The organism is Cupriavidus gilardii, assembly GCF_013314895.1.
GTDB lineage: Bacteria > Pseudomonadota > Gammaproteobacteria > Burkholderiales > Burkholderiaceae > Cupriavidus > Cupriavidus gilardii_C.
Genome location: NZ_JABTYE010000003.1, coordinates 114,711 through 172,381, shown reverse-complemented (window position 1 = coordinate 172,381; position 57,671 = coordinate 114,711). Strand labels below are relative to the sequence as shown.

The following is a 57,671-nucleotide window of genomic DNA, read 5'->3' as shown; positions in this document are numbered from 1 at the left end:
TCGGCAAGGAGACGCCGATGGGCCGCCCCGGCCAGCCGTTCGAGGTGGCAGCCGGTTTCGTCTTCCTCGCCTCGCGCGCCGCCAGCTATATCACCGGGCAGGTGCTGCACATCAACGGCGGCGAGGTAATCAACGGCTAGCGCAAAGGCAAGTTTCGTTGTGGCAGGGGATCGATGGGCCGGGCCCGCACCGGCGCATCGAGGCGGCGTTCGCGCTTGACGTTCGGGGCTCGCCGTCTAACCTGAATGCTTGCTGGGGTAAGCTGCGCATTCGTGCAGTGGCCGCCATCGCGGTTGCCCGGTCCAGCCCCTTGCCACCATGCCCCAGAGCTACCTCGGCACGCGCCATTACTTCGCCACGCAGCGTCGCACGCTGGTCGCGCTGCTGTTCGGCGCCATCCTGTTTCCCGCAGCGGTGCTGGCCACGTGGGCGTGGCTGTCGCTGCGCGCCGACGTCGCCGAGGCCGAACAGCGTTCAGCGCGGCTGGCGCGCGTGATTCAGGAGCACGCCAGCAAGGTCTTCGAGGGCAATCACCAGATCAACAGCCGCATCCGCGATGCCACCGCGGGCTGGAGCAATGTGCAACTGCGGCAGCACGAGGACGACGTCCATACCCGCCTGGCCGATATCGTCGGCGGCCTGCCGCAGGCGTCGTCGCTGGCGGTCTACGACGAGCATGGCGTGCTGCTGGCCAGCAGCCGTTTCTATCCGGTGCCGCGCGTCTCGATCAGCGAGCGCGAGGATTTCCGCGCGATCGTCGGCGGGCTGCGTCCGTTCGACGTGACCGGCGTGGTCAGCGACAAGGTGGTGCCCGAACGGGTGATCAACGTCAGCATGCCGCGGCTCGGCCCCGACGCGAATGTCGCCGGACTGGTGTCGGTGGCATTGCGCCCGTCGTATTTCGCCGACTTCTATCGCGACGTGCTCAGCCAGGAGACCGGCGCCGAGGCCGCACTGGTGCGCAGCGATGGCGTGGTGCTGGCTGCGTTTCCGGACAGCGTGCCCGAGCAGGTGCCCGAAGTCGTTCGCGAAGGGCTGCAGCGGGTATCCGAAGGGTCCGGCGACAGCGTGGCCCGGATGACCGGCCTCGGCGGCGGCGACAGTATCGTCGCGCATTGGTCGATTGGCGGCGGGCTGCTGCACGCGGTGGTCGGCATTCCGATGCGCGTGATCCACGCGCAGTGGCGGCACCGGCTGTATATCGGCGCGACCGTCGCGGCGATTCCCGCTTTCGCGCTGTGGGCGCTGGCCTGGACGAGCCTGCGCCGGCTCAAGCGGGAGGAGCAGTCGTATTTGCGCTGGCAGGAGGAGGTCACGCGCCGGCAGGAGGTCGAGGAGCGCTATCGCCAGTCGCGCAAGCTCGAGGCGGTCGGCCATCTGATTACATCGGTGGCGCACGACTTCCGCAATGTGCTGTCGGTGATCTCGTTCAATACCGATCTGATGATCACCCGCCCCGATGTCGCGCGCGAGAAGGCGCTGGCCGGTATCAAGCGCAGCGTGGCGAGTGGCGTCGCGCTCAGCAACCAGCTGATCGGCATGGCGCGCAAGCGCCAGCACCGCAAGGAGGTCCTGCTGCTGCCGCAGGAGGCCGAGGGCTGGACGCCGCTGATCCGCTCGACGCTGGGACCGCGCGTGCAGCTGCGCTACGAGATCGATCCGGCCTGCTGGCCGGTCTGCGCCGACAGGAACGAGCTCGAACTGGCGATGATGAACCTGGCGTCGAACGCGCGCGATGCGATGCCCGGCGGCGGGCAGTTCGTGGTGACGGCATCGAACGTGACGCTCGACGGCACCCGCCCGGGCGGCATGCGCGGCAACTATGTCTGCCTGGCCGCGCGCGACAACGGCAAGGGCATGCCGCCCGATGTGGTGGAGCGGGTATTCGAGCCGCTGTTCACCACCAAGACCGCCGGCCTGGGCAGCGGCCTGGGATTGGCGCAGGTGCACGATTTCTGCCGCGAAGTCGATGGCGTCGCGGTGATCGAATCCGAGGTCGCCAAGGGCACCACCGTGCGGCTCTATCTGCCGGCATGGGAGCGTGGCGACAGCCATGCGCGAGCGCGCTGGGGGGCCGGCGCCAGCGCGGTACTGATCGTCGCCGACCAGCCGCGCACCGTGCAGAGCGCGGTCGAATCGCTGCAGGCGACCGGCCATCGCGTGACGCTGGTGCGCGACGAGGCCGAGGCGATGGCGGCGATCGACCGCTACGGCTTCGACCTGGTGATCGCGGATGCGCGGCTGGGCCCCGCGCTCGGCGGCCTCGCGCTGCGCGATCGGCTGACCCGCAGCTTTCCCTTTCTTCCCGTGATCCTGATGACGGACGACGCCGACATGATCGCGCTGGCGTCGGTGTCGGGGCTGCCGTTCCTGCTCAAACCGTGGAACGCGCAGACGCTCGTCAAGGCCGGCATTCTCGCGCCGACGCGGGCCGTGGACGGCCAGTCGAGTCCGTCGCGGCTGTAGCCGCTGTAGCCGCTGTAGCCGCTGTAGCCGCTGTCGCCTCCGTAGCCGCTGTAGCGCCCCTGCGCCCCGATCCCTCCGTCGCTGGCTTCAGCCGGTACGGCGCAGCAGCGCGACCGGCAGCGGGTTCAGCACGTCGGCAACGCGCAGCCGGCCGTTTGGCGCCGACAGCGTGCGGCCGGTCAGCGCATCGGTCCACCGGCTGGCGCCGGACTCGCCCACACACAGCAGCGTGTCGCCCCATGCCGCCGGCGCGATCGCTGGCCGATCCTGCACCAGTCGTGCCGCGAGCCGCGCGGTGATGGCGATGACGCGCTCGTCGCCGTGGCGCCGCTCGAACGCCAGCAGATGCGAGGACGCCGGGCCTTCGCCATGCAAGTGCCGGTAGCCGCCATCGCGGAACAGCGCCGGCTGCTGCTGACGCGCCGCCAGCAGCGCGCGCACCAGTTGCACCTTGATGCGGCCGTCGCGCCATTGCTCGAGCCAGCTCTCCCACCCCGCGGTGCACGCCAGCGCCGCGCGCAGCCCGTCGTAATCGACCGGGCGACGGTTGTCGGGATCGACCAGGCTGAAGTCCCAGCCTTCGGTGCCCTGATAGCGGTCGGGCACGCCAGGCGCGGTCAGTTGCAGCAGCGTCTGCGCCAGGCTGTTCAGCGCGCCGGCCGGTGCGATGCGCTGCGCGAAGCGCGCCACGCCGCCGAGCAGATCGCTCTGCGCCATCGCCTGCAGCAGGCCCGCATAGGCCTGTTCGTAGGCTTCGTCCGGCCGGGTCCAGTGCCCGTGCCGTTTCGCCTCGCGCACCGCCTTGGTCTGCCAGGCGCCCACGCGCTCGAGCAGCGCCTGCACCGCGTCGTCGCCGGCATCGCGCTCGGCGGGCAACTGGGGCGGCCAGACGCCCACCAGCGTTTGATACAGCATCAGCCGGTCGGCGCCATCGGCAGCGGCGCGCTCGCCCGAGGCCGCCAGCCCGCCTGCAAGCCCGCCTCCAAGCTGCAATGCGCGCGCTTCCCACTCGCCCACGGCGGCCTGCCATTCCGGCGCCAGTTCGCTCAGCACCGCCAGCCGCATCCGCATGTCCTCGCCGCGCTTGTGATCGTGCGTGGCGGTGGCGAGCATCGCATGCGGCCAGACCTGCGCGCGTACCGCCATGCGCGCGTGGAAGCGATCCGGCGGCATCGCCAGCGTGGCCGGGTGGCTGCCGACCTCGTTGCGTGACAGCAGCCTTCCGTAGCGGTAGAACATCGTGTCCTCCGCGGCCTTGGCGGCCAGTGGCGGCATCAGCTGCTGTACTCGGGCGCGCGCCTCGCGCAGGCCGCGGCTGGCGTGCGGACCGCCGCACAGCCAGGCCAGCAGCCGATCGACGGTCGCGGTGTCGTCGGGTCGTACCGCGCGGCGGGCGAACTCGGCGGCGGTCTCCAGCCGCAGGCGGTCCTCGCGTGACCACGCATGTTCGCCCAGATAGGTGCGATAGACCTCCAGCGGTTCGAGCAGCGCGGCCAGCGCGCGGCGCCAGCTCGCGAGCGTCAGGTCGCGCGTGGCGGGCTCGGCGCGGGCACACGCATGCAGGCGGCGGCAAGCGCCTTCGAACTCGGTGACGAGGAAGCGCGACAGCAGATGGCGGCGCGCCTGGCGCACCTGTTCGCCATACTCCTGGCTGTCGCCGCTGACCTGCTGCCACAGCTTCGTCAGCGTTGCCTCGCCGGCGCCGTCGTGCAGCACCGCGCCGACCTCGTCCATGAAGTCGTAGCCGGTGGTGCCGTCGATCTGCCATTCGGTGCGCAGCGTTTCGTGCTCGGCCAGGATCTTCTCGATCACGATCCATGGCCGCGCGCCGCGCGCCGCCATCGCGGCATTCAGTTGCCCGCGCAGTTGCTGGCAATAGCCGCCGGGGTCTGCCAGACCATCGACATGATCGACGCGCACGCCGTCTATCAGGCCCTCGCGGGCCAGCCGCAGCACCAGCGCATGGACGTCGTCGAACACCTGCGGCTGCTCGACGCGCACGGCGACCAGTTCGCTGACCTCGAAGAAACGCCGCCAGTTCAGCTCGTCGGCGGCGGTGCGCCACCACGCGAGGCGGTAGTTCTGCTGCTCCAGCAGCGCATGCAGCCGTTCGAGGCCGCCGGGCGTTGCGGTATCGAAGCTGGCGCCGTCGCGGCCGGCATCGAACGATGCCGTCGACTCCTCGGACAGCGGCACCTCGTGTTCGCCGTACTGCAGCCAATGGCGCTGTCCGTCGCTGCGGATCGCTATCTCGCCCGCCTGCAGCGTTTCCCAATACGGGCGGCCCAGGATCGGCAGCAGCACCTTGCCATGCAGCTCGGGGTCGGGCGAATGCCAGTCGATATCGAAGTGCCCGGCATACGGGCTCTCCGCGCCGCGCGCCAGCACGTCGGCCCACCAGCGGTTGTGGGTCGAGCTGGCCGCCATATGGTTCGGCACGATGTCGATGATGACGCCGAGCCCTGCCGCCCGGGCGCGCCCGGCCAGCGCCAGAAAGCCCGCCTCGCCGCCCAGCTCGGGGTTGATGCGCTGGAAGTCGGTTACGTCGTAGCCGTGCGTCGAGCCCGGCTTGGCGGTGAAGATCGGCGACAGGTACAGATGGCTGACGCCCAGCGAGGCCAGATAGTCGACCTGACGCTCGGCGTCGGCGAAGGTAAAGCCGGCATGCAGCTGCAGGCGCGCGGTGGCGCGCGGCACGATGGTGTTGCCGCGTTCGGCGGCGTGATCGCCGGCGTGCGTGGCAGCCGGCGCGGCGCCCGGGTGAGACTCGTTGGTTGCGGCTGACGACATGGTGGCAAGCGCCCGGCGTTCAGCCGGTGGTGTCTGCGGACGGCGTCTGTCGTCCAGGTTGGAGATAGGCGATCGTGACGCCGGCAGACAGCGTGCCCGCTTCCAGCTGGCGGGCCGCGCCGGCCTCGCTCTCGGCCAGCAGCTCGCCTTGCGGCGCATCGCCGCAGGCCACCACCGCGTCGCCAAGATTGGTCCAGAGCGTCAGCCGCGCGCCGTCTCCCATGCGCCAGCTGGCGCGCACCGCCGCGTCGCCGAGCACGGCGACGCCTTCGCAGCGCGCGCCGGGCAGCCGGGGAAGCAGTTCCCGCCGGCGCAGCGTGATCAGCGTCTTGTAGTACTGCACGTAGTCGCCATCCGGTTCGAACTGCGGACGCGATGCCTCGAAGGTGGTCGGCGCGTTGGGGTCCGGGATGTTGTCCGCGCGGGCACCGTCGGCAAAGCCGGCCATCGAGCCGAATTCGCGCCGGCGACCTTCGCGGACCGCCTCGGCCAGCTCGGGCGGGTGGCTGGTGAAATAGAGAAAGGGCGTCTGCGTACCGCCTTCCTCGCCCATGAACACCATCGGGATCTGCGGACACAGCATCTGCAACGCGATCGCGGCGCGCAGCGGGCGCGGCCGAGCCAGCACCGTGATGCGCTCGCCGAAGGCGCGGTTGCCGATCTGGTCGTGGTTCTGCAGGAAGCTGATGAACGCGGTCGGCGGCAGATGCGCGCTGCGCTGTCCGCGATGGACCGGCTTGTCGCCGCCCGATTCCCGCGTGCGATGCGGCGATGCCTCGCCTTGATAGGCGAAGCCTTCGGCCAGCACGCGCGCCAGATGGTGGGTGGTGGGGCCGAGCGGCTGATGATCGCCGCGCGGCGCCGCATCCTGGTCGTAGGCGCGGCCGTAGTCGGGGCCGGGATGATTGCCGGAGTCGGCCCGGTGCGCGGCGTCGGCGCCCGCGCCGAATTCCGGTGCGACCACTGCGCCATAGTCCGCGTAATAGCCGTCGTATTCGCCGGTCAGCAGCACATGCAGCACGTGGTGGGCGTCGTCGTTCCACTGCGCGTCGTAGCCGCCGGCGAGCAGCTCCGCGTCGTTATGGTCGTTTTCCAGTACCAGATGGATCTGGCGGCCGGCGCAACGCTGTCGCAGCGTCGGGGCCAGTTCGGCCAGCCAACCCTCGTCCGCGATGGCATGCACGGCGTCGAGCCGCAGCCCGTCGAAGCGGAAGTCCTCCAGCCAGTAGCTGGCGTTCTCGGTGAAGAAGTCGCGCACCTCCTGGCGGCGGAAGTCGATCGCCGGCCCCCATGGCGTGCGCACATCCTCGCGGAAGAAGGCGCTGGCGTAGCGCGGCAGGTAGTTTCCCTCGGGCCCGAAGTGGTTATAGACCACGTCGAGCAGCACCATCATGCCCAGGCCGTGCGCCGCGTCGATCAGTGCCCGCAGCTGATCGGGCGTGCCATAGCTGGACTCGGGCGCAAACGGCAGCACGCCGTCGTAGCCCCAGTTGCGGCTGCCGGGAAACTCGGCCAGCGGCATCAGTTCGACCGCGGTAAAGCCCAGCGCGGCCAGCCGCGGCAGTTCGCGCGCGGCGCCGGCGTAGCCGCCGCACAGGCCGACGTGCATTTCGTAGATGATCGCTTCGTGCCAGGGTCGGCCCTGCCAGAAGGGGTGGCACCACTGGTAGGTGGCCGGGTTGACCACCACGCTGGCGCCGTGCACGTCGCCGGCCTGTGCCCGCGAGGCGGGGTCCGGCACGATGGTGCCGTCGGCGAGGCGGAACCAGTAGCGCGCGCCCTCGCAACACGCCGCCGTCGCCTCGAACCAGCCGTCGCCAGCCGGCGTCATCAGCACCGGGCCGGCATCGTGAATCTCGAGCCGGGGAATCTCTCCCTGCGCCTCCAGATCCGGGGCCCACAGCCGGAAGCAGGTGCGGCCATCGGCCAGTCGCAAGGGTCCGAAGCGCGGGTGGCGCGCCGGCGCGGCCTCGGACTCGCCGCCAAGCGGCGCGGGCGCCGGCGCGGTGCCCAACGTTTCCCAGCCGCGGCGCGGCTGGGCCGCGGCTGCCGCGGCGGCGGGGTTCGGCTCAACGCTCATGATGAATTCCGTATCGATGGAAAGCGGGCGGCGGGACCGGCCACGGGGCGAGGCCCGTGCACCTTGCCGTCCCGCCGGATTGCGGTATCTGGCAGCGCATCAGGCGGCCGCGGTCGGCAGCGCATCGCCGAATCCGCCGCTGCTGGCAGCCGGGCCAGCCTCCACGCTCACCGCGCGGCGGTCCACGCGTGCGCCGCGGCTGCGCCGCCGCGAAGAGGCCGCCTGGATCGCCAGTTCCGGCACGGGCTCCGGCGCCATGACCGACGCCATGACCGGAGCGATGGCCGGCGTGGAGCGCGGCGCGCGCTGCGGCTGTCGTTGCGCCTGTCGTTGCGGCTCGGGCGCGGCGTCCGCCTGCACCAGTTCGGCGGCACGCTCGGCAGCCCGCTGCATTGCCAGCGCCGACGCGAGCGCGGGCGACAGCGCGCTGTACAGCGACAGGTATTGCGCGGCCGGTTGGGTCCAGCAGAACGGCGCCTGCATGCCGGCGCGCTGCAGGACCTTCCAGGCACGCGGCCGCCGCAGCCATTGCAGCGCGCGTTCGATCGCCGCGCTCATGGCCTCGGCGGTTTCGCCGTCGAACAGGAAGCCGGTGGCGCCTGGCTGTGGGGTCGGGCCATGGCCGGCATCGCGCACGGTATCGACCAGGCCGCCGACGCGGGAGGCGACCGGCACCGTGCCGTAGCGCATCGCATAGACCGGCGTCAGACCGAAGGGCTCGAAGCGGCTGCCGTGCAGCAGCACGTCGGCGCCTGCATGCAGCAGGTGCGCGGTTTCCTCGCGATAGCCGATCGACACGCCCACGCGCTCGGGATAGCGCGCAGCCAGGGCCTCGAAGCCCCGTTCGATCGCGGCCTCGCCGCAGCCGAGCACGGCAAACTGCACGCTGTCGTCGGCCTGGAGTGCGCGCTCGATCGCGCTCAGCGCGACATCGGCCATCTTCTGGTGGGTCAGGCGGCTGCCCATCGCGACCAGGGGCGCGGCGGGATCGGCCGGCAGCCCGAAGCGGTTCTGCAGCGCCGCCTTGCAGGCCCGCTTGCCGGCCATTGAATTGGGCGTATAGCAGCGCGGCAGCAGATCGTCGCTGGCGGGATCCCAGTCGTCGGTATCGATGCCGTTCGGGATCGCGCCCAGCACATCGCGCCGCGCCTGCAGCAGCCCTTCCAGCCCGTGGCCGAACTGCGGCGTCAGCATCTCCTGCGCATAGTTGTGGCTGACGGTGGTGACGCGGTCGGCATAGCGGATGCCGGCCTTGAGGAAATTGAGCTTGCCCCAGAACTCGACGCCGTCCGCCGTCAGGCAGTCTTCCGGCAGGCCGAGCTGGCGCCCCAGGCACAGCGGGAAGATGCCCTGGAAGGCGAGGTTGTGGATCGTGACGATGCTGGGCGTATCGAGCCCGGCGGCGCGCATCAGCAGCGGCGTCAGCCCGGCATGCCAGTCGTGCGCGTGCACGGCAGCGGGCACCGGCAGCGGCGTGCGGCCCGCGGCGATCGCGGTGGCGGCATGCGCCAGCGCGGCGAAACGCTGCGGGTTGTCCGCGAAGTCCCGCCCGGTCGGATCGGTGTAGGGCGTACCGGCCCGGTCGTAGAACGAGGGGCAATCGAGCAGGGCGACCTGGACGTCGCTTCCCGGCAGGCGGCCATGCATCAGCCGCATCTGACTGTGTCCCGGCGGCAGCGCCAGCCCGGGCGCGCTGTCGGCAAGTTTCAGGGCGCCGAGGCTGCGTAGCCCCACGGCGCCGGCCAGGGCCTGCGGATAGCCCGGCAACAGGATCGTGACATCGAGGCCCCGCTGCTGCAGGGCGCGGGCCAGCCCGCTGACGACATCTCCCAAGCCGCCTGTCTTGGCCAAGGGCATGGCCTCGGCCGCCACGAATAGCACGTTCGTGTTCAAGTTGATCTCCGCCATTCTGAATGCGCTGGTAGTTGGGGCGGCGGCCGGGCTGCACCGCCGCTGTTGCGCTTCCTTCGCGGAGCGTTGCCGCAGCCCCGGCGCGTGAAGCGCTGGAGCCATGCGAATGGCATGCCAGCGTGGCGGGAGTTTGGCGAAGGCTTTGCGTTCAACGATTTGCGTAACCAGTTCGTAACCGTTGAAACAAGCGCTGCGTAAAGCCTCCGCCGGTTGATGTAAGAACTACATACCAGGCCCGCCCTTGTGGCGGGTCCCCGCCGTGCTCATCGCGGCGCGATGCAGCAGCGGCACCGGCACTGGTTTCACGCGCCAGATCCGCTCGCAGTACTCGCGAATCGCACGGTCGGACGAAAAACGGCCCGAGCGCGCGCACGACAGCACCGACATGCGCTGCCAGCGCGGCTGGTCGGTGAATGCCGTCGAGACGTCCTGCTGGCAATGCAGATAGGAGGCGAAGTCGGCCAGCAACATATAGGGGTCGTGCTCCAGCAGCCCACCGAAGATCGGCTGGAACACCGACGGATCGCCGCGCGAGAAAAAGCCCTGACCGATCAGGTCGATCACCGCGCGCAGTTCGGCATGGCTTTCGTAGCAGGCGGCCGGCCGGTAGCCGGCGGCCTTCAGCGCGTAGACTTCGGAGGCCGACAGGCCGAACGGGAAGAAGTGGTCCGGACCGATCGCGTCGCGCAACTCGATATTGGCGCCGTCCATGGTGCCGATCGTGATCGCGCCGTTCATCGCGAACTTCATGTTGCCGGTGCCCGAGGCCTCCTTGCCGGCCAGCGAGATCTGCTCGGACAGGTCGGCGGCCGGATAGATTTTCTGCCCATAGGTCACATTGAAGTTCGGCAGGAAGACCACCTTGAGCCGGTCGCGCACCTGCGGATCGCGGTTGATGACGTCGCCGACCGACGTGATCAGCCGGATCATCAGCTTGGCGTAGTGGTAGCCCGGCGCCGCCTTGCCGGCGAACAGGAAGGTGCGCGGCACGATGTCGGCGTTCGGATCGGACTTGATCCGGTGATACAGCGCGACGATATGCAGCACCGCCAGGTGCTGGCGCTTGTATTCGTGGATGCGCTTGACCATCACGTCGAACATCGATGACGGATCGACCACCACGCCGGTGGTCTCGCGCACCAGCCGCGCCAGGTCCTCCTTGTTCTCGCGGCGCGCCGTCTGCCATCGGTCGCGAAAGCCCGGGTCGTCGGCGTACGGCTCCAGTTCGCGCAGCTTCTCCAGGTCGCCGATCCAGCCGTCCCCGATCGCTTCGCAGACCAGCCGCGCCAGCCGCGGATTCGACAGTGCCAGCCAGCGGCGCGGCGTGACGCCGTTGGTAATGCTGGTGAACTTCTCGGGCCACATGGCGTAGAAGTCCTTCAGCACGTCCTCGCGCATCAGCCGCGAGTGCAGTTCGGCCACGCCGTTGATGGTATGGCTGCCGACGCAGGCCAGATGCGCCATCCGCACATGGCGCTCGCCGCGTTCGTCGATCAGCGACAGGCGCGACAGCTGCGACTCGTCGCCGAAGAAGCGGATGCGGACCTCGTGCAGAAAGCGCGCGTTGATCTCGTAGATGATTTCCAGATGGCGCGGCAGCGTGCGCTGAAAGAGCGGCAGCGGCCACATCTCGAGCGCCTCGGGAAGCAGCGTGTGGTTGGTATAGGCGAAGGCCTGCCGGGTGATCTCCCAGGCTTCATCCCAGGCGACGTTGTGTTCGTCGACCAGCAGCCGCATCAGTTCGGCGATGCCGATGGCCGGGTGCGTGTCGTTCAGCTGGACGGCGAACTTCTCGTGAAAGCGCGTGACCGGGATGCCGTGCGCGTCGAGCAGCCGCAGCATGTCCTGCAACGAACACGATACGAAGAAATACTGCTGCTCGAGCCGCAGTTCCTTGCCTTGCTCGGTCTCGTCATTCGGGTAGAGCACCTTGGTCAGGTTCTCGGACGTGACCTTCTTGCTCACCGCACCGAGATAGTCGCCCCGGTTGAACACACCGAAGTCGAAGGCCTCCGTGGCCTCCGCTCGCCATAGCCGCAATGTGTTGACCGTGTTGACCCGATAGCCAAGGATAGGCGAGTCGAACGGCACGCCGACCACCGTCTTGGCGGGCACCCAGCGCACCCGGTGGTGGCCCCGGTCGTCGGTGTAGTGCTCGGTCTGGCCGCCGAGCTTGACCTGCACGGCCCATTCGGAGCGCTGGATCTCCCACGGATTGCCGTGACGCAGCCAGGTATCGGTGCTTTCGACCTGCATGCCGTCGATGATCGACTGGTGAAAGATGCCGTACTCGTAGCGGATGCCGTAGCCGAGCGCCGGGATCTGCATGGTCGCCAGCGAATCGAGAAAGCAGGCTGCGAGCCGCCCCAGGCCGCCATTGCCGAGGCCGGGCTCCAGTTCCTGCGCCAGCAGCGTGTCGAGGTCCAGGCCCAGCTCCGCCATGGTTTCCTTGACCTCGTCGAAGATGCCCAGATTGACCAGGTTGTTGCCCAGGTGCGGGCCCAGCAGGAATTCGGCCGACAGATAGGCCACCGTGCGCGAGGGCTGACCCAGATACGTCTCGGCTGTGCTGATCCAGCGCTGCACGAGGCGGTCGCGGACGGTATGGGCGAGCGCCTGATAGAGATCGTTGGGACTTGCCAGGCCGGGCAGCTTGCCCTGTGTATAGAAAACATGATCGAGGAAGGCGCGACGGATGGTCACGCCCGACATCGCGGTGCGGGTGTCCTCGTGGCTGTCGGCGGGCATGGTCTCGGCTAGCTGCGCCCGGGCGGCTTGCGTCATGGCGGTCCTCCGGTTTGAAAACCGGATGGAGCTGCAAGAGACGTACCTTGCCCGGGGCAGGCGCGTTTCGTTTGAACGGTGGGGCAGGGCGCCGGGCGGTTGTTGCGAGCTTGTTGCCCATTATTGGTGAGTTTGTAGAAAACGGTTAGGACGGATCTGCTCCCCTCTGCAGCGAGCGGCAGAGGCAGAACACCGGCGGACCCCGGCCGCGATGTCGTCCCATTCCTACAAACGATTGCGCGCGCGGCCGGATGACGCGGGCGCCGCCCCGGACTACTGTCGGAATGCCATCCTGGACAACGGCGTGACGAACGGCGGGCGCGACAAGCGGCACGGCACGGCGCCGAACGGGAAGGGCGGAGACGGGAGCCACGATGCGCGCTTCGACGCCAGCCGCTGAGAGCGTGACAGCAGGGACGACGGCAGGAACCACGGAAGCGGCCGCGACAGCGGCGGCGAGGGAGGAATTGCCGCCCGGAGTCCGTTATGTCAACGACACCGGGCCAGGCATCACGCGGCGCCTGGTGCGCGGCCGCTTTGCCTACTTTGCGCCGGACGGCACGCGCATCCGCGATCGCGACACCATTGCCCGCATCGACGCGCTGGCGATTCCGCCGGCCTACCAGGACGTCTGGATCTGTCCGGATCCGCGCGGCCATATCCAGGCGACCGGCCGCGACGCCCGCGGCCGCAAGCAGTACCGCTACCACCCCGCCTGGATCGCGCTGCGCGACGAAAACAAGTACGACCGGCTGCTGGCGTTCGGCCGCGCGCTGCCGCGCTTGCGGCGGCGTGCCCGGCGCGACCTGCAGCGCAACGGCATGCCGCGCGAGAAGGTGCTGGCCGCCGTGCTGCTGCTGCTCGACGCCACGCTGGTGCGGGTCGGCAGCCGGCGCTACGCGCGCCAGAACCGTACTTATGGCCTGACCACGCTGCGGCGCCGCCACGTGCAGGTGCGCGGCAGCCGGCTGCGCTTCCTGTTTACCGGCAAGAGCGGCGTCGAGCACGACGTGACGCTGCAGGACCGCCAGCTGGCGCGGCTGGTGCGCAGCTGCGCCGATCTGCCTGGCCAGCATCTGTTCAAGTACCGCGACGAGGACGGCCAGATCCGCGAGGTCGGCTCGGACGACGTCAACGCGTATCTGCGCGAGCTGGCCGGCGAGGATTTCACCGCCAAGGACTTCCGCACCTGGGCCGGCAGCGTGCATGCGCTGGCCGAACTGCGCAAGGCGCCGGCGGCGGAGACCGAGGCTGCCCGCAAGCGCGCAGTGGCGGCCACCATCAAGATCGTGGCCCGGCGTCTGCGCAATACGGTGGCGGTATGCCGCCAGTGCTATGTCCACCCGACGGTGGTCGACGCCTATATGAACGAGCAGATGGCGGCCTGCGCGCAGTGCCGCCGCGCGGTCGCGGCCCTGAGCATGGATGAGACGCGGTTGCTGGCGCTGCTCGAAGCGCAGAGCGCGACGTCCGCCGCCCGCGGCTAGGGCGGCGCCCCAAAGACGTCTCAGGAAGGCTCAGGAAGGCTCGCTGTGCTCGAGCAGTTCGTCGATGGTGCGGATCAGCGCATCCGGGGCGCACGGCTTGCGGCAGTAGCGCACGTTCGGATTCGGCACCTCGGGCAGGGTCTGGATGCTGGTGAAAACGACAATCGGTGTACGACTTAGCGACGCATCGCCGAGCAGCAGGTGACACAGCAAGGCGCCGTCGCCGCGCGGCATCACCCAGTCGGTGACCACCACCGAGGGGTGCAGCCGCTGTGCCGCATCGAAGCCGGCCAGCCCATCCTCGGCCAACTCGACGGTAAAACCGGCGCGGCTCAGGGCACTGGCCATCGCGTGGGCCATGGCAGGATCGTCGTCGACGACGAGTACGGTTCGCACGGTAGGACCTTGTATTGGCAGATCGCAATCGTTTCGACCTTGCCATGCAAGCGGCGCGCCAGGGGCACGTTGGCCGCCGTGGCCCTCTGTGTGCGGTATGCCGGCGCGATGCGCGCGGCATGACGGCATCGCGCGGCGACGTGGTTCCGCGCCTCAGCCCCTGGGCGCGCGACCCGTCCGCAGCGCGTCGATGCGCCGCTGCACGCCCGGCTGGCTGAACAACGCCTGCACGTCGAAGCGCAGCCTGCGCTGCCAGTTCGGATGACCGCTGGTGGTGCCGGGCAGATTGGGCTGTTCGACATCGGCCAGCAGATCTTCGACCGGCACCAGCCGCAGCGGCGTGCGCGCGCGCGACAGCCAGGCCAGGATCGTCGCGACCGGGGCGCGATCGGGGTCCGGCGCCTCGCCCCTGGCCACCCCCGCCTCGCACAGCGCCTGCCACAGCGCCTGCCGGTCGCGGGCGCGCTCCGAGCGGGCGGCGGCCTCGGTCACGTCGGGGCCGAGCTGGCCCAGACGTGCGCGCCAGGTGATGTCCTGCCCGGCCCACCAGCCGGCGATGGTCGGCAGGTCGTGCGTGGTCGAGGTCGCGACCGCATTGGGCGGCCATTGCTCCGGCGGCACGAAGGCGGCGGTGGCGTCCGGCTCTGCCGCGGCGGTGTCTTGCGCCGGCTCGGGTACCGTGTTGCTGGCCGCACGGCCTGCCGCACCGCTGCCCGCGTTGCTGTTCATGGCCCCGGTTTCTTCGTTGGCCGAGCGTGCGCCGGATTTCCCTCCGGATTTGCCGCCCGCCGCTCCCGTGGCCTCGTCCTTGCCTTCGCCCTGGCGCTGCGTCCGCTCGAACCACAGCACATCGATGCCGAGCATGCCGCGTTCGGCCAGCGTGGCGTTGAAGGTGTCCGGCACCGTGCCGAGGTTCTCGCCGATGATGATCGCGCGATGGCGCCACGATTCGAGCGCAATCAAGCGCAGCAGGTCGTCCATCGGGTAGCGCAGATAGGCACCAGCGTCCGGCGGCGCGCCTTCGGGCACCAGCCAGACCCGCGCCAGACCGAGCGCATGGTCGATGCGCAGCCCGCCGACATGCGCGAGGTTTGCGCGCAGCATCTCGATAAACGCCGAGTAGCCATGCCGGCGCAGGCCACGCGGCGAAAACACCGTGATGCCCCAGCTCTGGCCTTGCGCGTTGTACACGTCGGGCGGGGCGCCGGCCGAAAATCCGTGCAGCATCTCGTTCTGCCGGGTCCAGGCATGGCTGCCGGTCGGATCGGTGCCAACCGCGAGGTCGCCGATCAGCCCGATCGCCATGCCGGCATCGCGGGCGCTGCGCTGCGCGGCGCGCAGCCCGTCCTCGGCCAGCCATTGCAGGAACACGTGGTAGCCGATCTCGTCGGGGAAGGCGCTGGCGAAGGCGGACAGCGCCGCGTCCTGCGGCGAGCGATGCGTGACCGGCCAGCGCCGCCAGTCCGCGGCCACCTGGATCTCGGCGCGGGTGCCGGCCTGGGCCAGGTGCTGTGCCTGCAGGGCCTCGAAGGCGGCGTGCGCGAGCAGCGGCGTGCCGCCCTCGGTGCGGAAGGTGGCCAGATCGTCGGCGGCGTCCGCCGGCAGCAGCTGGTCCCGGTGGTCCCACAGCCAGCGCGTCAGCTTCAGACGTGCCTGCGCGACCGCCGGCCAGTCGATCTCGGCCCTGGACTCGAGCGTCTGCAAGGTGCCGCCGAGCTGCAGCGCCGAGATGGCGCGCGCCACCGCGGCGTGGCCGAACACCGGGGCGGGGTCGGCATAGAGCACGTTCAGGAACAGCCGGCTCGACGGCGAGTACGGGCTGTAGCGATCGGGAAAGGCGGCGAAGCCGGCGTGCAGCGGGCTGATCGCCAACGCGTCGGCGCCTTCGCGCGCGGCCGCCTCGGCGAACATCGCCAGCGCGCTCAGATCGCCCATGCCGGCCGGCGCGCCGCGACGCAGACCATAGACCTGCACCGACGCGCCCCAGGGCTTGCGCCTGGCGCGCTCCTGCTCGGAAAGCCCGATCGCGCGCAGAGCGTCCTGCACGCCGAAGCAGCGGGGCGGCGCGACCGCCACCGTCACCTGGACGTCGCCCAGCAGCAGCCGATGGTAGCCATAGCTCTGCACCGCCGGCACGACCAGCGCGCTGTGCGCATCGCGCCGCGCCACGCCGGTCTGCACGCTGCCGTCTTCCAGTTCGAGCCGGAACGGCTGCTCCTGCCGGGTATGCGCGAGCGGCACGCGGATCGGCTTGCCCTGGTCCGCGGTCAGCACCGGCGCCAGCGCGGTGGCGGCGTCGTCGGCGAGCATCCGCGCCCGCGACGCCTCGCACTGGCCGATGGTCTTGCAGGGCAGGTCGAGCCGCTCGAGCACGGCGCGCAGCGAATCTTCGGGGACCACGCGATCGCGCCCCTGGGCATCCTGCCAATGCACCAGCAGGCCGGCGCGCTCGGCGAGCAGGTGCAGCGAGGCCAGCGCGGCATCGGGGTTGGCTTGGCGCGGCATGATGAGACTCCTTTGTGGCTGGCTGGTCGGGATGAAGGACGATGGCGGACGGTGCCTGACGATGGCCGACGAACGAGGCTGCCCGCTACGATGGCCCCGACGGCGCCAGCGTGGCGGCCAGCAGTACCGCGGAGTGGGGCGCCACCGGCTGGGTCGGATGATCGAGCGGCGCCTCCGGCAATTCCGGCCGGGCGCTGTCGAACAGCCGCGACCAGATCAGCGCCGGCGGCGGCAGCCGGTATTCGACCGGCTCGGTGCCGGCGTTCAGCAGCAGCACCGTCACGTGGACCTGCCCGTCGGCGTCGCGCGTGGCGCGCCGGAGGGCGAGCGTCCGCTCTTCCGGATTGGACCACTGTTCGGGCGTCAGCGGTTGGCCGTCGACGCCGAACCAGCCGATATCGTGAAGGCCGGGGGCGAATTCGTGACGACCGTGGAGGAACTGGCGCTCCGCATAGGCCGGCAGCCGCGAGCGCAGGCCCAGCAGCCGGCGCACGCATTCGACCATCCCGCGCCCTGTCGGCGTCTGCGCGTCGTCCCAGTTCAGCCAGGACAACTCGTTGTCCTGGCAGTAGGCGTTGTTGTTGCCTTGTTGCGAACGCAGCCATTCGTCGCCGGCGGTCAGCATCGGCGTGCCCTGCGACAGCAGCAGCGTGGCCATCATCGCGCGCGCGACCCGGTTGCGGGTGGCGAGGATCTCGGGGTCCTCGGTCGGACCTTCCACCGTGCCGTCCGGGCTCCAGTTCGCGCTGGCGTTGTCGTCGGTGCCGTCGCGGTTGTCCTCGCCGTTGGCCTCGTTGTGCTTGGCGGCATAGCTGACCAGGTCGGCCAGCGTGAAGCCGTCGTGCGCGGTGACGAAGTTGATCGAGGCCCAGGGCTTGCGATGGCGCCGGTCGAACAGATCGGCCGAACCGGTCAGCCGCGCTGCCAGATCGCCCCGTTGGCCGGGGTCGCCGCGCCAGTAGCGCCGCACGGTGTCGCGGAACTTGTCGTTCCATTCGGCAAATCCGGGCGGATGGTTGCCGACCTGATAGCCGCCGGGGCCCAGGTCCCACGGCTCCGAAATCAGCTTGACGCGCGACAGCACCGGGTCCTGCAGCACCGCGTCGAAGAAGCCGGCGCCCGGATCGAAGCCGTTGCCTTCGCGGCCCAGCGTGCTGCCAAGGTCGAAGCGGAAGCCGTCGACGTGATAGCACTGGACCCAGTAGCGCAGCGAATCGAGCACCATCTGCAGCACGCGCGGATGCGACAGGTTCAGCGTGTTGCCGCAGCCGGTGTCGTTGATGTAATGGCGCTCGTCGCCCGGCACCAGCCGGTAGTAGCTGGCGTTGTCCAGCCCTCGCCACGACAGTGTCGGGCCAAGCTCGTTGCCCTCGCAGGTGTGGTTGTAGACGACGTCCAGAATCACCTCGATGCCGGCCGCGTGCAGCCGGCGGATCGCGACCTTGACCTCGTTGAGCTCGCCGCCGCTCAGATAGGCCGGCTCGGGCGCGTAGTAGCTCAGCGTGCTGTAGCCCCAGTAGTTGCGCAGCCCGCGCTGGACCAGAAAGCGGTCCTGCAGGAAGGCGTGGATCGGCAGCAACTCGATGGTGGTCACGCCGAGGTGATGCAGATGGTCGACGAAGCGCGGATCGCACAGCGCGGCGAAGGTGCCGCGTTGATGCGGCAGCAGATCGTCGCGCCGCATGGAGAGCCCGCGCAGATGCGCCTCGTAGATGACCGTGCGCTCCCACGGTACCGCCGGCGGGCGGTCGTCGCCCCAATGGAAGCTCTCGTCGACGACGATGGCCTTCGGCATCATCGGCGCGCTGTCGCGCCGGTCGGGCGTCAGGTCGGCGCGCGGACTCTGCAGCCGGTAGCCGAACAGCGCATCGGCCCAGCGCAGCGGGCCGGTCAGCTTGCGCGCATAGGGGTCCAGCAGCAGCTTGGCGGGATTGAAGCGATGGCCGTGATGCGGTTCGTAGGGACCGTGCACGCGATAGCCGTACACGGTGCCGAGCGCGGCGTGCGGCAGATAGCCGTGCCAGACCTCGTCGGTGCATTCCGGCATCGGCAGCCGCGCCAGTTCCTTGCGCCCGTTGCGCGAGAACAGGCATAGCTCGACTCTGGTGGCGTTGGCCGAGAACACCGCGAAGTTGATTCCGAGGCCGTCCCAATGCGCGCCGAGCGGGTAGGGTTTGCCGGGAAGGAGCGTGCTGGCGATCGGGGAACGCGACAAGCAGGACCCTCCTAGTCGGGCAGATGGCGCAGCAGCAGCATCGCCAGCGGCGGCAGCGTCAGCGACAGCGAGGCGGGCAGCCCGTGCGACGGCATGCCTTCCGCGAACAGCTCGCCGCCGTTGCCGACGTTGCTGCCGCCGTAGCAGGCGGCATCGGTATTGATGATCTCCTGCCAGCGCCCGGCATGCGGCACGCCGAGCCGGTAGCCCGGCCGCGGCAACGGCGTCATGTTGACCACCACCAGCACCGCATCGTCGCTGTCCGGCGCGGCGCGGCGCAGGTAAGCGAACACGCTGTTATGGCTGTCGTCGCCGATCACCCAGCTGAAGCCTCCGGGATGATGGTCGCAGGCGTGCAGCGCGGGCAGCTCGCGATAGGCGCGGTTCAGATCCCGCACCAGCATCTGCATGCCGCGGTGGTTGGGGTGGTCGAGCAGCGCCCAGTCCAGCTCGCTCTCGTGATTCCATTCGAGCCACTGCGCCAGCTCGCCGCCCATGAACAGCAGCTTCTTGCCCGGGTGGGTCCACATGAAGCCGAAGTACGCGCGCAGGTTCGCCAGCTTCTGCCAGTGGTCGCCCGGCGCCTTGTTGATCAACGAGCCCTTGCCGTGCACCACCTCGTCGTGCGACAGCGGCAGCACGAACGCTTCGGACCACGCGTAGACCATGCCGAACGTCATGTCCTGGTGATGCCAGGCGCGGTGCACCGGATCGTGCGACAGGTAGCGCAGCGTGTCGTGCATCCACCCCATGTTCCACTTGAAGGTGAAGCCCAGCCCGCCGCTGTCGACCGGGGCGGTCACGCCCGGCCAGGCGGTCGATTCCTCGGCGATCGTCATCGCGCCGTGGCAGCGCTCGCGCACCACCGTGTTCAGCTCGCGGAGGAAGGACACCGCCTCCAGGTTCTCGCGCCCGCCGAAGCGGTTCGGCACCCACTGGCCGGCCTTGCGGCTGTAATCGCGATACAGCATCGAGGCGACCGCGTCGACGCGCAGCCCGTCGATATGGAACTCGCGCAACCAGTGCAGCGCGCTGGCCAGCAGGAAGCCGCGCACCTCGTTGCGGCCGAGGTTGTAGATCAGCGTGTTCCAGTCCTGGTGGAAGCCTTCGCGCGGGTCCTGGTGCTCGTACAGCGCGGTGCCGTCGAATTCGGCGAGGCCGTGCGGATCGGTCGGGAAGTGCGCCGGCACCCAGTCGAGGATCACGCCGATGCCGGCCTCGTGGCAGCGGTCGACGAAGGCGGCGAAGGCCTGCGGCGGCCCGAAGCGCGCGGTGGGCGCGAACAGCGACAGCGGCTGATAGCCCCAGGAGCCGCCGAAGGGATGCTCGGTGATCGGCAGCAGCTCGATATGGGTAAAGCCCAGGTCGCGCACATAGGGAATCAGGCGCTCGGCCAGGATTTCCCAGCCGCGGGAGGGATCGTTGACTTCGCGAAGCCAGGAGCCGGCATGGACTTCGTAGATCGACATCGGCGTCGAGTACGGATCCTGGCTGGCGCGGCGGCTCATCCAGGCCTGGTCGGTCCAGCCGAACGGCGGCGCCGACACGCCGGCCTGCGTGACGACTGAGGCGGTGCCCGGCGGCAGTTCGGTCGCGAGCGCCAGCGGATCGGCCTTGTCGGGCAGCGGATGGCCGTGCGCGTCGCTCAGATCGAATTTGTAGCGGCTGCCCGGCTGCACGCCGAGGTTCGCCGGCACGAACAGCTCCCAGACGCCGACGCCGTAGCGCAGCCGCATCGGATGGCGCGCCGGATGCCAGCCGTTGAAGTCGCCGATCACCGAGACCCGGCTGGCATTGGGCGCCCACACCGCGAAGCGCACGCCCTCGATGCCGTCGACCGTCATCCATTGCGCGCCCAGGCAGCGGCCCAGTTCGAAATGCCGGCCCTCGCCGATCAGGTGCAGGTCAAGCTCGCCGAGCAGCAAGTCGAAGGAGTAGGGGTCGGCGCTCAGCTGGCGGGTGCCGTCGCCCCAGGTGATATCGAGCCGGTAGTCGCGCCGGCCCAGCTTGTCCGGCAGCGTGCCGGCGAAGATGCCGCCGGCGTGGATGCACTGCATCGGTCCGATCGTGTTGCCGAGGTTGTCGGTCAGTGCGACCGACTGCGCGCCGGGCAGGCAGGCGCGCACCACCATGCGGTCGCCCTCGCGGTGCGGGCCGAGCAGCGAAAACGGATCCGCATGCCGCGCGCCCAGCAGGGCGTCGTATTGTGCGGCGGTGTGCTCGGATTGCCCGTGCTGGCCCCGCGTCGACGCGGGGCCGGAGAAAGTCGTAGTGGCCATGATTGCGTCTCAGACGTGAGGGGCGGGGGGCGGCGACGCCGGCGGCGCCGCGGCCGTGCCGGCGGGCGTGCCCGTCAGCGTGCGGATCAGCCGCGCCAGCCCGTGGACCGGCAGATCGATCCAGGCGACCCGGTTGTCGGCTTCGTATTTGACTTCGTAGGCGGCGCGCTCGAGCAGGAACAGGTCGAGCAGCGGCTGCACCTGGCCGGCGCCGACCCACGGGTGCAGGGCGGTGTCGGCGACCTCGCGATAGCCGCCAAGGAAGGCGTCGGCGGCAGTCTGGCGGAAGCGCTCGAGCAAGCCTTCGCGCCGCTCTGCCTGCGCCGGCGGCAGCGCGGAATGGGTGCGCTCGCTGCGGTCGGTGCCGACCGTGGCCGCCGCATAGTCGAACGAGCGCAGGATGCCGGCCACGTCGCGCAGCGGCGAGGTCTTGCGGCGCCGATACGACAGCGGCAGGCCCGGTTCGCCCTCGAAGTCGATGATGTAGGTGTCGTTCTGCGCGATCAGCACCTGGCCCAGATGCAGATCGCCGTGAATGCGCGTCTGCAGGCTGCCGGGCGCCGCGGCGGCGAGCGAGGCGACCAGCTCCGGCAGGCGTTCGCGGCTGTCGAGCACGGTCTGCGCGTCCGCGCGGAAGCGCTCGCCGATCGCCCCTTGCGGCGGCTGTCCGGCACCGGCGGAGAGCAGTTGCAGCGCGGTGTTCAGCGCCGCCATCGCGTCGTCGGTCCATTCGCGCACCTGCGCCTCGCCGGCCGGCACCGGCGTGAAGGCCTCGTCGTCGGACGGGCGGGCCAGCACCGCGTGCAGCTCCGCCAGCCGCCGGCCCAGCGTGGCGGCCATGGCGGCGAAGCCTCGCATCGCCTCGGTGAATTCGTCGTCGCCGTTTTCCAGCGGCAGCGCGTCATCGATGGCGCGGCCGATGTAGTCGAGCGTCCAGTTCCAGCCGTCGCCCTGGTTCAGGATGTAGCCCTGCAGCAGCATCAGCGTATGAGGCGTGCCATCGGCGCCGGTGCGTACCACCTCGCCCAGCAGCGCCGCCGCGTTGGCATAGCCCTGCTCGGTCAGGTAGCGCGTCATCTCGGCCTCCGGATGGATGCCGCCGGAGACGCGCCGCACCAGCTTGAGCACCGCGGAGTTGTTGAACGACAGCGAGCTGTTGGACTGCTCGGCCGACATCCACTGGATCGGGTCGCTTTCGAGCGGCAGGTCCGCCAGACCTGGCGCGCCGCGGAAGTGGACTTCCCCGCGCGGCGTGGCCATGTGCGCGCCGGCGCGCAGCGCGGTGACGACCTCGCGTGCGAAGCGCTCGACCACGAAGCCGTCGGTGGCCAGGCCGACCCGGCTGCCGCGGCGCACGCGCGCCATCGCCAGCCCGTGGGCCAGTTGCGGCACGCTCGCCCCGGGCGCGTCGTGGTCCCACAGCACGCTGACCGGCAGCTGGTAGCACTCCTTGCGTCCCTGCAACGCGACTTCGACCTCGGACAGGTAGAGCGCCTCGCCCGGCACGGCGGCGCCGAACGGAACGGCATAGGAAATCGTGACGCCCTGGATCTTCTCGCTCTTGGCGCCGAACCAGCGCCGCCGGCTGATGTAGTCCGGCAGCACCTCGTTGGACAGAATGCGACGCGACGCTTCGGTCAGGTCGGCTTGCGTGGTGTTTTGCATGATCAGCGTGATCAGCTCGGGCATCTGCTGCGGAGCGTCGACGTGCCAGGACGGCGGCTGCGCCTCGGTGGATAGCACGAACCAGTAAAAGCCATAGGGCGGCAGCGTCAGTAGATAGGTCAACTGGCCGATTGCCGGGAACGGCGTGGCGCCGAGCATCTCGACCGGCACTCGGCCCTCGAACTCGGACAGATCGAGTTCGACTGCCTGCGGCGCGCGCGACAGATTGGCTACGCAAAGAATGTGCTCGCCCTCGTATTCGCGCAGATAGGCGAGGATCTTCCGGTTGCCCGGGAACAGGAAACGGAAGCTGCCGCGGCCGAAAGCGCGGTGCTGCCGCCGCAGCGCCAGCATGCGCCGCATCCAGTTGAGCAGCGAATGGGTGTCGCGCGACTGCGCCTCGACATTGACCGCCTCGTAGCCGTACAGCGGGCCCTGCAGCGGCGGCAGCACCAGCCGTTCCGGATCGGCATGCGAGAAGCCGCCGTTGCGGTCCGGCGACCACTGCATCGGCGTGCGCACGCCGTCGCGGTCGCCCAGATGGATGTTGTCGCCCATGCCGATTTCGTCGCCGTAGTAGATCACCGGCGTGCCCGGCATCGAGAACAGCAGGCTGTTCATCAGCTCGATGCGGCGGCGGTCGCGTTCCATCAGCGGCGCCAGCCGGCGGCGGATGCCCAGATTGATGCGCGCGCGGCGGTCCGAGGCATAGACCTCCCACAGATAGTCGCGCTCGCTGCTGGTCACCATCTCCAGCGTCAGTTCGTCGTGATTGCGCAGGAAGATCGCCCACTGGCAGTTCGGCGGAATCTCCGGCGTCTGCCGGATGATGTCGGTGATCGGGAAGCGATCCTCCCGTGCGATCGCCATGTACATGCGCGGCATCAGCGGGAAGTGGAACGCCATATGGCATTCGTCGCCGTGCGCGGGCCGCTCGCCGGTGGCCGGCGCGCCGCCGAAGTACTGCTGCGCGTCCTCGGGCCACATATTGGCCTCGGCCAGCAGCAGCCGGCCCTGGTAATGGTCGTCCAGATGCTTGCGGATCTGGCGGATCACCGCATGGGTCTCGGGCAGGTTCTCGTTGCTGGTGCCCTCGCGCTCGACCAGATAGGGCACCGCATCGAGCCGCAGGCCGTCGATGCCCATATCGAGCCAGAACCGCATCACCGACAGCACGTCGCGCAGCACCAGCGGATTGTCGAAGTTCAGATCCGGCTGGTGCGAATAGAAGCGGTGCCAGAAATACGCCCCGGCCACCGGGTCCCAGCTCCAGTTCGACTTCTCGGTGTCGCAGAAGATGATGCGCGTGCCGCTGTAGGCCTGATCGGTGTCGGACCAGACGTAGTAGTTGCGCGCGGCCGAGCCCCGCTTGGCATGGCGGGCGCGCTGGAACCAGGGATGCTGATCCGAGGTGTGGTTGATCACCAGCTCGGTGATCACGCGCAGTCCGCGCGCATGGGCGGCCGCGATGAAGCGGCGCGCGTCCGCCAGCGTGCCGTATTCGGGATGGACGTTGCGATAGTCGGCGATGTCGTAGCCGTCGTCGCGGCGCGGCGACGGATAGAACGGCAGCAGCCAGATCGTGTCGACGCCCAGGCTGACCAGGTAGTCGAGCTTGGCCAGCAGGCCGGCGAAATCGCCGACGCCGTCGCCATTGGCGTCGTAGAACGACTTGATGTGCAGCTGATAGATGACCGCGTCCTTGTACCAGAGCGGATCGGCGTTGAGCAGCGCGGTGCTGCCGCGTTCGGACAGGCGCTTCATGCAGACTCCTCGCGCCGTGGCTTGACGTGCCAGAGGGCGAACGGCAGGGCATGCGGATCGAGCCGGATGCGTTGATGTTTGCCTTGCCACACGAAACGATGGCCGTGCATCAGATCCTCGGCAGCCAGTGCGCCGTGGTCGGGCAGGCCCCATTCCCACAGCGGCAGTTCGATATCGGCCTCGCGCACCGCGCGCGGGTCCAGGTTGATCGCGACCAGCAGCACGTCGTCGCCGAAGCCGGCGTCCGCATCGTGCGAGGTCGGCACGTAGCGCGCGAAGTACAGCACGGCATCGTCGCTGGCGTGCAGGAAGCGCAGGCCGAGGTGGTTCTGCAGCGCCGGGTGGCTGGCGCGGATCTGGTTCAGCCGCGTGATCTCGGCAACGATATTGCCCGGCCGGTTCCAGTCCCAGGCACGCAGCTGGTACTTCTCCGAATCCAGATACTCCTCCTTGGTCACGCCGTTGACCACCAGCGGCGTGCCCTCGCACAGTTCGAAGCCGTTGTACATGCCCCAAAGCCCGGACAGCAGCGTGGCGAGCGCGGCGCGGATCAGGAAGCCCGGCCGTCCCGAGTCGTGCAGGAAATAGGGGTTGATGTCCGGCGTGTTGACGAAGAAGTGCGGGCGGAAGAATTCGCGCAGCGGCGTGCGCGTCAGCTCCGTCATGTACTCGATCAGCTCGCGCTTGTGGTTGCGCCAGGTGAAGTAGGTGTACGACTGGCTGAAGCCGAGCTTGGCCAGCCGCGCCATCATCTTGGGCCGGGTGAACGCCTCGGCCAGGAAGATGGTGTCGGGATGACGTTCCCGCACGTTGGCGATCATCCACTCCCAGAACGGGAGCGGCTTGGTGTGCGGATTGTCGACGCGGAAGATGCGCACGCCCTCGCTGACCCAGAACATCACCACGTCGCGCAGCGCGATCCACAGCGCCGGCGCGGCGGCGCCCTTGGCGTAGAAATCGACGTTGACGATGTCCTCGTATTTCTTCGGTGGGTTCTCCGCGTAGCGCAGCGAGCCGTCGGGCCGGTGCGCGAACCACTCCGGATGCTCGCGCAGCCACGGATGGTCGGGTGAGCACTGGATGGCAAAGTCCAGCGCCAGTTCGAGCCCGGCCGCGGCGCTGGCCGCACGCAGCCGGCGGAAGTCCTCGAGCGTGCCAAGCTGCGGATGGATCGCGTCGTGGCCGCCCTCCGGCGAGCCGATCGCGTAGGGGCTGCCGGGATCGTCGGGCGCCGCCCGCAGGCTGTTGTTGCGGCCCTTGCGGTTGGTCTTGCCGATCGGATGGATCGGCGGGAAATACAGCACGTCGAAGCCCATTGCACGGATGGCCGGCAGGCGGGCGATCACGTCGTCGAAGGTGCCGTGACGCTCGGCGTCGTTGCTTTGCGAGCGCGGAAACAGCTCGTACCAGCTGGCAAAGCGCGCCGCCAGCCGATCGGCCTCGACCGGCATCGCGACCGGATGACGCGTGGAGAAATGGCGCGGATCGGCGGCCTGCATCAGCGTGCGGGTCTGCGGCGACAGCAGGATTTCCAGCCGGCGCAGATCGTCCCCGGCGGCCGCCTCCAGTTCGGCGACGACTTCGCGCAGGGCGCGCGATGCCTCGCGCTCGCCGGTGCGGCCGTGCCGCAGCGTATTGGCGACCAGGCGCGCGCCTTCCTCGATTTCCAGCGTCACGTCGACGCCGGCCTGCTTCTTCTTGGTGACCTCGTCGCACCAGGTGGCGAAGGCATCGTGCCAGGCCTCGACGGTGAATTCGTGCCGGCCCAGCGCGGTCAGCGCGAAGCTGCCGACCCAGCGGTCGTTGACGGTCGGCGCCATCGGCGCCTCGTGCCAGCTTTCCTCGCCGGGACCGCGCCACAACACCACGGCGGCGAGCTTGTCGTGGCCGTCCATCCAGATGTCGGCGCTGACCTCGACGCGCTCTCCGGTCACGCGGCGCACCGCGAAGCGGCCGTTGTCGCAGGCCGGCGCGACGTTCTCGATGGCGATGCGCGGCCCCTGCACGGCCGCGGCGGCGCTGCGCTCCAGCGCGGCGCGCACCGATGCCCCGAAGCGCTTGCCCTCGCGCCGGGCCGGCTCGGCCAGCGCCGCCGATGGCGCGGCATGAAACAGCTGCACGCCGGCCGGCGCCAGCGTGATGTTGTCCAGCGCATCGAGCAGCGTGCCGGGCTCGACGCCGCCGCCGGGGCCGCCATCGGCCGCCAGCAGCGTGCCGGCGCCATGGGGCAGGGCGCTGAGGATGCGATCGGCGCCGAGCGTGGCCGGCTGCTGCGCATCGGGATTGATGACGATGGCCAGAGGCAGCGGCGCCCCCGAGGCGGGCATCGGCAGCCGGGCCAGTGCGATCAGCGCGCCATCGGCGCCGCTCAGCTGGCGTACCGCCAGCGCCGGGGCCGGCCCGCGCGCGGCGATCCAGGCGTTGGCGTGAATCAGTTCGTGCGACAGGTCGTAGGTGAGCGAGGGATCGCCATCGTCATCGCTACCGCCCTGCCGATTGCTTCGATTGCCTGGGTTGCCCCGATTGCCTTGATCGCCCGGTGGGTCCTCGTCGCAATCGCCGCCGCCGCATTCGAAGCCCGCCGGCACCAGGATGCCGTCGCCGAGCGCCGCGGCGGTCCACAGGGCGCGCCGCGCCGCCAGCGCGTCCAGGCCGCGGGCCTGCATCGCCGGCGCCGCCAGGACCGCACCGAAGGGGCGCAACCGCGCGATTTCCTCGGTCAGCCACGGGCTGCGGTAATCCCACCACGGCAGCGAACAGAAGGCGCCGTCGAAGCCGGCGCCGGCCAGGTCGGCCAGCTGTCCGGGGCTGGTGCCGGGTGTCCAGGCCAGCATCAGCGGCGGGCGGCGGGCGCCGGTGGCGGCCTGGCCGGCCGCGCCCCCGCCTTTCAGCGCCGCGATCAGCTTGCTCCAGTGCCGCCCCGCCACGCGTGCCGGCGCGCGGCACACATAGCCGGCGATATCGAGTTCTGCCAGGCCCTGCAGCCGTTCGGTCCACCACGACACCAGCGCCGCGGCGACGCCGTCGTCGTGCCAGCGCAGGCGCGCGCCAGACAGATGATTGTCGGTGTCGCGCGGATCGGGCATCGCGCCGTCGTGCCGCCAGCCCGGATCGATCGGCGCGGCGCCGTCGGGATAGCGGTCCAGCGCCAGCTCCAGCAGGCAGGCCAGCCCTTGGGCGCGGCAGTGGGCGGCCATCGCGGCCAGGGTGTCGGGCGGGGTATGCAGCGGCGATGCGCCGGCCAGCAGCACATGATCGAAGCCGAGCGCCTTGGCGCGGGCCAGGACGCCGAGGGTGCCGTCGTTGGCCTGGTGGACAGAATTCGGATCGATCTGGCAGATGCGCACGGATTGGCTCGTCGGAAGCGAAGGACAGTCCGGGCACTGATGCGAAGCGCGTGCCAATATACCGCCGCGTCGGACATCCACCGACGCGCTGGCAGAGGCGCCCTTGCCGGGCAAGGCATGGCGCGCGATAGCGGCGTGGACGCCGCTTGCCGAAATGACACGCACCGAAATGTGGCCTGTAAAAACTACAGTGCCGCGCTGGCAGAAAGTATCCGAAGCGGTGCCGCGCGATCGGGCGCAGGCTGCGGTTCGGGCCGGGTGCGCAAGCGGGGCTCAGGCGGCCGGCCGCCCCGGACCGGGACTGCGCCGTCGCCGGGTGGCGCCGGCGGGGCGCCGGGCCGCCGCAACCGGGCGGCTACCGTCCCCATCCGCCGCCACCACGGCCGCTGCGCTCGGCAAGGCAGGGCGCGCAGGGGCGGGCGCCGTGCATTCTTCGCTTCGGCGGCACACCAGGACGCAGCCATGGCCAGGCTGTCGGCAGTAATCGCGGTGCAGAACCGCGGCGACGATGGCCGGATGGTGGGCCAGCATGCCCGGGTAGGCCTCCAGCGCCCACGGCCACGACAGGCCGTCGTCATGCAACACCAGCAGCGCTTGCGGCGGCCAGCCGGCCTGTGCCTGGGCCAGCGGCCCGCGCATCATCGCGCCGCCATCGACGAGGGCCTCGCGCTGGCGCAGCAACGGCTGTACCGCAATCGGGCTGGCGGCTTCCGGGTCGGCCCGGACCACGCAGGCGCAGAAGCGGCCCGCGCCGGCCACGCGAACGTAGCCGGTCTGCGCTTCGATCTGGGCGGCGGCCAGCGCCATGTCGCCGCCGCCGGGCAGCGTGGCGCGGACGCGGTCGATCTGTTGCATCTGCGCGCCGAAGCCCTGCAGCGCGGCGACCCGACGCGCCGCCTCCGCGCCACGTCCCAGGCCCAGCACCACGGTCGACAGCCCGCGCGCGGAATGGATGTTGAGCCCGCCCGGCGCGACATCGCCATCGGCCGGCGCCCACACCACGCCCACCGCGACGGCCGGCAGCGTCACCGGGCCGGGACGATCGGCAGGGGACAGCGTCATCCTTATCACCGAACCCAGGGGACTGTCGTAGCGATCGAGCGCGGTCACCAGCTCGTACAGCGCGGCCAGTCTGCCGCCGGCGCGCGCACCGGCGTGCCTGCCGTCCGCCCCGCCCGACGCATCGAGCGAACCGGGCGAACCGGGCGAACCGGGTCGGTCGACGGCCAGGATCTCGACCTGCGGCGCGGCCGCCCCGGTCACTTCCTCCTGCAGCGGCCGCAGATGCAGCACGCCGCCATCGGCGTGGTCGAGCATGCCGGTGGCGGCCGCCACTGCGGCGCGGCCCAACCGTTCGGTGGCGATCTCGCCGAAGCCGCAGCGCACCGCCAGCTCGGTGGCCGCGTCATGCGCCGTCGCGAGGTCGTCGGGCGCGTCGATAGCAATACGGGTCTGCATGGCTGTGTGGCTGCGGTGGAAGCACGGGCGACGGCCCGCCGCCCGGATGGAATCAGGCCTGGCCCGCGCCGGCTTCGGTGCCCTGGCTCGCGCGTTTGCCCAGCTCGCCGAACAGCGCGACGATCTGCTGGTTGAACGCCGGGATATCGTCCGGCTTGCGGCTGCTGACCCAATTGCCGTCGCGCACGACCTCGCGGTCGACCCATTCGCCGCCGGCGTTGCGGATATCGTCGGCGAGCGAGGGCCAACTTGTCAGCGTACGCCCCTTGACCAGGCCCGCCGATACCAGCAGCCACGGACCGTGGCAGATCACCGCAATCGGCTTGCCGTCGTCCTGCATCTTCTTGACGAATCGCTGCGCGGCCTGATCCATGCGCAGCGCATCGGCATTCATGGTGCCGCCGGGCAGCACCACGCCGTCGAAGTCGTCGGGGTGGGCCTCGGCCAGGGTCGCCTGCACGCCGAAGCGGTCGGCCTTCTTGTCATGCTGGGCGCCTTGCACCTCGCCATCGTGCGGCGCAACGATGACGGTTTCGGCGCCGGCCTGTTGCAGCGCCTGGCGCGGCCCCGTCAGTTCGACCTGTTCGAACAGGTCGGTGACGAGGAAGGCAATGCGCTTGCCTGCGAGGGGATGATGGGCGTCGGGAGACGTGTTCCGGTTCATGTTGCGGTCCTCGTTGCACAGGGAAAGTCGATACGAACGCGATACGCGACAAGCGATACGGACCCGGATTGGCACGACCTTGTTTGTAGCTTTTGCGGCGAGCGGTAAAAAAGCGCTCGCCGCCGCGTCGCAGGTGTTGCGGTAAGTCGGCGTCCGTGTCTATTTGGGTCTGGAGCGGCAAGAAGCGTGCCCCCGGGTGTGGTGCCGGCAGACGTCGGCCTAAGCCCGATGGGCCCGCAGCGGCCGCTGGCATAACATCGGTTTATCGATGTGCCCGCCGATGGACGATTGGACTGCCAGGACCCCCTGGAGCCTTGGACCCCTGGACCCCTGGACCCCTGGGGCCCTGGGGCCCTTGGGCAATGGAATCCATTGAACCCGTCGGCGCGGCCATCGCAGCTGGAGTCCGCACCCATGGACCTTGTCGTAGCGCGGCCCGAAGGGCTGTACTGCCCACCGGGCGACTTTTATATCGATCCCTGGCGCCCCGTCGCACGGGCCGTCATCACGCATGCCCATTCCGACCATGCCCGCGCCGGCAGCGGCCACTATCTGTGCGCGGCGCCGGGGCGCGGCGTGCTGCTGTCGCGGCTGCCCGAGATCCGGCTCGACAGCCTCGACTATGGCGATCCGGTCGTGCACAACGGCGTTCGCGTCAGCCTGCATCCGGCCGGGCACGTGCTGGGCTCGGCCCAGGTACGGCTGGAGTACCGCGGCGAGGTGTGGGTCGCATCGGGCGACTACAAGCTCGCGCACGACGGCACCTGCGCACCGTTCGAGCCGGTGCGCTGCGATACCTTCATTACCGAGAGCACCTTCGGTCTGCCGATCTATCGCTGGCAATCGCAAGCCGAACTGATGGCGCAGATCCTGTCTTGGTGGCGCGCCAATGCCGGACAGGGGCGGGCCAGCGTGCTCTATTGCTACGCGTTCGGCAAGGCGCAGCGCATCCTGCATGGACTGATGATGCAGGCCGGCGAAGCGGGGCTGCCGGGGCCGATCGTCGAACATGGCGCGATGACTGCGCTGAACCGGGCCTATGCCGCCGCGGGGGTGGCGTTGCCGGCCACGGTGCACGCCTCCGAGCTGCCCGCGCGCAGTCCCTTGCTGCGCCAGGCGCTCGTGATCGCGCCGCCGTCGGCGCAGCGTTCGCCGTGGCTGCGGCGCTTCGGCGATGCGGCCCAGGCCTTCGCCAGCGGCTGGATGCGGATTCGGGGCACGCGCAGGCGCCGCGGTGTCGATCGCGGTTTTGTGGTCTCCGACCATGCCGACTGGCCGGCGCTGCATGCGGCCATCGAGGCGACCGGTGCGCAGCGCGTGTTTGTCACGCATGGCTATGTTCACGCGATGGTGCGCTATCTGTGCGAACGCGGGTTGCAGGCGCAGGCGTTCGAGACGCAGTACGGCGACGAGGAAGACCACGACCGTGACGACCCGGACCGCGAGACGCCCGGCAACGCCGAGGCGCCTGTGGCAGACGGGGCGATGGACGATGCGCGAGGCCCCGCCGCCGCGCCCGATCTGCGGGACGCATCATGAAGGCCTTCGCCGAGTTGTACGCCGCGCTCGACGCGACCACCTCGAACAACGCCAAGCTGGCGGCGCTGCGCACCTATCTGCAGGCCGCGCCGCCGGCCGATGCCGCCTGGGCAGTCTATTTCCTCGCCGGCGGCAAGCCCCGCCAGATGGTGCCGGTGGCGATGCTGCGCACGCTGGCCGAGCAGGCGGCGCGACTGCCGACCTGGCTGTTCGAGGAGAGCTACCAGGCCGTCGGCGACCTGGCCGAGACCATCGCCCTGCTGCTGCCCGAGTCCGAGCATACGGACGATGCGGGCCTCGCAGAATGGGTCGAACAGCGGCTGCTGCCGCTGCGGGGCCTGCCGCCGGACGTGCTGCTGCCCAAGCTCGATGCGCTGTGGCGACCGCTCGATGCGCAGGCGCGCCTGGTGCTGTTCAAGCTGATCACCGGCGCGTTTCGCGTCGGCGTCTCGCGGCTGCTGGTCACCCGGGCGCTGGGCGACGTCGCCGGGATCGATCCGAAGCGCGTGGCAGAACGGATGGTCGGCTATACCGACATCTCGGCGCGGCCCGATGCCGAGCACTATCTGGCGCTGATCGCCCCCGACGGCGGCGGCGAGCACGGCGATGACGTTGCCGACGGCGCCAGCGTGCCACGCAGTCGCGGCGGCCAGCCCTATCCCTTCTTTCTCGCGCATCCGCTGCAGGCGCCGCTCGAACAGTTCGACGCGGTGCTGGGCCCGGTCTCGCAATGGCAGGTCGAGTGGAAATGGGACGGCATCCGCGCGCAGATCGTGCGGCGCGATGGCCAGACCTGGATCTGGTCGCGCGGCGAGGACCTGATCACCGAGCGCTTTCCCGAACTGGCCGAGGCCGCCGCGCCGCTGCCGGACGGCACCGTGATCGACGGCGAGATCGTGGTCTGGCGCGACGAGCGGGTGCAGCCGTTCGCGCTGCTGCAGCAGCGCATCGGCCGCAAAAACCTGAGCGCGAAGCTGCTGCGCGACGCCCCGGCGGTGCTGCTGGCCTACGACCTGCTCGAATGGCAGGACGAGGACCGGCGCCGCCGCGCGCAGGGCGAGCGCCGTGCCGCGCTCGAACGCTTGCTGGCCGCGCATCCGCATCCGTCGTTGCGGCTCAGTCCGCTGGTGCAGGCCGACGACTGGCCCGGCTATGCGGCGCTGCGCGAATCGTCGCGCGAGCTCGGCGTCGAGGGGTTCATGCTGAAGGCGCTGGACGCGGCCTATGGCGCCGGCCGGACCAAGGATGTCGGCGTCTGGTGGAAATGGAAGATCGACCCGTATGCGGTCGACGCGGTGCTGATCTACGCGCAACGCGGTCACGGCCGCCGCGCCAGCCTCTACACCGACTTCACCTTCGCGGTCTGGAGTGCGCCGCCGGGAATCGAGGGCCGGGTGCTGGTGCCGTTTGCCAAGGCCTATTCCGGCCTGACGGACCAGGAGATGCGGCAGGTCGACGCGATCGTGCGGCGGACCACCATCGAGACCTTCGGCCCGGTGCGCAGCGTCGAGCCAACCCAGGTGTTCGAACTCGGCTTCGAGGGCATCGCCCGCAGCAGCCGGCACAAGAGCGGCATCGCGGTGCGCTTTCCGCGCATGCTGCGCTGGCGTACCGACAAGACGATCGAGGAGGCTGACACGCTGCAGACGCTGCAGGGCATGCTGCCGCCCGCCGAACGCGAGGAGGCGGCATGACCGCGCTTACGGACAATGCGCTGGCCTTGCCCCCGGGGCCGCTGGCACAGGCGCTGCCGCAATGGTTTGCCGAGCGCGGCTGGCAGCCGTTTCCGTTCCAGCGCCAGGTGTGGCAGGCGATCGCTGCCGGGCGCAGCGGCCTCGTGCATGCGACCACCGGTACCGGCAAGACCTATGCGGCCTGGCTCGGTGCGTTGCTGCGCCACGGCGATCCAGCGGTGCAGACCGCCGCGGCGCCGCCGCTGACCGTGCTGTGGCTGACGCCGATGCGCGCGCTGGCCGCCGATACCGCGCGTGCGCTGCAGGCGCCGCTGGCCGACCTCGGACTGAACTGGACCGTCGGCCTTCGCACCGGTGACACCAGCAGCCGCGAGCGCGCCGCGCAGGCAAGGCGGCTGCCTACCGCGCTGGTCACCACACCGGAGAGCCTGTCGCTGTTGCTGACGCGGGCCGACGCGAAGGAGGCGCTGGGCCGCGTGCGCATGGTGGTGGTCGACGAATGGCACGAGCTGATCGGCAACAAGCGAGGCGTGCAGGTGCAGCTGGCGCTGGCGCGCCTGCGCCGCTGGTGTCCCGATCTGGTGGTCTGGGGTTTGTCGGCCACGCTCGGCAACCTCGAACATGCCAGCGACGTGCTGCTGTCCGGCACGCCGGTGCACGCGCGCGAGCTGGTGCAGGGCAAGGTGCCGAAGCAATTGATCGTCGATACGCTGCTGCCCGATGCCGCCGGCCGCTTTCCGTGGGCGGGGCATCTGGGCCTGTCGATGCTGCCGCATGTGGTGCGCGAGATCGAAGGCAGCAGCACCACGCTGGTCTTCCTGAACACCCGCTCGCAGGCCGAGCGCTGGTACCTGGCGCTGCTCGAGGCGCGGTCCGACTGGGCGGGACGGCTCGCGCTCCATCACGGCTCGCTCGATCGCGATGTGCGCGAATGGGTCGAGGGCGGCCTGAAGACCGGTGCGCTGAAGGCGGTGATCTGTACCTCCAGCCTCGACCTCGGCGTCGATTTCCTGCCGGTCGAGCGCGTGCTGCAGGTCGGTTCGCCGAAGGGCGTGGCGCGCTTGCTGCAACGTGCGGGCCGTTCCGGCCATGCGCCGGGGCGGCCGTCGCGCGTGACGATCGTGCCGACCCACAGCCTGGAGCTGGTCGAAGCGGTGGCGGCCCGCCACGCGGTGATGGCGGGGCGCATCGAAGCGCGCGAGTCGCCGGAGAAGCCGCTCGACGTGCTGGTCCAGCATCTGGTCACGGTCGCGCTGGGCGGCGGCTTCGTTCCCGATGCGCTGCTCGACGAAGTGCGCGGCGCCTATGCCTATCGCACGCTGACCGACGCCGAATGGCAGTGGTGCCTCGACTTCGTACGGCGGGGCGGCAGCAGCCTGACGGCCTATCCGGACTATCGGCGCGTACAGCCCGACGAGCACGGTGTCTGGCGCGTACCTGACCTTCGCCTCGCGCGCCGCCACCGGATGAGCGTCGGCACCATCGTCAGCGATGCGACCATGCAGGTCCGCTACTGGAGTCGCGTCGGGCGCGGCGGTGCGTCGCTGGGCTCGGTCGAGGAAGGGTTTATCGCGCGGCTGTCGCCGGGCGATTGCTTCCTGTTCGGCGGCAGGCCGCTGGAGCTGGTGCGCGTGCAGGAGATGATCGCCTACGTCCGACGGGCGGAAAAGGGACGGCCCGTGGTGCCGCGCTGGAATGGCGGGCGCATGCCGCTGTCGACGGAACTGGCGGACGCGGTCGTCGCCACGCTGGAGGACGCCGCCGCCGGCAAGCTCGATCCCGCCGACACGCCGGAGCTGCCGCTGATCGGACCCCTGGTCGAACTGCAGCAGCGCTGGTCGGCGCTGCCGACGCGTACCACGCTGCTGGCCGAGACGCTGAACTCGCGCGAGGGCTCCCACCTGTTCCTGTATCCCTTTGCCGGCCGTTCGGTGCATCTGGGCCTGGGCAGCCTGCTGGCGTGGCGGCTCGGTTCGCAGTTGCCGACCACGATTTCGGTCGCGGTCAACGACTACGGGCTCGAGCTGCTGTCGGCCGCGCCGCTCGACTGGGCGCACTGGCTGCCGCTGGTGCTCGCGCAGGAGCGCCAGCGCGATCTGGTCGCCGATGTGCTGGCCAGCCTCAACGCCGGCGAACTGTCGCTGCGGCGCTTTCGCGAGATCGCGCGGGTGTCGGGATTGGTGTTCCAGGGCTTTCCCGGCGCGCACAAGAGCGCGCGCCAGTTGCAGGCCTCGTCGAGCCTGTTCTACGAGGTGTTCCGCAAGCACGATCCCGATAATCTGCTGCTGGGCCAGGCCGAGCGCGAGGTGCTGAACCAGGAGCTCGATGCCGTGCGGCTGTCGCGCACGCTGGATCGGCTGGCGGGCCTGCGGCTGGACCTGCGCGTGCTGAAGCGGCCGACGCCGCTGTCGTTCCCGCTGATCGTCGAATTCCTGCGCGAAAAGCTCAGCACCGAGAAACTGGCGGACCGCATCGCGCGGATGCTGGCCGAGCTCGAACGGGCGGCGGGACCGGAAGGCGAGGGTCAGGAGGACGCCGTGCCGATGGAGGGGACACCGCTCGATCGCGTCGCCGAGATCGCGCGCTTCGGCATGGCCGATCACGCCGGCCCGTCGTCGTCGCCGCCGTCATCGTCGCCGTCATCGCCGTCATCGTCGTCGTCTTCATCCCGCCCGCGGCGGCGCCTGCGCAAGGTCTCGAAGCCGCTGCCGCCGCTATGAGTGCGCCGATGTCGTCGATGTCGTCGACGTCCTCGATGTCATCATCCGCGCGGCAGGCGGAGGTCGCGGGCGAGTTGCTGTGGCTGTTGCCCGAGCGCGCGGTCTGGTGGCCGGCGGCGTCGATGCTGCTGGTGGCCGACGTGCATTTCGGCAAGGCGGCGGCCTATCGCGCGCTGGGGCAGCCGGTGCCGGCCGGCACCACGCGGGACAACCTCGCCCGGCTGTCGCAACTGGCAGCACGTTATCCGGCCCGCGAGCTGGTCTTTCTCGGCGACTTCCTGCATGCCCGCGCGAGCCGCACGCCCGCCGTGCTGGCCGCGCTGGCCGATTGGCGCGCCGGCCTGCCGTCCGGTCTGCGCTGCACGCTGGTGCGCGGCAATCACGATGCGCGCGCCGGCGACCCACCGCGTTCGCTCGACATCGCCGTCGTGTCCGAGCCCTGGCGGCGCGGCCCGTTCGCGCTGTGCCATCTGCCCGGCGCAGCGGACGACGGCTACGAACTGGCCGGGCACCTGCATCCCGCGTATACCTTGCGCGCCGGCTCGGATGCCGTCCGTTTGCCGTGCTTCGTCTTCGACGCAAAGGCCGGCATCCTGCCGGCCTTTGGCGCCTTCACGGGCCATGCCCGCGTGGGGCGCGCATCGGGCCGTCGTGTCTATGTGATCGGCGACGGGCGGGTGTGGGCGGTGCCGAGGCGTTGACTCGATGGTGAGGTCATGGGGGGCCGCGGCGACGCAGTGACGCAGTGACGGGCCGGACCGCTCAATCGGCGCGGATCCAGCCGCCGCCCATCGCCTGGTACAAGGCCACGCTGGCATCAAGCCAGTCCGCATGCGCCTGGATCAGATTCAGCTCCGCGTTGAGCAGACCGCGCTGCGCGTCGAGTTGCTCCAGATACGGCGAATAGCCGGCCCGATAGCGGTTGGTCGCATGGCGCAGCGTGGCGGCCAGCGCGTCGCGTTGCTGGCCCAGATGTGCGACCTGCGCTTCCAGCTGACGCAGCGCCGCGAGGTTGTCGTTGACCTCGCGGAAGGCGGTCAGCGCGGTGCTGCGATAGGCGAACGCGGCCTGATCGCGCTGCGCGGTCGCGATCTGCGCACCGGCCTCGATGCGGCCGCCTTCGAACAGCGGCGCGAGGATGCTGCCGCCAAGCGACCATAGCCGAACGGGACTGGCGACGCCGCTGGCATACAGCAGGCCGGCGGAGCCCGACAGATGCAGCTGCGGCAGAAAGGCCTTGCGCGCGGCGCTCAGATTGGCGTCGCTCGCGGCGAGCTGGAACTCGGCCTGCGCGATATCGGGGCGCCGGCGCAGCAGATCGGCTGGCAAGCCGTCGGGCACGGGCGGCGGACGCAGCGCGGACAGCGCCGCGCCGCGCGCCAGCTCGCCGGTTGGCGATTCGCCGAGCAGCAGCAGCAAGGCGTTTTCCTGCCGTGCGACCGCCAGCTCGGCCTGGGGCACGGCCTGCGCGGTGGACTCGTACTCCGCACGGGCCTGCTCGAACTCCAGCTGCGAGGTATAACCGGCCTCCGCGCGGCGACGTGCGAGCCGCAACGCGTCCTCGCGCGCGGCCAGCGTCTGACGCACCACGGCCAGCCGAGCGTCGAGCGCGCGCAGCGTCAGATAGGCGCGTGCGGTCGTCGCCGCGATCGACAGCACCGCGACATCATGCGCCGCTTCGCTGGCCTGTGCGCTGGCGCGGGCCGCCTGCGACAGGTCGGCGAGTCGGCCAAAGAGATCGACCTCGTAGGCGGCCTGGAACTGCGGCTCGAAGGAATTGGAGATCGATTCGCGCCCGAGCGCATTCAGACTGCGCGAGCGTCCGCCGTTTGCGGTCGCGTCGAGCGTCGGCAGCAATTGCGCTTGCGCCAGGCGCTGCTGCGCGCGCGCTTCGGTGACCCGCGCCGCGGCAATGCCGAGATCGGCATTGTTGGACAGGGCGCGCTCGACGAGTTGCGCCAGCACGGGATCGCCATAGCGGCGCCACCAGTCCCGCTCGAGCGGGGCGCTGGGGCCTGGTTCGACGCGCCATGCCGTCGGGGGCGTCAGCGCAGCGGCGGCCGGCGGATCGGGCCGTGGGCCCATGCAGCCGAACAGCAGAGGCATGCCCGCCCCGCACAGTGCCATCCGGAGTGCCGCGCGAACACGCGAAGGTCGATGGTGCGCCTTCATCTCGCGCGGGACCCCCCGCCGCTCGTATCGACCTCGGCCCGCACCGACATGCCCGGCCGCAGCCGTGCTGCGAGCGGCTGATCCGGATCGATCGCGATGCGCACCGAGATCCGTTGCGCGACCTTGACGAAGTTGCCGGTCGCGTTGTCGGGCTGAATCACCGCGAATTCCGAGCCGGCGGCTGGCGCCAGTTGTTCGACACGACCGGTCAGCCGCGCATCGTCGAGCCCGTCGACGCGAAAGCTCGCCGGCTGGCCCGGCGCCATATGGGAAGTCTGCGCTTCCTTGTAATTGGCGATGACCCACAGCGTCGGCGGCACCAGGAACATCGCCTGCGTGCCGGCCGTCACGTACTGGCCGAGGCGAGCGCCGATCTGGCTCAGCTGGCCGTCCTGCGGGGCACGCACCACGGTATTGGCCAGATCGATCTCGGCCAGCTTCAAGGCTGCGCGCGCCGCTTCGACGGCGGCTTCCAGGCCCTCGCGGCTGACCGCGACCGACCGGACGTCCTGCCGCGCGATTTCCGCTGCCGCGCGGGCCTGGCGCACCGCGGCCTCGGCCTGCCGCAGCGCGGCGCGCGTCTGATCGCGCTCGCGCAGCGATACCGAACCATCGGCCACCAGTTCGTCGACGCGGCGCATGTCGGCCTGCGCCCGCAGCAATTGCGCCTGCGCGTTGGCGAGATTGGCCTGCTGCGCCAGCACCGTGGCTTCGCGCGAGCGGCGGGTCTGATCGGTGTTGTTCAGGTTGGCGATCTGCGTATCGAGATTGGCCCGCGCCTGCTCGACGCGCTGGCGATAGATGCGGTCGTCGATCCTGAGCAGTACCGATCCGGCCTTGACCTGCTGGAAATCGCGGACCGGCACGTCGACCACATAGCCGCTGACCTGCGGGCTGATGACCGTGGTCTGGCCGCGCACATAGGCGTTGTCGGTGCCCTGGATCACGCGCGTGAAGGGCGGCAGTCCCCACGCGTACAGGATGATCAGGATGCTCGCCAGCGCGATCGCCACGACGACGATCGTGGCGCGCCGCGTGCCCTTGGGGGGCGACCAGCCGGTCGGTGGAGAGGACGCCTGCTGCGGTACCTCGACGGGGTCCTGCAGACGTTCGGGAGAGTCGGTCTGCCCGGTCTTCTGCGCGGGAGGGGCGGGGCCGGTTTCGCGGCGCGGCGGTTGGTCGGTCACCGGTGGCTCCAGATGTTGTTCTTGTCGGTTCTATTGCTGCTGCTGCTGCTGCTGTCTGGCCCTCGCCATCGCCGCCAGCGGCTCCGCCATTGGGTTGTGGCCGCGGATGCGATCGCGCAGATAGAACGCCAGCAGGCAGACGAAGGTCGCCGAGGCGATGATTCCGATCAGCAGGAAGACATCGTTGAACGCGAGCACATTGGCTTCGCGCGTGACCTGCTGCGCCAGCAGCGCCGGGCCTTCGGCCTGCCGCAGCGCGGGATCGGCCAGCACGCGCCCATAGGCGCCGCCCAGCGCCTGGATGCGCGCCGCGTCCAGCGGATCGGTCAGGCTGATCGACTGCACCAGCGAGTGCGAATGGAATTTCTCGCGGTAGACCTGAAACGTTCCCAGCAGCGCGGAACCGGCCAGGCCGCCGAGCGACTGCGTGATGCCGAACAGCGCCGAGAAGCTGACGATATGGCTCATGCCCTTCGACAAGGCTTGCAGCATGCCGATCAGCAGGGTCGGCCCCATGAAGTACACCGCGGCGAAGGCGATCAGCGCCTGGCTCCAGACCATATTGGCCGGCCGCGTCAGGTTGTTCGAGTGCGCGTCCATGAAGGCGCCGATCGCGATCAGCAGCAGCGAGATCCGGATCGGGCGCTCCAGGTTCATCGGATTGACTGTCAGCGCGCTGACCGCCAGGCCGGCCACCGTGGCCAGCGTCACGATCCCATACAGCGGCACCAACTGGTCGTTGCCCATGCCGAGCACCGTCAGCAGGCCGACCGCGCCATAGGGCTGCTCGGACAACAGCACGCGCACCGCGATCGCGACCAGCGCAAAGCGCAGCATCGCCCGGCTGCCGAGCCAGCGGGTATTGAGCAGCGGATTGGCGCGGTTGTGCTCGATCCACAGCGCGGCGGTAATCAGCACCACCGCACCGCATAGCGCATAGCCGAGCCACGCAGCCTCGGTCCACCACAGGATTCGTCCCTGCGCGAGCACCGCGCACAGCAGTGCCATGCCGGGCGCGAACAGCGCGAAGGTCAGGAAGTCGAGCCTCTCGAACGCCCGGATGCGCTCGCTCGGCGGCAGCCGCAACAGCGCCACCGCCACCAGCGACAGCAGTGCCAGACTCAGTTCGAACAGATAGAGCGTCTTCCAGTTGCCGGCCTCCAGCATGCCGGAGGTGAAGGTGCGCGCCAGCGGGGTGGCCAGCTGCGGTACGCCGATGCCGAGCACGATCGCCTTCAATCGGTGCGCGGCCGGCAGCGCCTGAATCATGTAGTACAGCGCCAGCGTGCTGAGGCCGCTGGCCGCAATGCCGTTGGCCGCGCGCACCAGCAGCGCGGTTTCGAAGGTATGGACGAAGATATGGGCGAGCGCGACGGCGACATAGCCGAGCAGGAACAGCCGCGCGAAATGCTGCAGGCCGTATTGCTGCCGGAACTTGATCAGCAGCATGCTCATGCAGACGTTGGTCATCACATAGACCGTCGACAACCACGCCGCCTGATCGCTGTAGAGACCGAACACGCCCTGGATGTGATTCAGGTTCGCGAGCACCAGCGCGTTGCCGAAGCCGGCGGTCAGTCCGATCAGCGCACCGACGCAGAAATAGCCGACGCGCCTTGGCGTCGGATGATCCGGTGTCGCCGGGGAGCCCGGAATGGTGGGCCGCTCATGCGGCTTGAACTGATATTCGGCCGTGGCAGCACCCATGGGCTTGACGGGAAGCGGGTTCAGCGAAGGTCCAGCGGGTTCGATGATTGCCGCTGTCAGGCCGAAGTGTCAAGCCGCGCGAGGTTGTCGTGGGCGCAGTGAGGGCAGAGGAAGGAGGGGAAGGAGGGGAAGGGCCAGAAGAAGCAAGCCGGATGACGTGAATGCGGATGGCCGCGCCGGGCGGCGATCCGCATTGGTGGTGCCAGCGGTTCAGGCGTTCAGTGTCAGGCCGCCATCGCACGCCGTTCGTCTTCGGTCAACTGCGGGCCGTCGAGCGTCACCCGGGAATCGTCGTGGCGGAACTTGCGGATGATCGGCTTCAGTTCCTCCTTGATGTGGTCCTCGTTGTAGCCGTTGAATAGGTGCCCCAGCAGGCCGCGGCGCAGATCGCTGGTGCCCATCAGCCAGTCTGCGATCGGGAAGGTCAGGTTCATGTTGTAGTGCATCATGATTCCCTGATTGTGGTGCGCGGTATGGTGCCGGCGGATCGTGTTGATGAACGGCATGTTCCGCACGAACCAGTTGTCATGGACATGGCAGCAGTAGTGGAACACCTCGTACACCAGGTAGTGGCCGACCATCGTCATGAAGACGATGTACGCCGCATTGGCATTGATCAGCAGATAGGCCAGATAGCCGAGCACACCGCCGCCGACGCCCAGCGTGATCAGCACGCGCCAGGGGAAGAACACGATGCGGAATTCGCGCGTGGTGTCGATGGTGGGCTCGATATCGGTGAAGTACTGGTGATGCTGACGGGTGTGCCGCTCGTAGATGGCGCGCAGCGCGAACACGTCGATGCGCCGATGCATCACGTACTTGTGCATGAACCACTCGACCAGATTGCCGGCGAGAAAGACCGGCAGCACCAGCAGCCACTCCCAGGTCGCGTTCTCCAGACGGGCCGCGCAGTAGTAGAGCGCCGCAATGCCGGCGGCGAAGATCACGCCGATATGCAGCAGGCCATTGTATAGGGGGCTGATATCGGCCTTGTACTGCTCGCGGAATTTGCGTTGGCGTTCGCTCATCATGGTGGTTGTCTCCTGTCTGCGTTACTGACATCGTACTAATATATTAGTCGTATATGCGAGCGTGTCAACCGATTTCCTGCTGCTGCGGCACCAAGAAAAAACGGCCCTTGCAAACGAAGGGCCGGAATCGTGTGGTCCCCTTGAATTGGGGACGCGGTGGCTTTCGATGACGTTGCCTTGCCGCTTGCGCGGGAACGACGCGACAGGCGTCAGTGCGACACTTCCTCCAGGGAACGCCCCTTCGTCTCCACGCCCAGCCACAGCACCGTGACCGCGGCAATCGCGAACGACAGCGCACCCAGCGTGAAGATGCCGCCCTGGCCCGTGATGGGCAGCAGCACGCCGACCAGATATGGACCCACCAGCGAGCCGATGCGGCCGATCGACGAAGCGAAGCCCGATCCGGTCGCGCGCGAGCGCGTCGGATACAGCTCGGGCGTGTAGGCATACAGCACGGACCACATGCCGAACAGGAAGAACTGCATGCACAGGCCCGCGGCGATCAGCTGCTCGACCGGCAGCTTGAGCACGGCGGCCTGGCCGTACAGATACGCGGACGCTGCGCTGCCGAGCAGCATCAGCGCGCAGGTCGGCTTGCGCCCCCACTTCTCCAGCAGCCACGCCGAGAAGATGAAGCCGGGAATGCCCGCCAGCGAGATATAGACCGTGTACAGCACCGACTTGGTCACCGCGTAGCCGGCCTGCTGCAGCAGCGCGCCAAGCCAGGTGGTCAGGCCGTAGTAGCCAAGCAGCGCGAAGAACCACACGCCCCACAGCATCACGGTGCGCTTTGCGTACGGGCCTTTCCACAGCTCGCCGAACATCGCCTTGCGTTCGTGCACCGTGGCGGGCGCGAAGCCTGCCTGCACGGCGGGAAGCGGCTTGCCGCTGGCGCGCTCCACTCGTGCTTCGATGCCGGTCATCACGGCCTCGGCCTCCCGTTGCCGCCCCGCGCCTTCGAGCCAGCGCGGGGATTCCGGGACCATCCGGCGCACCACAAAGACGAATGCCGCCGGCAGCGCCATCGCGATAAAGATGCCGCGCCAGCCGATCACCGGCAGCGTCAGATAGGCCAGCAATCCCGCGGCAATGAAGCCGATCGGCCAGAAGCCCTCGAGGATCGCCACATACTTGCCGCGGCTCTTGGCCGGCACGATCTCCGACACCATCGACAGTCCGATCGGAAACTCCATGCCCATGCCGAAGCCGAGCAGCACGCGGTACAGCATCAGTGCGGTGACGCTGTCCGCCAGCCCGCACATCAGGCTGCCTACGCCCCAGAAGATCATGCTGACCTGGAACACCGGCTTGCGGCCGAAGCGGTCGGCCAGCATGCCGGCGACCGCCGCGCCGGCGAACATGCCAAGAAAGCTCGAGCTGGCCAGCAGGCCGGTCTGTGCCGCGTTCAGGCCGAATTCGGCTTTGATCGAGCCGAGCACGAAGGTCATCATGCCGAGGTCCATCGAATCGAAGAACCAGGCGGTGGCGATGATGCCGAACAAGGTGCGCTGATAGCGGGTCATGGGAAGGCGCTCGAGCCGCGCCGCGACTCCGGGGGTCAGCGCCACACTGCCTGCCGACATGTCCATGGTTGTCTCCTGTCTTTGTCGTGGGGCCGCCTGTTGGCGGTCTGTGTAATATATTAGATGGATGTAACAGGTATTCAAGCGGCGCGCTGCCGTTGGCATGGTGCGCTCCCCTTCGTGGGCCCGTGTGCCCGCCCGGAAAGCGTTATCCGGCGCGGCTTGCCGGGCGAAGCTCCGGATTTGCCCTAAGCCGCCTGACGGGCCGCCGCGACGCCGCAGTTGATGGCCAGTTCGCCGCGCCACGCGTTCTCGATGGCACGTGCGTAGGTGCCCGGCACATCCGCGACAGGGAACGCCTGCGCCAGCCGCGTGACCCCCAGGGCGTCGCGCGTCAGGGCGGGCAGCGCATCGCGCGGTACGCCGAAGGCCTGGAGGTTCGAGGGAATATCGAGCGCGTCGATCAGATTGCGCACCGCCGCCGGCACGCCGGCGATCCGTTCTGCCTCGCTGCCCTGGTCGAGGCCGAACAGCGGCGCGAGCGCCAGCAGATCGGCACCGCGCGTTTCGCGCAGCGCGTCCAGGACGTAGGGCAGCATCACGGCATTGGTGCTGCCATGCGAGCGGTGGGTCAGGCCCGCGACCGCATAGGCGATGCCATGCACCGCATTCAGGCCGGCGCTGCCGTAGGACAGCGCGGCGTAGAGGCTCGCATAGGACATGCCGATACGTGCCTCGATATCGCGGCCGCCATCGTCACCGCTGTCACCATCGCCCCCCTTGCCGCTGTCGCGGTAGGCCCGCAGCAGAAAGCGGCTGCATAGTGCGATGGCCTCGCGGGCGAACAGCATGGTCAGCGCCGAGCGGCCGCTATAGCCGGGATCGGCATTGCCCTGCCGAGGATAAGCCGCGCTGTCGACGGTCAGGTACGACTCGATCGCATGTGTCAGCGCATCGATGCCCGCATCCGCGGTCACGCGCGGCGGGCAGGTGTAGGTGAACTCGGGATCGACCAGCGCGATCTGCGGACGCAGCGCGTTGTCCATCACCGCGATCTTGGTCGCGTTGTCGGGATCGACGAGGATTGCGCCCGGGGTCGCTTCCGAGCCCGTGCCGGAGGTGGTGGGCAGCGCCACCAGCGGAATCGGCCGCGTGCCGGCGGGCAACGTACCGGCGAAGTCCCGCACCGGCCGCCCTTCCGGCAGCGTCAGGCTCAGTGCCTTGGCGAGGTCGATATTGCTGCCGCCGCCGAGCGCAAGCACGTGGTCCGGAATACGGCCGCACAGTCGCTTGCGCAGCGCGAGCGTGGCCTCGTCGCACAGCGTCGTGCTCGGGTCCGGCAAGCCGCCATCGTAGACCACCGTCTCGATGCCCGCCGCGCGCGCGGCGTCCACATATTCGGCGACCCACGGCGTGTGTTCGGTGAAGAAGCGATCGGTGACCAGCACGCCGTGACGATGTCCGAGCCGCTGCAGCAGCGCCGGCAATTGCGCCCGCGTACCGGGGCCGACGATCAGACGCGCCGGCGCGCAGAAATAGATCAGGTCTTCGATTCTCATGGCAACTCCAGGGGGATGGAAGAGGGAGGGGCGGTTGCGCCGGCAGGGCTCATCGAACCGGCGAGCTCCTGCAGCCACGGCAGCGCGAGTTCGGCGACGGCATCCGCATGGCCGGTCAACAGACCGTGGCCCGCCCGTTCGATGGTGGCCAGCCGGCCACCCGGCAATCCATCGGCCAGCGCCTGGGCGTGTGGCCACGGGCAATCGCCGTCGTCGCGGCCATGCATGACAAGCGCCGGCATCGGCAGCGTGGGCAAGCGCGAACGTTGATCGCTTCCCCGGATCGCCTGCCACGTCCGCGCGACGGCGGCGTGGTCGGCTGCCTCGCTCAGTCCCAGCCGGCGCTCGCGCGCGGCAATCTCGTCCAACAGCGCCACGCCGTCACCGGCGCGAAACCACCGCGTCTCGCACAACGCAGGGGAGCCCGACAGCAACAGCAGCGCGAGCGGGGCGCGTGCATCGCCGTGTTCGCCGCGGTAACGGTCCGCATATTCGAGCGCGACCGAAACGCCCATGCTCCATCCGGCCAAGACGAAGGGGCGCGCATCGACATGCCGATCCACGACCTCCCTTACCGCAGCCGCATAGCGCTCCAGCGTGTATCCATCGACGGTGTCGGGCCGTGGCGCCGCCCCGCGTCCCTGCAGATTCGGCAGCACGAAGGTACAGAGCGCGCCCAACCGCTGCACCACCGGCAACCACGCCACCCGCGTGCCCTGGATGCCGTGCAGCGCTACGACGCACAAGGGCCCGTTGCCGAGTTCGACCACGTCCACGAAGTCTGCTGCCATGGTGCCTCCTGTACAGCTAATATATTAGATGGATCATAGTAGTGGACGGCGAGGGGAAAAGGCAAGCAGGATGTCGCGGGCAGGAATGGGGGTCCGAGGCACGCGGCACTCCGTACACCCACCGTCGACGGCGAAGGCGGCCAGATTTTCACTGGAATGGCCATGTTCAACGTTTGCTGAAAACGGCCGTTCCAGTGAAAACTGGCTTGGAGACCAGTGCAGCCATCCCACCAAAAAATGACTCATATACAATTTGCATTCCTCAAACATGCAAACGACGTCAATGGTCAAGAAAGCGGCGACAGTCAGGCGGGCGGCAGCGACCCATGTCGAGGAAGAAGGTAGCGAGAACGGGGCGGGGCCGCGGGGGCGGCTGACCGACCAGGCCTATCGGTGGATCGAGGAAGCGATCGTCACCTTGCAGCTCGCGCCCGGTTCGTCGGTCTCCGAATTCCAGTTGAGCGAGATGACCGGCATCGGCCGCACGCCGATCCGCGAGGCGATTCAGCGGCTGGCGCGCGAGCATTTGATCGTGGTGTTGCCGCAGCGCGGCCTGCTGATTCCGCCGATCGACGTGGCCAAGCAGTTGCGGCTGCTGGAGACGCGCCGCGAGGTCGAGCGGCTGATCTGCCGCAGCGCCGCTCGGCGCGCCACCGTCGAAGAGCGCCAGGCTTTTCGGCGGCTTGCCGCCGAGTTCGAGCGGTCATCGAAGAAGGGCGACGAAGTCGCGTTCGTGCGCGCCGATGCGGGCTTCAACGAGCTGTGCCTGCAGGCCGCGCGCAACGAGTTTGCCGAGGGCGCGATGCGGTTGATGCACGGGCTGTCGCGCCGCTTCTGGTATTTTCACTACAAGCAGGCCGCCGATCTTCCCGAGATGGCGCGCCTGCACGCCCGTGTCGCCGCTGCCATCGCCGAGGGCGATGTCGATGGCGCGGGCGCGGCGCTCGACGCGCTGCTGGACAATATCGAGGACTTCACCCGCGCGACCGTGCTGGGCGACCGCCGCTAGGGGCTTCCCGGGCCAGGGCGTTTCGCCGGCACCATGCGCGCCCGCAAAGAGGAACCCACCGACGCATGCCAAGCCGACAGAATCAGATTCGCCCGCTTCGACTGATCCCAGCCCTGCTGTTCAGCCTGCTGGCCGCCACAGCCTCCGCGCAATCCCCTGGGCCATCCCCTGCGCAATCCCCGCCGTCGGTGTCGACCGATCCCGCTCCGGCCGCGGTCGAGGTCCGCAATCTGACCACGCCGACCACCTGCGCCGAAGAGGACAACGTGTCGTTCGCGCTGTCGGCGCCGTCGATCCAGCGCTTCCGCGTCGAGGCGCTGCATCCCGACTACATCGGCAAGATCCGCAAGGACAGCTCGGCGCCGGATTTCTCAGGCTGCAATTTCGGCGATACGCCGCATCCGACCGATCCGCGCCACGCCTTCAAGCCGCGCAAGGTCCGTCTTTATGACGACAAGGACCTGGCCATCGTCGGCATCACGTTCGACAGCTTCTGGCGGCCGCAGCGCGTGCCGGTCACCGTGGACGGACGCAAGGACGGCGGCTTTCATCTGATCCAGTTCTTCGACAAGCGCAAGGGTGCCAAGGGCAAGGTCGTCGAGACCGAGGTGCTGGTGCTCTATCCGTCGGACGGCTACTGGCGCGCCAAGCCGCTGCCGGCGGCCCATCTGCCCGACAACGCCTACGGCTCCTCGTTCCTGATGGGACCGGTGCAGAAGGACCTGCGCCCGATCGTCGATATCGCCCACATCGACATCGACCCGCGCAAGCGCACGATCGGCCTGCGCTTCACCGCGGGGGGCGAGGCGCAGGTGGCGATCCGCGAGATCAGCCGCACGCGCACCGCGCTCGATGTCGCGTTCAGCCCGCCGTATCGCGCGCAGGCGCCGTTCGCGATGCTGCGCTCGATGTATGTGACCGAGGACAACGCCGACATGAGCCGGGTCAGCTGGCAGGATACGGCGGGCCAGCGGCAGGACGCCACGGTGGCCGAGGTATCGACCTGGCAGGCCAGCGATGTCCGCTTTGGACGCACCGTACCTTCGCGGCACAACACCAGCGCACCCGACATCCGCTTCAGCGACTTCCGCTGACATGCCTGCACGGCCTGCCGTCCTTGTAAATCCGGACACCGGACCAACGAAGCGGCCGGCGTGCCAAGGCAGCGCAAACGGCGGAACGAAGTTTGCTTGATGGCTCGGTTGGCATGCCGTCGCGCGCGCCGCGCAGCGCCGGCGGTGTGCGCCGACTCGCCATCAGGAGACCGCCGTGAACTCACCCGCCCGCCCCTTTGCCGTCGTCACCGGCGCCTCGTCCGGCATCGGCTTCGAACTCGCGCGCTGTTGTGCGATGCAAGGTTACGATCTGCTGATCGCGGCCGACGAGCCTGCCATCGATACCGCAGCGGTGGCCCTGCGCGATACCGGCATGGCGGTCGATGCGCTATGCGTGGATCTGGCCGATCCGGCCGGGGTCGAGGCGCTGTATCAGGCCACGCGAAGCCGCCCGGTCGATGTGCTGTGCGCGAACGCCGGCCGCGGCCTGGGCCGCGCCTTTCTCGATCAGGACTTCCGCGACATCCAGCGCGTGGTCGAGACCAATGTCACCGGCACGCTGGACCTGCTGCACCGCATCGGCCGCGACATGCGGGACCGCCGCACCGGTCGGATCCTGATCACCGGGTCGATCGCCGGCTTCATGCCGGGCACCTATCAGGCCGTCTACAACGCGACCAAGGCCTTCCTCGATTCCTTCTCGTTTGCGCTGCGGCACGAATTGCGCGATTGCGGTGTCACGGTGACCTGCCTGATGCCGGGCGCAACCGAGACCGACTTCTTCGAGCGCGCCGACATGCTCGACACGCGCCTGGGCCAGCAGAAGAAGGACGACCCGGCCGAGGTGGCACGTGAGGGCTTCGAGGCGATGCTGCGCGGCGAAGGCGACGTCGTCACCGGCTGGCAGAACAAGCTGCGCGCAGCGATCTCGAACGTGACACCGGCCGATCTGCTGGCCGAGCAGCACCGCCGCATGGCCGAGCCCGGCGGCGGCATGGAGCGCTGAGCCTGCGCTCGAAGCCGAGTCCCCGCGCGAAAAATCCTCATTAAGGACCATTGCATAGCGGCCCTGCGCGTACTAGCGTCGTAGTGTCGTTCCCCACCGCCGCCGTTCCGGCGCCTGATGCGCGCCGGCGGACGCGTTCGCATCCCGGGCGCCGCTCAGCCTCGCCACCTGGTGCCCGACAACAAGGAGACAGCCATGCGACAGCGCACGACCTTCGGTCCCGCCATTCCCTCCTCTTCACCATGCAGACGCCCGGGCGGCTGGCTGGCGATGGCCGCCACCGCGCTGTTGCTCGCTGCTTGCGGCGGCCACGATCACGACGACGACCATGGCCACAAGCCGCCGCCCCCGCAGCCGGTGGCGGGCTGCGAGCTCAACGGCACGACCGGCGGCGAGGTGATCGTGCTGCCCGGCGAACCGGGCGCGCCCGAGGTGGCGACCGGCTACGCGCCGAAGCGGACGGTCTATGCAAAGACCTATATGGCGGTGACCAACAATCCGGTCTCGACCAAGGTCGCCTGCGACATCCTGAAGGACGGCGGTACCGCGGTCGATGCCGCAGTGGCCGCGCAAATGGTGCTGAACCTCGTCGAGCCGCAGTCGTCGGGCATCGGCGGCGGCGCCTTCATCATGCATTACGACGCGCAGACGAAGAAGGTCATCGCCTACGACGGCCGCGAGACCGCGCCCGCCGGCGCCGATGAGAACTACCTGCGCTGGAAGTCGCCGACCGACCAGACTCCGCCGCTGCCCAACGCGGTACGCAGCGGCCGCTCGATCGGCACGCCGGGCACGCTGCGGGTGCTCGAGCTCGCGCATCGCGACTACGGCAAGAAGACGTGGAAGGAGCTGTTCTCGCCGGCGATCAAGCTGGCCACCGACGGCTTCGCCATTCCGCCGCGCATGGCCGCATCGATCTCCGGGGCCACCACCGTGCAGAACATCAAGCGCGATCCGGAGATGGCCGCCTACTTCCTGAATCCCGATGGCACCCCGCGCGCGGTCAATACGATCCTGAAGAATCCGGCGCTGGCGCAGACCTTCACGGCGGTGGCGGAGGGCGGCGCCGATGCCTTCTACAAGGACGGCCCGATCGCGCGGGCAATCGTCGACAAGATCCGCACCACCTACGATGGCAACACCACGCCGGGCGTGACCACGCTCGACGATCTCGCCAACTACCAGGCAAAGAAGCGCGAGCCGGTCTGCACCACCTACCGGCAATACGAGATCTGCGGCATGCCGCCGCCGTCCTCGGGCGGCATCGCGGTCGGTCAGATTCTCGGCATCCTGGAGAACTTCGACATGGCCAGCCATGCGCCGACCAGCATGGACCAGAACGGCGGCAAGCCCAGCGTCACCGGCGTGCATCTGGTCGGCGAGGCGGGCAACCTGGCCTATGCCGATCGGAACCAGTACGTGGCCGACACCGACTTCGTGCCGCTGCCCGGCGGCAGCCCGGACACGATGCTCAACAAGGGCTATCTGGCCCAGCGCGCCGGCATGATCAGCCTGACCGCGGCGATGCCGCGGCCCGTGCCGGCCGGCAATTTCGGTGGGGCACCGATGGGAGCGCCGATCATCGCGGAGCGCGGCACCACCCATCTGTCGCTGGTCGACAAGTACGGCAACGTGGTGGCGATGACGACGACCATCGAATCGGGGCTGGGCTCGTACCACATGACCGGTGGCTTCCTGCTGAACAACGAGCTGACCGACTTCAGCGCGGAGCCGGTCGACGCGAACGGTGCGCAGATTGCCAACCGTGTGCAGCCGCTGAAGCGGCCGCGCAGCTCGATGTCGCCGACGCTGGTATTCGAGCGCAAGGGCGATGGCAGCCGCGGCGACTTCAAGATGACCACCGGTTCGCCTGGCGGTGCCACCATCATCCAGTACGTCGCCAAGACCCTGGTCGGCGTGCTCGACTGGAAGATGGATGCGCAGCAGGCGGTGTCAATGATCGACTTCGGCTCGAACAACGCCACGATGATCGTCGGCGGCGAGCATCCGAACGTCGACACCAGCACGCCGCAGGGCGGACTGCCGGGCGACAACGATCCGCTGGTCAAGGGCCTGCGCAATCTGGGTCACACCGTCAGCGTGGGCAACCAGTCGAGCGGCCTGTCTGCGATCGTGCGAGAGACGATCGGCGGTGCGCCGGCGCTGGTCGGCGGTGCCGATCCGCGGCGCGAGGGCGTGGTGCTGGGCGATACGTTCCGGCCGTGACGTCGGCGCGTTAGCGCAGCACGCAGGGGCGGGCCGGGTCCTGTGCAAGCAGGCCCGGCCCGTTTTTGCTGGCCTCTGTGCGAGGGTGCCCGCATGCTCGCCGGTACAATGGCCGCTTTTCGCTTCCGCACACTCTGACCCCCGCTCCCATGACCACGCTAGGAACGCCCCTTTCCCCCCATGCCACCAAAGTGATGCTGCTCGGCTCCGGGGAGCTCGGCAAGGAAGTGCTGATCGCCCTGCAGCGACTCGGCGTCGAAACCATTGCGGTCGATCGCTACGACCATGCCCCCGGTCAGCAGGTCGCGCACCATGCACGCACCATCGCGATGAGCGACCCGGAGCAATTGAAGGCGCTGATCGAGGCGGAGCGGCCCGATCTGGTGGTGCCCGAGATCGAGGCGATCGCCACGCCGATGCTCGAAGCACTGGAAGCGGCGGGCACGGTGCGCGTGATTCCGACCGCCCGCGCTGCGCGCCTGACGATGGACCGCGAAGGCATTCGCCGGCTGGCAGCCGAGACCCTTGGCCTGCCGACCAGCCCGTACCGCTTCTGCGATTCGTTGGACGAATTGCGCGCGGCCATCGACGGCGGCATCGGCTATCCGTGCGTGGTCAAGCCGGTGATGAGCAGTTCGGGCAAGGGCCAGAGCAAGCTCGACGGCCCGCAGGATGTCGAGCGCGCGTGGGAATACGCGATGGCCGGCGGGCGCGTCAGCCACGGCCGCGTGATCGTGGAAGGCTTCATCGACTTCGATTACGAGATCACGCTGCTGACCGTGCGCGCGCGCGGCGCCGACGGCAGCATCGAGACGCATTTCTGCGAGCCGATCGGCCATCTGCAGCAGGCCGGCGATTACGTCGAGAGCTGGCAGCCCCATCCGATGCACCCGCTCGCGCTGCAGAAGGCGCGCGAGATCGCCCGCGCGGTGACCGGCGATCTCGGCGGGCAGGGCCTGTTCGGTGTCGAGCTGTTCGTCAAGGGCGAGCAGGTCTGGTTCAGCGAGGTCAGCCCGCGCCCGCACGATACCGGCATGGTGACGATGATCACGCAGTGGCAGAGCGAGTTCGAACTGCATGCCCGCGCGATTCTCGGCCTGCCGGTCGATACCACGCTGAAGAGCCCGGGTGCCAGCGCGGTGATCTATGGCGGCGTGGAAGGCGAGGGCGTGGTGTTCGACGGCGTCGACGAGGCGCTGCGCGTGCCGCGCACCGATCTGCGGCTGTTCGGCAAGCCGGAGAGCTTTGCCAGGCGCCGCATGGGCGTGGCGCTGGCCTACGACGCCGACGTCGAGGCCGCGCGGGCCAACGCGCGCGAAGCGGCGGGCAAGGTCGTGCCGCGGCTGCCGGACTGATCCACCGCCCGCGGCAGCCACATGCCGACCCACAGTCCGCGCGGCAAGGCATTGCGCGCCGCGATGCCACCGCCGTGCGCCGCGATGCTGGCCATCGCGATGCTCAGGCCAAGCCCCGAGCCTTCGCCGTCCGGCCGCGCGCCGTCGCGGACCCGATAGAAGGGCTCGAACAGATGCGGCAGCGCGTCGGGCGGCACGCCCGGACCGCCATCGACGATATCGAGTTCGAGCCGATCGCCAGCGCTGCGCAGCGTCACGCGGATCGGCGCGCCCGAATCGGTATGCCGGATCGCGTTGCGCAGCACGTTGTCGATCGCGCTGGACAGGCGCACGCGGTCTCCCATCACCATGGCGGGCGGCGGCGCGGTCCATTCGACGGAGACGCCGCGCGCCGCGGCTTCGAAGCGGGCGTCCTCGACCACGGCGTCCACCACGCCGACCAGTTCCAGCGGCTGTAACGGCAGCCCCTTGGCGCCGAGCCGGGCCAGCGTCAGCGTATGCGCGACCAGCCCGTCGAGGCGCGCGACCTCGCGCTCGATCCGATCGAGCTGCACCGACAGCCGGCCATCGTCGCGCCTGGCCAGTTCGCTGGAGACCCGCAGCCGCGCCAGCGGCGAGCGCAGTTCATGGGCGATATTGCGCAGCATCCGTTCGCGCGATCTGACCAGCGCCTCCAGCCGCGCCGCCATGCTGTCGAAGTCGCGCGCAAGGTGGCCGAGTTCGTCGGCACGCGCCGCCATCGCGGGCGGCATGCGCGCACGCAGATCGCCGCCAGCCAGCGCGCGGACCGCCTCGCGCAGGCTGCGCACCGGTGCCGTGACATGGCGCGTCAGCGCCCAGCACAGCGGCGCGCTCACCGCCAGCGCGAACAGGCCCAGCGCCAGCATCACCGGCGACAGGTGCAGCATCTCCCAACGCGAGGAATCGAACGGCAGGAACACCAGCAGCAGATCCTCGCCATCGGGCAGCGGGATCGCCTGCGGGTCCCACCATGACACGCTGGCGCCGGGGTCGAGCGGCAGCGTGCCGCGATCGTGGTCGAGCGGCGCGCTCTGGGCGGGCGCATGGCTCGGGCGCTCCAGCGTACTGACCCAGTCATGCACCCGTGTCGGCAGCCGACGGCCGAGGATGTCGGCGTTGTGCTGGTCGACCAGGTAGATCTGCAGCGCCGAGAAGCGCGAGTCCATCGCGCGCACCCAACGTTCCAGCCCCGGCCGGCCCTGCGTGCGTGCGATCTGCAGGGCGTCCTGCGTCAGGCTGGCGGGATTGAGGCCGTCCAGCGCCTGGAAGCGATACCAGGCGACCGACGCGGTCAGCGCCATGCCGATCGCCACGATCGCGGCCATGCCGGCCCAGAAGGCGAGGAAGTTGCGCCAGAACAGCGGCAGCGAGGCCATCGTCAGGTCACCAGCACGTAGCCGCGTCCGCGCTGGTTGCGGATGGCGGTCGTGGCCCGGCACCCATCCGCTCCGAGCTTGCGGCGCAGGCTGCTGATATGCGTGTCGATACTGCGGTCGTAGCGGTCGGGCACGCGTCCCAGCGCGTACTGGCCGAGCTGTTCGCGCGCCACCACCTGTCCCGCCGAGCGCATCAGCATTTCGAGCAGCCGCGCTTCCGTGCCCGTCAGCGAGGCTTCGCCATGGGGCTGCGTGACCTTGCCCGAGGGCAGGTGCAAGGTCAGTCCACCAACCGTCAGCGTGTCGGGCCCGCTGTCCGGCGTCGTGTCGAAGCGGCGCAGCACCGCGCCGATGCGCGCCTTCAGCTCGCGCGGGCTGAACGGCTTGGCGAGATAGTCGTCGGCACCCAGCTCCAGTCCGATCACGCGATCGGTCTCGTCGCCATGCGCGGTGAACATGATGACCGGGCGCTGCGAACGCGCGCGATGGCGGCGCAGCAGTTCGAGCCCATTGCCGTCGGGCAGCATCAGATCGAGCAGCGCCAGATCGTGGTCGTCGCGCGCCAGCAGCGCCTCCCCGTCGGCGCCGCGATGCGCGACCGAGAATTGCCAGCGCTCCGGCTCGAAGTATTCGCGCAGCATCTGCGTCAGTTCGACGTCGTCGTCGATCAGCAGGATTCGGCGCGGCGCGTCGGGCGAGCGGACTTGCATACGTGTTGGAAGGGGTGAGGCACCGTTCCGGTGACGCGGTGGCGCGCTACGTCAAGAAGTGCAAAGAAGTCAAAAGCTGTCCAAAGCTCGTTGATGAGCCCGGCGGGCCACATTCTAATATGAGAATGATTGTCATTCACAGAAACGGCCGCATACGACGTGCCGGGCATACGGGGAAATCGCGAGCATGAGCAGCAGCAGTGAGATCGGGAGCGGCGCGGCCGAGAGCAGGTCGCGCGTGGTCACGGGAACGACGCGCCATACGGCAACGATGCGGCAACGCAGACTGCGCGCGGTGGCAAGAGTCGCCGCGACGCTGTGCGCGGGCGGTGCCGGATGGATGGCAAGCGGTGCGCTGGCGCAGCAGGCCGATGCCGGCGCGACCGCGCCGGCCACACCGGCCACGCTGGAAACCGTGGTGGTCACCGCCTCCGGCTACGAGCAGCAGATCAAGGAGGCGCCCGCCTCGATTTCGGTGATCACGCGCGAGGAACTGGAGAACGGCGCCTATCGCGATATCAACGACGCGCTGATCGGCGTGCCGGGCGTGGTCGTCACCGGCGGCGCCGACCGGCAGGACATCAGCCTGCGCGGCATGGGCGCGAAATACACGCAGATCCTGATCGACGGCAAGCGCCAGAATTCGCGCGAGACCCGCACCAACTCGGACAGCGCCGGCGTCGAGGGCGGCTGGACACCGCCGCTGGCCGCCATCGAGCGGATCGAGGTGGTGCGCGGCCCGATGTCCTCGCTGTACGGCTCGGACGCGATGGGCGGCGTGATCAACATCATCACGCGCAAGGTGCCGAAGCGATGGACCGGCGAGGTGCGCACCGATGCCACGCTGCAGCAGCACAGCGGCTCCGGCAACATCTACCAGGGCAATTTCTATCTGGCCGGACCGCTGCAGACCGATCTGCTGGGCCTGCAGCTGTACGGCCAGACCACGCACCGCGGGGAGGACGACATCGCCCACGGCTTCCGCGGCCGCGATACGCGCAACGTGACCGCCAAGCTCGCACTGACGCCGAACCGCCATCACGACATCGTGCTCGAGGCCACCGCGATGCGGCAGAACATCGAGGAGACGCTGGGCAGGACCGTGGCGCCGCTGCCGCCCGGCGCGAGTTGCCCGCGCACCGGCTGCCCGGCATCGTCCGAGACCGACTACCGCAGCGAGAAATACGCGCTGTCGCACACCGGCCGCTGGGGCTTCGCGACCTCGGACAGCTATATCCAGCAGGAGGAGTTCGACAACCGCACGCGCCGGATGAAGATCAGGAACCTGGACATGCGCACCAGCTGGACGATGCCGCTCGGCAACCACATGCTGACCGTCGGCGCGAACTATCTGAACCAGCGGCTGAACGACCAGACCGGCAACCAGATCGCCGGCGGGCCGAACCAGGTCGAGCGTTACCAGTGGGCGCTGTTCGCCGAGGACGAATGGCGGCTGACCGAGCGCTTCGCGCTGACCGGCGGCCTGCGCATGGACAAGGACGAGAAGTTCGGCGACCACTACAGTCCGCGCCTGTACGGCGTCTGGCAGGTGGCCGACCGCTGGACCGTCAAGGGCGGCGTCTCGACCGGTTTCCGCGCGCCGGACCTGCGCCAGACCGTGGCCGGCTGGGGCCAGACCAGCCGCGGCGGCAATATGTACGGCAATCCGGACCTGAAGCCCGAGACCTCGGTCACGCAGGAGATCGGCCTGCTGTACGACAACGGCAGCGGCTTCCACGCCGGCTTCACCGTGTTCAACAACGACTTCAAGGACAAGATCACCCGCGTCGCCTGTCCGCTCACGCAGTGCACCGATGGGCCGAACCAGTTCGGCGCCAATCCGACCACCTACATGAACGTCGACAAGGCGTACTCGCGCGGCATCGAGGCGAACCTGAAGTGGCCGCTGGCGCGCGACTGGTCGCTGGTCGGCAGCTACACCTTCACCAAGTCCGAGCAGAAAAGCGGCCAGTACCGGGGCCAGCCGCTGAACCAGCTGCCGAAGCATCTGCTGACCGCGACGCTGAACTGGCAGGCCACCGGCGCGCTGCGCGCCTGGACTCGCGTCAACTATCGCGGCAAGGAAAGCCAGCCGATCACCGGGCCGTCGTCGACTACCGTGGTGGCGCCGTCGTACACCTTCGTCGACCTCGGCGCGAGCTATGCGGTCAACAAGAACGTGTCGGTATTCGCCGGCATCTACAACCTGTTCGACAAGTCGGTCCGCTATGCCGACTACGGCTATGTCGAAGACGGCCGGCGCTACTGGATGAGCGTCTCGGTCAAGTTCTGAGGAGTGCGGCCATGCCGTCGTTTCCGTTCACGATGTCCGCTGCGACGCGGGCCTTGCGCCGCGCGCGTGCAAGCGCGATCGCCGCGGCGTTCGCTGCGTCCTGCTGCGGCGCCTTCGCCGGGGCGCCGGCCGCCACGGCTGCCAACACCGGCCCCGCGCTGTCGATCGCCCATGCGAAGGGCATCACGACCCTGACCGATCGGCCCGCGAAGGTCGTCACGATGGACCTGGCGGCGCTCGATACGCTCGACGCGCTCGGCGTGCCGGTCGCGGGCGTTCCCGCAACGACGCTGCCCCCGCATCTGGCGCGCTATCGGGACGACGGCGTGGTCAAGGTCGGCACGCTGTTCGAACCGAATCAGGCGGTGATCGAGGCCATCGCGCCGGGCCTGATCGTCGTCGGCGGGCGTTCGGCCAAGCAGTACGAAGCGCTGTCCCGGCTCGCGCCCACCGTGGACCTGAGCATCGATCGCGGCGACCGCATCGGCAGCATCGCCCGTCATGCGGACAACCTGGGCCGCGTGTTCGGCCGGCAGCAGCAGGCCGCGGCCGCCGTGCGGGCGCTGCGCGCCGGCGTGGAGGCGCTGAAGCAACAGGCCGCCGCCGCCGGCACGGCGCTGGTCGTGCTGACCGCCGGCGACAACATCAGCGCGCAAGGCCCGGGCTCGCGCTTCGGCACCGTGCACGATGCATTCGGCTTCAAGGCCGCGCTGCCGGGTCTGAATCCAGAGGGCAGGGGAACGAAGCTGACGGTGCAGCAGATCCGCGACGCCAATCCCGACTGGCTGTTCGTGATCGACCGCGACACGGCGGTCGGCAAGCCAGCCTCGCCCGCGCTGGCCTCGCTCGATGGCGGTGCGTTTGGGCGCAATGCGGCCGGCAAGCC

36 protein-coding genes (2 of these 36 cut by a window edge) are annotated in these 57,671 nt (G+C 69.3%); 15 read left to right on the top strand and 21 right to left on the bottom strand.

Annotation, left to right across the window (positions count from 1 at the left end; all coding sequences use genetic code 11):
- Together HTY53_RS04105 and HTY53_RS04100 are read left to right on the top strand one after the other, a co-directional pair.
- Positions 1-140: the 3' end of an SDR family oxidoreductase gene (locus HTY53_RS04105; protein ID WP_174105184.1), read on the top strand. It extends 718 nt beyond the left edge of the window; the window shows 140 of its 858 coding nt (coding positions 719-858); its start codon lies off the left edge, out of view; it ends in the stop codon at positions 138-140.
- 178 nt (positions 141-318) lie between these two features.
- Positions 319-2,466, top strand: coding sequence for an ATP-binding protein (locus tag HTY53_RS04100; protein WP_174105183.1), 2,148 nt, complete (start codon positions 319-321; stop codon positions 2,464-2,466).
- Between the two features lie 87 nt (positions 2,467-2,553).
- Here HTY53_RS04100 and treY read toward each other — a convergent pair whose 3' ends face one another.
- The 4 genes from treY to HTY53_RS04080 all read right to left on the bottom strand — a co-directional run bounded on the left by treY (position 2,554) and on the right by HTY53_RS04080 (position 12,031).
- Positions 2,554-5,166, bottom strand: a complete 2,613-nt coding sequence (gene treY / locus HTY53_RS04095) for a malto-oligosyltrehalose synthase (protein ID WP_174105331.1) — start codon at positions 5,164-5,166, stop codon at positions 2,554-2,556.
- Positions 5,167-5,275: 109 nt separating this feature from the next.
- Positions 5,276-7,336, bottom strand: coding sequence for an alpha-amylase family glycosyl hydrolase (locus tag HTY53_RS04090; RefSeq protein ID WP_174105182.1), 2,061 nt, complete (start codon positions 7,334-7,336; stop codon positions 5,276-5,278).
- Between the two features lie 99 nt (positions 7,337-7,435).
- A complete protein-coding gene (glgA, locus tag HTY53_RS04085; protein ID WP_254599800.1) occupies positions 7,436-9,229 on the bottom strand; it encodes a glycogen synthase GlgA in 1,794 nt (597 codons plus the stop codon).
- 240 nt (positions 9,230-9,469) lie between these two features.
- Positions 9,470-12,031: a glycogen/starch/alpha-glucan phosphorylase gene (locus tag HTY53_RS04080; RefSeq protein ID WP_238509442.1), complete on the bottom strand. Its 2,562-nt coding sequence runs from the start codon at positions 12,029-12,031 to the stop codon at positions 9,470-9,472.
- A gap of 211 nt (positions 12,032-12,242) precedes the next feature.
- Between HTY53_RS04080 and HTY53_RS04075 the strand changes: the two genes are divergently transcribed.
- Positions 12,243-12,431 carry a hypothetical protein gene (locus tag HTY53_RS04075; RefSeq protein ID WP_174105181.1) on the top strand — a complete coding sequence of 63 codons (189 nt, stop codon included), beginning with the start codon at positions 12,243-12,245 and terminating at the stop codon, positions 12,429-12,431.
- A gap of 67 nt (positions 12,432-12,498) precedes the next feature.
- Positions 12,499-13,518, top strand: a complete 1,020-nt coding sequence (locus tag HTY53_RS04070) for a DNA topoisomerase IB (RefSeq protein ID WP_174105180.1) — start codon at positions 12,499-12,501, stop codon at positions 13,516-13,518.
- A gap of 30 nt (positions 13,519-13,548) precedes the next feature.
- Here HTY53_RS04070 and HTY53_RS24885 read toward each other — a convergent pair whose 3' ends face one another.
- The 8 genes from HTY53_RS24885 to HTY53_RS04030 form a co-directional block, all read right to left on the bottom strand.
- A complete protein-coding gene (locus HTY53_RS24885; RefSeq protein WP_174105179.1) occupies positions 13,549-13,914 on the bottom strand; it encodes a response regulator transcription factor in 366 nt (121 codons plus the stop codon).
- Between the two features lie 153 nt (positions 13,915-14,067).
- Positions 14,068-16,419 carry a 4-alpha-glucanotransferase gene (malQ, locus tag HTY53_RS04060; RefSeq protein ID WP_254599799.1) on the bottom strand — a complete coding sequence of 784 codons (2,352 nt, stop codon included), beginning with the start codon at positions 16,417-16,419 and terminating at the stop codon, positions 14,068-14,070.
- Positions 16,420-16,504: 85 nt separating this feature from the next.
- Entirely contained in the window at positions 16,505-18,634 is a 2,130-nt protein-coding gene (gene glgX, locus HTY53_RS04055) for a glycogen debranching protein GlgX (RefSeq protein ID WP_174105178.1), read from the bottom strand.
- Between the two features lie 11 nt (positions 18,635-18,645).
- A complete protein-coding gene (gene glgB / locus HTY53_RS04050; RefSeq protein WP_254599798.1) occupies positions 18,646-20,913 on the bottom strand; it encodes a 1,4-alpha-glucan branching protein GlgB in 2,268 nt (755 codons plus the stop codon).
- 9 nt (positions 20,914-20,922) lie between these two features.
- The gene (treS, locus tag HTY53_RS04045) at positions 20,923-24,342 is read right to left on the bottom strand and encodes a maltose alpha-D-glucosyltransferase (protein WP_174105177.1); all 3,420 of its coding nucleotides are present in this window, start codon (positions 24,340-24,342) and stop codon (positions 20,923-20,925) included.
- Positions 24,339-27,689 carry an alpha-1,4-glucan--maltose-1-phosphate maltosyltransferase gene (locus tag HTY53_RS04040; protein ID WP_438820925.1) on the bottom strand — a complete coding sequence of 1,117 codons (3,351 nt, stop codon included), beginning with the start codon at positions 27,687-27,689 and terminating at the stop codon, positions 24,339-24,341. Before HTY53_RS04040 ends, treS begins: the two co-directional genes overlap by 4 nt.
- A gap of 273 nt (positions 27,690-27,962) precedes the next feature.
- Complete coding sequence (locus HTY53_RS04035) at positions 27,963-29,147, bottom strand: hypothetical protein (RefSeq protein WP_174105176.1); 1,185 nt, start codon at positions 29,145-29,147, stop codon at positions 27,963-27,965.
- Positions 29,148-29,199: 52 nt separating this feature from the next.
- The gene (locus HTY53_RS04030) at positions 29,200-29,811 is read right to left on the bottom strand and encodes a type 1 glutamine amidotransferase domain-containing protein (protein WP_174105175.1); all 612 of its coding nucleotides are present in this window, start codon (positions 29,809-29,811) and stop codon (positions 29,200-29,202) included.
- Positions 29,812-30,225: 414 nt separating this feature from the next.
- Between HTY53_RS04030 and HTY53_RS04025 the strand changes: the two genes are divergently transcribed.
- Genes HTY53_RS04025 through pdeM form a run of 4 tightly spaced genes read left to right on the top strand, consistent with a single transcriptional unit; the run spans position 30,226 to position 36,465 of the window.
- On the top strand, positions 30,226-31,350 hold the full coding sequence (locus tag HTY53_RS04025; protein WP_174105174.1) for a ligase-associated DNA damage response exonuclease: 1,125 nt from the start codon (positions 30,226-30,228) through the stop codon (positions 31,348-31,350).
- Entirely contained in the window at positions 31,347-33,044 is a 1,698-nt protein-coding gene (locus HTY53_RS04020) for an ATP-dependent DNA ligase (protein ID WP_174105173.1), read from the top strand. The genes HTY53_RS04025 and HTY53_RS04020 overlap by 4 nt, the downstream gene beginning before the upstream one ends.
- On the top strand, positions 33,041-35,764 hold the full coding sequence (locus tag HTY53_RS04015; RefSeq protein WP_174105172.1) for a ligase-associated DNA damage response DEXH box helicase: 2,724 nt from the start codon (positions 33,041-33,043) through the stop codon (positions 35,762-35,764). Before HTY53_RS04020 ends, HTY53_RS04015 begins: the two co-directional genes overlap by 4 nt.
- 35 nt (positions 35,765-35,799) lie before the next feature.
- Positions 35,800-36,465 (top strand): ligase-associated DNA damage response endonuclease PdeM, encoded by a 666-nt coding sequence (gene pdeM / locus HTY53_RS04010; protein WP_254599797.1) that lies wholly within the window; start codon positions 35,800-35,802, stop codon positions 36,463-36,465.
- A gap of 61 nt (positions 36,466-36,526) precedes the next feature.
- On the opposite strand, the gene HTY53_RS04005 is transcribed toward pdeM, so the two are convergent.
- The 7 genes from HTY53_RS04005 to HTY53_RS03975 all read right to left on the bottom strand — a co-directional run bounded on the left by HTY53_RS04005 (position 36,527) and on the right by HTY53_RS03975 (position 45,734).
- Positions 36,527-37,870: an efflux transporter outer membrane subunit gene (locus tag HTY53_RS04005; protein ID WP_254599796.1), complete on the bottom strand. Its 1,344-nt coding sequence runs from the start codon at positions 37,868-37,870 to the stop codon at positions 36,527-36,529.
- A 62-nt stretch (positions 37,871-37,932) separates the two neighbouring features.
- Positions 37,933-39,123 (bottom strand): HlyD family secretion protein, encoded by a 1,191-nt coding sequence (locus HTY53_RS04000; RefSeq protein ID WP_368040900.1) that lies wholly within the window; start codon positions 39,121-39,123, stop codon positions 37,933-37,935.
- Positions 39,124-39,153: 30 nt separating this feature from the next.
- A complete protein-coding gene (locus HTY53_RS03995) occupies positions 39,154-40,830 on the bottom strand; it encodes an MFS transporter (protein ID WP_174105169.1) in 1,677 nt (558 codons plus the stop codon).
- A gap of 224 nt (positions 40,831-41,054) precedes the next feature.
- Positions 41,055-41,861: a fatty acid hydroxylase family protein gene (locus tag HTY53_RS03990; protein ID WP_174105168.1), complete on the bottom strand. Its 807-nt coding sequence runs from the start codon at positions 41,859-41,861 to the stop codon at positions 41,055-41,057.
- Positions 41,862-42,070: 209 nt separating this feature from the next.
- Positions 42,071-43,450, bottom strand: a complete 1,380-nt coding sequence (locus tag HTY53_RS03985; RefSeq protein ID WP_174105167.1) for an MFS transporter — start codon at positions 43,448-43,450, stop codon at positions 42,071-42,073.
- A 182-nt stretch (positions 43,451-43,632) separates the two neighbouring features.
- Positions 43,633-44,943 carry an iron-containing alcohol dehydrogenase gene (locus HTY53_RS03980; protein ID WP_174105166.1) on the bottom strand — a complete coding sequence of 437 codons (1,311 nt, stop codon included), beginning with the start codon at positions 44,941-44,943 and terminating at the stop codon, positions 43,633-43,635.
- Positions 44,940-45,734 carry an alpha/beta fold hydrolase gene (locus tag HTY53_RS03975; protein ID WP_217435492.1) on the bottom strand — a complete coding sequence of 265 codons (795 nt, stop codon included), beginning with the start codon at positions 45,732-45,734 and terminating at the stop codon, positions 44,940-44,942. Before HTY53_RS03975 ends, HTY53_RS03980 begins: the two co-directional genes overlap by 4 nt.
- A 283-nt stretch (positions 45,735-46,017) precedes the next feature.
- On the opposite strand from HTY53_RS03975, the gene HTY53_RS03970 reads away from it, so the two are divergent.
- The 5 genes from HTY53_RS03970 (at position 46,018) to purT (ending at position 52,385) form a co-directional block, all read left to right on the top strand.
- Positions 46,018-46,743 carry a GntR family transcriptional regulator gene (locus HTY53_RS03970; RefSeq protein ID WP_174105324.1) on the top strand — a complete coding sequence of 242 codons (726 nt, stop codon included), beginning with the start codon at positions 46,018-46,020 and terminating at the stop codon, positions 46,741-46,743.
- Between the two features lie 65 nt (positions 46,744-46,808).
- Entirely contained in the window at positions 46,809-47,837 is a 1,029-nt protein-coding gene (locus HTY53_RS03965) for a hypothetical protein (protein WP_174105165.1), read from the top strand.
- Positions 47,838-48,012: 175 nt separating this feature from the next.
- Complete coding sequence (locus tag HTY53_RS03960) at positions 48,013-48,804, top strand: SDR family NAD(P)-dependent oxidoreductase (RefSeq protein WP_174105164.1); 792 nt, start codon at positions 48,013-48,015, stop codon at positions 48,802-48,804.
- Between the two features lie 195 nt (positions 48,805-48,999).
- Positions 49,000-51,030 (top strand): gamma-glutamyltransferase family protein, encoded by a 2,031-nt coding sequence (locus tag HTY53_RS03955; RefSeq protein ID WP_174105163.1) that lies wholly within the window; start codon positions 49,000-49,002, stop codon positions 51,028-51,030.
- Between the two features lie 149 nt (positions 51,031-51,179).
- Positions 51,180-52,385, top strand: a complete 1,206-nt coding sequence (gene purT / locus HTY53_RS03950; protein WP_174105162.1) for a formate-dependent phosphoribosylglycinamide formyltransferase — start codon at positions 51,180-51,182, stop codon at positions 52,383-52,385.
- Here purT and HTY53_RS03945 read toward each other — a convergent pair.
- On the bottom strand, positions 52,307-53,782 hold the full coding sequence (locus tag HTY53_RS03945) for a sensor histidine kinase (RefSeq protein WP_174105161.1): 1,476 nt from the start codon (positions 53,780-53,782) through the stop codon (positions 52,307-52,309). The two genes, purT and HTY53_RS03945, sit on opposite strands and share 79 nt — an antisense overlap.
- Before the next feature lie 2 nt (positions 53,783-53,784).
- On the bottom strand, positions 53,785-54,492 hold the full coding sequence (locus tag HTY53_RS03940; RefSeq protein WP_174105160.1) for a response regulator transcription factor: 708 nt from the start codon (positions 54,490-54,492) through the stop codon (positions 53,785-53,787).
- A gap of 340 nt (positions 54,493-54,832) precedes the next feature.
- On the opposite strand from HTY53_RS03940, the gene HTY53_RS03935 reads away from it, so the two are divergent.
- Together HTY53_RS03935 and HTY53_RS03930 are read left to right on the top strand one after the other, a co-directional pair.
- A complete protein-coding gene (locus tag HTY53_RS03935) occupies positions 54,833-56,785 on the top strand; it encodes a ligand-gated channel protein (RefSeq protein WP_254599811.1) in 1,953 nt (650 codons plus the stop codon).
- Between the two features lie 11 nt (positions 56,786-56,796).
- A protein-coding gene (locus tag HTY53_RS03930) for a siderophore ABC transporter substrate-binding protein (RefSeq protein WP_174105159.1) crosses the window boundary here: on the top strand, positions 56,797-57,671 show its 5' portion. 169 nt of this gene lie beyond the right edge of the window; 875 of the gene's 1,044 nt are visible here — the first part of the coding sequence; its start codon is at positions 56,797-56,799; its stop codon lies beyond the right edge, outside the window.

What these genes read in the sequence shown, in the direction of transcription:
- HTY53_RS03985 (WP_174105167.1), bottom strand. Translation starts at nt 43,450, where the DNA reads ATGGACATGTCGGCAGGCAGTGTGGCGCTGACCCCCGGAGTCGCGGCG.
- HTY53_RS04080 (WP_238509442.1), bottom strand. Translation starts at nt 12,031, where the DNA reads ATGACGCAAGCCGCCCGGGCGCAGCTAGCCGAGACCATGCCCGCCGAC.
- HTY53_RS04025 (WP_174105174.1), top strand. Translation starts at nt 30,226, where the DNA reads ATGGACCTTGTCGTAGCGCGGCCCGAAGGGCTGTACTGCCCACCGGGC.
- HTY53_RS03990 (WP_174105168.1), bottom strand. Translation starts at nt 41,861, where the DNA reads ATGATGAGCGAACGCCAACGCAAATTCCGCGAGCAGTACAAGGCCGAT.
- HTY53_RS04075 (WP_174105181.1), top strand. Translation starts at nt 12,243, where the DNA reads ATGTCGTCCCATTCCTACAAACGATTGCGCGCGCGGCCGGATGACGCG.
- glgB (WP_254599798.1), bottom strand. Translation starts at nt 20,913, where the DNA reads ATGGCCACTACGACTTTCTCCGGCCCCGCGTCGACGCGGGGCCAGCAC.
- HTY53_RS04090 (WP_174105182.1), bottom strand. Translation starts at nt 7,336, where the DNA reads ATGAGCGTTGAGCCGAACCCCGCCGCCGCGGCAGCCGCGGCCCAGCCG.
- HTY53_RS04020 (WP_174105173.1), top strand. Translation starts at nt 31,347, where the DNA reads ATGAAGGCCTTCGCCGAGTTGTACGCCGCGCTCGACGCGACCACCTCG.
- HTY53_RS03935 (WP_254599811.1), top strand. Translation starts at nt 54,833, where the DNA reads ATGGCAAGCGGTGCGCTGGCGCAGCAGGCCGATGCCGGCGCGACCGCG.
- HTY53_RS04100 (WP_174105183.1), top strand. Translation starts at nt 319, where the DNA reads ATGCCCCAGAGCTACCTCGGCACGCGCCATTACTTCGCCACGCAGCGT.
- HTY53_RS03945 (WP_174105161.1), bottom strand. Translation starts at nt 53,782, where the DNA reads ATGGCCTCGCTGCCGCTGTTCTGGCGCAACTTCCTCGCCTTCTGGGCC.
- HTY53_RS03965 (WP_174105165.1), top strand. Translation starts at nt 46,809, where the DNA reads ATGCCAAGCCGACAGAATCAGATTCGCCCGCTTCGACTGATCCCAGCC.
- HTY53_RS04035 (WP_174105176.1), bottom strand. Translation starts at nt 29,147, where the DNA reads ATGCAGACCCGTATTGCTATCGACGCGCCCGACGACCTCGCGACGGCG.
- HTY53_RS04015 (WP_174105172.1), top strand. Translation starts at nt 33,041, where the DNA reads ATGACCGCGCTTACGGACAATGCGCTGGCCTTGCCCCCGGGGCCGCTG.
- HTY53_RS03940 (WP_174105160.1), bottom strand. Translation starts at nt 54,492, where the DNA reads ATGCAAGTCCGCTCGCCCGACGCGCCGCGCCGAATCCTGCTGATCGAC.
- HTY53_RS03955 (WP_174105163.1), top strand. Translation starts at nt 49,000, where the DNA reads ATGCGACAGCGCACGACCTTCGGTCCCGCCATTCCCTCCTCTTCACCA.
- purT (WP_174105162.1), top strand. Translation starts at nt 51,180, where the DNA reads ATGACCACGCTAGGAACGCCCCTTTCCCCCCATGCCACCAAAGTGATG.
- HTY53_RS04005 (WP_254599796.1), bottom strand. Translation starts at nt 37,870, where the DNA reads ATGCCTCTGCTGTTCGGCTGCATGGGCCCACGGCCCGATCCGCCGGCC.
- pdeM (WP_254599797.1), top strand. Translation starts at nt 35,800, where the DNA reads ATGTCATCATCCGCGCGGCAGGCGGAGGTCGCGGGCGAGTTGCTGTGG.
- treS (WP_174105177.1), bottom strand. Translation starts at nt 24,342, where the DNA reads ATGAAGCGCCTGTCCGAACGCGGCAGCACCGCGCTGCTCAACGCCGAT.
- HTY53_RS04030 (WP_174105175.1), bottom strand. Translation starts at nt 29,811, where the DNA reads ATGAACCGGAACACGTCTCCCGACGCCCATCATCCCCTCGCAGGCAAG.
- malQ (WP_254599799.1), bottom strand. Translation starts at nt 16,419, where the DNA reads ATGCCGCGCCAAGCCAACCCCGATGCCGCGCTGGCCTCGCTGCACCTG.
- HTY53_RS03975 (WP_217435492.1), bottom strand. Translation starts at nt 45,734, where the DNA reads ATGGCAGCAGACTTCGTGGACGTGGTCGAACTCGGCAACGGGCCCTTG.
- HTY53_RS03980 (WP_174105166.1), bottom strand. Translation starts at nt 44,943, where the DNA reads ATGAGAATCGAAGACCTGATCTATTTCTGCGCGCCGGCGCGTCTGATC.
- HTY53_RS03995 (WP_174105169.1), bottom strand. Translation starts at nt 40,830, where the DNA reads ATGGGTGCTGCCACGGCCGAATATCAGTTCAAGCCGCATGAGCGGCCC.
- HTY53_RS03970 (WP_174105324.1), top strand. Translation starts at nt 46,018, where the DNA reads ATGGTCAAGAAAGCGGCGACAGTCAGGCGGGCGGCAGCGACCCATGTC.